The sequence below is a fragment of the Yersinia pekkanenii genome (assembly GCF_001152565.1).
Taxonomy (GTDB): Bacteria; Pseudomonadota; Gammaproteobacteria; order Enterobacterales; family Enterobacteriaceae; genus Yersinia; species Yersinia pekkanenii.
Window position 1 is genome coordinate 57,672 of sequence record NZ_CQAZ01000014.1, and the last position, 55,840, is coordinate 113,511.

Here is a 55,840-nt window from a genome sequence, read left to right on the forward strand (position 1 = left end):
AAATTACGCCCCATGACCGGCCTGGATAAACCGGTAATCTCCTTCCTTGATCGCCATACCGAAGTACATAACTTCGTTTATCAGACACGCAGCTATCTGGAACAATGGTTGCCGATGTTGGAAACCAATAACCGCAGTTATCTGACGGTTGCCATTGGTTGTACCGGTGGTAAGCACCGCTCGGTATATGTTGCGGAACAATTGGCAGATTATTTCCGCGCTCGCGGTAAGAATGTCCAATCACGCCATCGTACTCTGGAAAAGCGTAAATAATGACTGTCAAACAGACTGTTGAGATCAAGAACAAGCTGGGTATGCATGCCCGTCCAGCCATGAAATTGTTCGAGCTGGTTCAGAGTTTTGATGCAGAAGTGATGTTACGCAATGACAGTGGTACCGAAGCCGAAGCCAGTAGTGTGATTGCACTGCTGATGCTGGATTCAGCCAAAGGCCGCCAGATTGAGGTTGAAGCCACTGGTCCTGATGAGATCCAAGCACTGGCAGCAGTTATGGAGTTGTTTAATTCGGGGTTTGATGAGGATTGAGGTTGCAGTTCACATTGATGATTCAACAGTGAATGATTAGATAACCCAGTTCGCGAGTTATAACCTCACCGTTTACTTGAATGTTGATCAACCCACCACCACCCGCCCCATTTGGAATAGCACGCTTGCACAGGTTTCATCCTAATCATCGTTCCGGCTGACGGAGTACGGTGATTATTGCCTCTTCGACATACCCTGCCCTTTGAATTAGAGACCTCCCTCTCCACCCTATTGTTCCCGCTTACCGCTGGTTATATCTCAATTAATGTTTATTTTTGTGAAAACTTAAATTTTAAATCCAATTTAAATCAAAGCATTACATTACTTACATCACCTATTGTTAACAGTTGTGAGTTTAATCGCATTTAGTTACTGGGAAAAGCCTTATTTTTAACTTTATCAAACATTAAATAACTAAAATTAACATCCTCTATTTCTGTATAACGCCAGCGCGATAGCCAACAGGATTTTCGCTGAACCTTGTTCCCTGCAAATAATTAAAATAAGAGGCTCCATCATGTCTGAATCACCCACTGAACAATCAGTGACACCTAACCGAGTCCCTGCGGAGGATCATGCCTATCGCAAAGCCGCGTGGCATATTTTACCTTTACTGATGCTGTGTTATGTCGTCGCTTATTTGGATCGGGTTAATGTTGGCTTCGCCAAATTGCAAATGGCGGATGACTTACAGTTCTCAGAGGCGGTGTATGGATTCGGTGCCGGTATCTTCTTTATTGCCTACTTCTTTCTGGAAATCCCCAGTAACCTGATGCTGCATCGTGTCGGGGCGCGCTTGTGGATTGCACGCATTATGATCACCTGGGGCATCATCTCGGCGGGGATGGCTTTTGTCACCACACCGATGTCATTTTACGTGATGCGCTGCTTACTGGGGATTGCAGAGGCTGGTTTCTATCCCGGCGTCATTTTTTATCTTTCTTATTGGTTCCCAACAAACCGTCGTGGCCGTATGTATGCTTTATTCGCCACCGCCGTTCCGTTATCCGGCGTGATAGGGGCGCCGTTATCTGGCTGGATCATGGATGCCTTTAATGGCTTCCATGGCTTTGCCGGTTGGCAATGGATGTTTCTTCTGGAAGGTATTCCCTCAGTTTTAATCGGTATTTTGGTGATTTTTAAACTGACTGACCGTATCAGTCATGCCAAATGGCTCACTGACGAAGAGCAAAAGATCTTACAAACCAACATTGATAACGACACACAACATCATGTCCACAGCAGCCTGAAAGAGATCTTCCTACAACCCCGAGTCTGGCTGCTAACGCTTATCTATTTCTGCCTGATTGCCGGCTTCTACACTATTGGCTTCTGGTTACCGACACTGATTAAAGACAGTGGGGTGAAAGACGTACTGACTATTGGCCTGTTGAGTGCCATTCCTTACGCCGCTGCCGCCCTGACCATGATAGTAGTATCACGCAGCGCTGACCGTTTGCGGGAACGACGCTGGCATCTGGCCTTAACCGCCACCTTGGGTGGGATCGGGATGATTATTTCGGCCAGCTTCAGTGACAACATCGTTATTGCCATGATCGGTTTAACCCTGGGAGCAATGGGGGCATTGAGTACCTTGCCACTATTTTGGAGCTTGCCGACCGCTTTCCTCGGAGGGACGGCGGCGGCGGCGGGTATCGCCCTGATTAACTCTTGGGGTAACCTGGCCGGTTTTGTCGCACCTTATATGATGGGATACCTGAAAGACCTGACACAAAGTACCACTACCGGGATGCTGATTATTTCCACCATGCTATTTATTGGTGCGGCATTGGTATTTTTAGTTCCGGCCAAGACAGTGAACCGCTAACGACGCAGATAAAGGATAGATAATGAAGATAATGGTAACAGGGGCGGCAGGCTTTCTTGGTCGTCGGTTGATTGAACATCTATTGACACTGGACTATCTGACCGACCAACAGGGTAATCAGCGCAGTATCAGTAAGATACTGGCCTGTGATGTGGTGTCTCAGGATATTGCAGATAAACGGGTACAGGTTTTTTGCGGTGATATTGCCGATCCGCAATGGCTTGCCCAGGTTTTCACTCAACAAATTGACACGGTTTTTCACCTGGCGGCAATTGTCTCCAGTCAGGCAGAGGAAGATTTTGATTTAGGTATGCGTATCAACTTTGATGCTACCCGCAGTTTACTGGAACAGGCCCGTCGGCTTGGGCACTGCCCTAAAGTCATTATTACCAGCTCGGTGGCAGTATTTGGCGGTGAACTACCGGCAATCGTACCCGATGAACATCGGTGGTCGCCCCAGAGTTCCTATGGTACGCAAAAAGCCTTAAATGATTTATTGTTGGCAGATTATAGCCGCCGGGGATTTATTGATGGCCGTAGCCTGCGAATGCCAACCATTGTTGTTCGTCCAGGTAAACCAAACCGTGCCGCTTCCAGTTTTGCCAGCGGCATTATCCGTGAGCCGTTACAAGGTGTTGAGGTGATTTGCCCTGTTAGCCCGCAAACACCTTTATGGCTGTTATCGCCGAAAATGGCGATTAATAATCTGATCCATGGCCACCAATTGGATGCCCGTCAGCTTAAATCTGGCCGGGTTATTAATTTGCCAGGGTTATCCATCACGGTGCAGCAAATGATTGATGCATTACGGCGGATTGCGGGTGATGCCACCGTTGATCGTATTAAAATTCAGCAAGATCCATTGATTGAGAAAATTGTCAGCTCCTGGCCTGGGAATTTCGAGGCACATTATGCCAACGCGTTAGGCTTCAATAGCGATAAGGATTTTGACAGTATCATCAATGATTTTATTCTCGGTAATTTACCTGACAAGGTCACTAAGTTACTGGAATAGTTGGAGTCAAAACCAAGTTGTGTTCCCTCTGGAGAGGCTGACATCCAGAGAGTTAGCGCTGGGCTGAACCATCAGATAATGACATTCCCTTCCATAAGTAATCGTTTGCTAATTGCAAAAAATGTGGTTTTTACCCCTTGCAGAGAAACTACACGCGAGTATAATTCGCCACAATTTGCTGGGAGATATGATGGAAAGCCAAGCGCGTTTTGTTGAAAATGGCCCTCTTGATGGTCGACAAAATTGCCTGCCAACAGGCAGTCAACTGCCGTGGTTTCTCCCGTTGCTAAACCGATCCCGTAAAGCCCCTCGTTGAGGGGCTTTTTTTTGTCTGCTGATCGGGGCCAGATTAAGCATTACCACCAATTAAAATATATACCCTAAATAATTCGAGTTGCAGAAAGGCGGCAATTGAGTAAATCCCCAGGAGCTTACTTATTTTAAGGTCAACGACCAGTAAGTGACCGGGGTGAGCGAAAGCAGCCAACACACATGCAGCTTGAAGTATGACGGGTCACAGAGGAGAGCGAAATGGCCAACCCATTGTATCACAAGCACATCATCTCAATTAACGATTTATGTCGCGATGAACTGGAACTGGTGCTGCGCACCGCCGCCAGTCTGAAAAGTACGCCGCAACCTGAACTGTTAAAACACCAAGTGATCGCCAGTTGCTTTTTCGAAGCCTCAACCCGTACCCGCCTGTCATTTGAAACGTCCATCCACCGCTTAGGTGCCTCGGTGGTCGGTTTTTCTGATAGCAGCAATACATCCCTTGGCAAGAAAGGCGAGACGCTGGCTGACACCATCTCAGTGATCAGCACCTATGTGGATGCCATTGTCATCCGCCACCCACAGGAAGGCGCTGCCCGTCTGGCGGCTCAGTTCTCTGGTAATGTGCCGGTGGTCAATGCCGGTGACGGCGCGAACCAGCACCCGACGCAAACTCTGCTCGATTTATTCACTATCAAGGAAACCCAGGGCCGCCTCGATAACATCAATATCGCCATGGTCGGTGACCTGAAATATGGCCGCACCGTGCATTCACTGATGCAAGCGCTGGCAAAATTCAGCGGCAACCGCTTTTTCTTTATCGCCCCGGATGCATTGGCAATGCCGGCTTATCTACTGCAAATGCTGGAAGAAAAAGGTCTCGAATACAGCCTGCACGAAAGCATTGAAGAAGTGGTGCCAGAGCTGGATATTCTCTACATGACTCGGGTACAAAAAGAGCGTCTTGACCCATCGGAATACGCCAATGTCAAAGCTCAGTTTATCTTGCGCGCTGCTGATTTGAACGGCGCACGGGATAACCTCAAAGTGCTACACCCATTGCCGCGTATTGATGAAATTACCACCGATGTCGACAAAACACCCTATGCCTACTATTTCCAACAGGCAGGTAACGGGATTTTTGCCCGTCAGGCGCTGCTGGCACTGGTATTAAACGCAGAATTGGCTCTTTAAGGGGGGATTAAACATGACTCAGGATTACAAACTACAGGTTGAAGCGATTAAATGCGGTACCGTGATTGACCATATTCCGGCGCAAATCGGGTTCAAATTGTTGTCGCTGTTCAAACTGACCGCGACTGATCAGCGTATTACTATCGGCTTGAATCTACCGTCGAAGCGATCAGGCCGTAAAGATTTGATTAAAATAGAAAATACCTTCCTGACAGAGCAACAAGCCAACCAACTGGCAATGTATGCACCGGATGCTACCGTCAACCGTATTGATAACTACAACGTGGTGAAGAAACTCACCCTCAGCCTACCGGAACATATTGACGGTGTGCTGACTTGCCCGAACAGTAACTGCATCAGCCATAACGAGCCAGTCGATTCCAGCTTTAAAGTAAAAGCCAAACAGGGTGAGATTCACCTTAAATGTCAATATTGCGAGAAAGAATTCGATCATCAGGTGGTGCTACAAGCAGATTAGCCGCAAACTTAACACACGCGGGTTGCTGTAATCCCACTCATCTTTATAATATAGAAATCATTAAACCCAATAGATTTCATGGTGCAGGAAGGCGGTAAACGAGAGTCGCCAACACACCTGTGACGTGAAAGATGGCGGGTTCTTTCTGCATTATGTAAACCAGGAGCCACCATGTCACGCACTATCAGCACCGAGCTTGCCCCAGCCGCTATTGGTCCCTATGTTCAGGGCGTCGATCTGGGCAGTATGATCTTCACTTCTGGTCAGATCCCCGTTGATCCCAAAACCGGTCTGGTCGCCGACGATATTTCAGCCCAAACACGTCAGTCACTGGAAAATGTAAAAGCTATCATCGAAGCCGCTGGCCTGAAAGTTGCCGATGTGGTGAAAACGACCGTATTCGTTAAAGATCTGAATGATTTCAGCACGGTTAATGCCACTTACGAAGCATTCTTTACTGAACACAACGCGCCATTCCCTGCGCGTTCATGTGTTGAAGTTGCTCGTCTGCCAAAAGACGTGAAAATCGAAATTGAAGCTATCGCAGTACGTCGTTAATTCCGATGTAAAGCGGTATACGGCTGGCCTCAGTGCCAGCCATTTTCATTTGGTCATCTGCTGCCCCAATCATCACCATAGCAACTCGACTGAATTATGGGCGGGCAGTAATGGCCAACGATACACCGCAGGCTGCCGCATAGCGCCTTAAGGTCTGCCATGACGCCTTGGTAATATTATTCTCAAGGCGGTTTATTGCAGGAGGTTTAACCCCCATACGTTGGGCCACATCAGCTTTTGTGAGGCCTGCCTTGATACGCCATTCTGTTAACTGTTCGAGTAACGCATATTCATCAGCGGCTTCTTCGTAGGCTGCAATGGCCTCCGGCGTATTTAACAGACGTTTTTTGACATCAAAATGACTTATTGCAATGACTTTAGGCATCGGTTAAATCCTCCAATCGTTGTAAGGCCAACATAATCTCTGTAGGAGGTGTTCGCTCTGACTTTTTGACAAAACACCGTAGGATAAAAACTCGCTTCCCTTGCTGATAAACAAACAACGTTCGCGCTATATCAGCCCCAGACGCCCGTAGTTCAAATAACCCATCTTTAATTGGACGAGTAAGAGGAAAACGCAAACCATTCCCCCGGCATTCTAACTGATCCAATAGCCTAGCCATTTTACCGCGTAGAATATCCGGTAAACCTTCGACTTCCTGTACAGCCTCGGGGTGGTATAAAAGTTCAAACATTGCATGCTCCTTATGCTGTTGGAATTATTGCACAAGTTAATTTAACGCAAAAGATAATATTACCTTTTGCGTTAATATATTATTGGGCTTCCAAGAGAATATGAGCGAACCGAATCACCGTACCAAAGCTAGTCCCTAATCCAATAAATCCCCTCATACTCCCGCAATACCATCGGTTGCGGTTGGAAGGCGCTTTCACCGTAGCTACTCATTAATAATTGCCAGTTACCGTCTAACTCAATCCCCTCCGGCTGCCAGGATTGCGGTTCGCCGCTCAGGTTAGCGACCACCAGCAACTGCTTACCTTGCCAGCGACGTAAATAACACCATAAGTCTGGGTGCTGTGGGCAGAGGTCCTGATAGTCACCGAAAGTGAAAACATCATGTTGCTTACGCAGAGCGATCAAATATTGATAGGCATAGAATACTGAATCAGCATCTGCCAACGCAGCAGCGACGTTAATCTCATCGCTGCTGTTAATGTTGATATCGCTGTTATTCATGCGGGTGCAGTTGTTCATGCGGGTATAGTTACTGCAAAGGTCAATCCACGGCGTACCTTGGCTAAATCCGGCATTACGGCTGCGGTCCCATTGCATCGGGGTTCGGCCATTATCACGGGATTTACTCGCCAGAATCGCCAGTAATTCATCAGTATCCCGCCCCTCGGCACTTAATTCAGCAAACATATTCAGGCTTTCTACATCACGGTATTGGTCTATTGAGGTGAAATTAGGATTGGTCATGCCAATCTCTTCACCCTGATAGATATAAGGTGTGCCCTGCATACCATGCAGCACCATTGCCAGCATCTTGGCCGCAGGCAAGCGCAGCGCACCCTCGTCACCAAAGCGCGACACAATGCGCGGCTGGTCGTGGTTACACCAGAACAACGCATTCCATGCACGGTTGTGCATCCCCTGCTGCCACTGGTTAAAAATCTGCTTGAGTTCTACCCGGTTCGGCGGCATCAGCGACCATTTTTCGCCATCGAGATAATCCACTTTCAGATGGTGGAAATTAAAGGTCATTGATAGCTCATCGCCACCTAATGCGGCATAACGCTGACAATGTTCCAGGCGGGTGGAAGACATCTCACCCACCGTCATCAGGCCGCGCGGCTGAAAGACATCACGGCTCATTTCCTGTAAAAATTCGTGGATACGCGGGCCATCGGTGTAGAAACGGCGGCCATCACCGGTAAAGTCATCAGGGAAATCCTGCTGTTTGGACACTAAATTGATCACATCCAAGCGCAAACCATCAACACCGATATCAGCCCAAAACTCGCACACTTTCTTCAGTTCATCGCGCACCGGCTGGTGTTCCCAGTTCAGATCAGCCTGTTCGGTAGCAAACAAATGCAGATAATATTGGCCACTGGCCGCGTGCCATTGCCAGGCATTGCCGCCAAATTTAGAGCGCCAGTTATTCGGTAAATTATCACCGTCCCCATCACGCCAAATATAAAACTGGCGGTACCGGCTATTACGATCCTGAGAGGCTTTAAACCAGGCATGCTCAGTAGACGTGTGATTAAACACCATATCCATCACGATACGAATACCACGCTGATGGGCGGCGGCAACCAGATTTTTGAAGTCTTCCAATGTGCCATAAGCCGGGTCAATGGCGCAGTAATCCGCGACGTCATAGCCGTTATCCACCTGCGGTGAAACATAGACCGGTGTCAGCCAAATGGCGTCAATACCGAGCTTTTGCAGATAATCCAAACGCTGCGTCACACCCGCCAGATCACCGTAACCATTACCGGTGCTGTCCTGAAAACTCTTCGGGTAAATCTGATAAATGACGCCGTTTTGCCACCAAGGGATAGGATTATTCATAGCAGACTCTTATTTGTAGAAAAAACCGCGAAAATTGAAAAATGACTCCGCCACACGCTAGCCGTGGCGGAGGAGCATGACTTAGACCGGCAACTCGCCGCGACGCTCTTTACGTTTATAAACCATGATGGTCAGGAACAACGGCACCACAATCGCCACTAACATCGCCAGGGCATAAATTCCCCAAAACTGCGGCTTAATGGATAAAATACCCGGCAAGCCTCCCACACCGATGCCGTTCGCCATCACACCGGTCAGCCCGCAAATCAGGCCCGCCAATGCAGAACCAATCATGGCGCAGAGCATTGGGAAGCGATATTTGAGGTTGATACCGTACATTGCCGGTTCGGTGACGCCAAGATAGGCTGAGATTGCCGCAGGTACCGAGATTTCACGCTCGTTAACCTTACGGCTAATGATGATGATACCCAATACCGCAGAGGCTTGTGCGATGTTTGACAGTGCAATCAGCGGCCAGACCGGCGTGCCACCCATGCTCTGAATCATCTGCATATCGATGGCCAACGTGGTCTGATGTACGCCGGTAATGACCAGCGGCGCATACAGGAAACCAAATAATGCGGCCCCAATCGGCGCGAAACTGCCGGTCATCACCGCTTTCACGCCCCATGCCACACCATCACCAATCATGCGACCAAATGGCCCGATCAGCGTATGGGCGAGGAACACCGCCAACAGCAAGGAAACCACCGGCACCACCACCAGATAAAGGTAAGCGGGGATAATTTTCTTTAGATTAGTTTCAATCCAGCCCAAGGCCAGACCAGCCAGAATCGAGGGAATGACCTGAGCCTGATAACCCACTTTTTCAATGGTAAACCAGCCAAAGTTCCACACCTCAGGGATCTGTTGCCCCAGCAGATAAGAGTTCATCAACTGCGGTGAGACCAAGGTTATCCCCAGAACAATCCCCAACACCGGCGTACCGCCCATTTTCTTCACGGTCGACCAGCAGATAGCCACCGGTAAGTAGAAGAAGATGGCTTCTCCCAATAACCAAAGGAAGTCGTAAATGGTTTTCCACGCCGGATACATCTGTGCCAGCGTTTTGCCGTCGGACATCGGGATATCACCGATCACGTTACGGAAGCCAAGGATCAAGCCTCCGCTGATCAATGCCGGTAACAGCGGGAAGAAGATCTCTGCAAAGTGAGAAATTCCGCGCTCAAACCACGTCATATTCTGCCGTGCAGCCAGTTTGGCTTGCTCTTTATCCACCTCATTCAGGCCAATCTTAGCAATTAACGCTTGGTAGTAATCATCAACTTCCGGCCCGATAACCACTTGAAATTGCCCGGCATTGGTAAAGCAGCCTTTGACCATCGATAAGTTTTCGATCTCTTTTGGCGAGGCTTTAGACGGGTCATTTAAAACAAATCGTAGCCGGGTAATGCAGTGGCTGACGGTGGCAATATTGTCTCTGCCTCCCACCAGTACGATCAATTGATCGATGTCTTGTTGTTTTACTTTGCTCATTTCAACGTACCTTCATAAAAGGTGGGATAGCGTACAAGGTATGAGACTTGCTTAATAAAAGAGGTAAGGTCTGTCTTAAAGAAAAAATCACACCAATAGCCGATTAAATACTCGGCTAATTAAAGATTAGCTATGTATTTATTTTTATAAAATGGGAACGTTCCCTACTTGGGTTGAAGATCACAATTTAGCCATTATTTGCCACAAACAATTTGTCACAAACAAGCTGCCGCAGAGTATTCCCACCTCTCAGGGTGGGATTGCAAATAGCATCACGATGAGAAAAAAGAATCAGGTGAGTTGGCCGGGGATAATAATCTGTTGAATTGACTGACTACGATTAAGTTGATCAAGGAGTTGCAGCGCCGCTTTCTCGCCTGCGCTGCCATAACCCAGTTCGACTGATAGGGTGTTAGGGAACAGAAAGTGCAATAGCGGCGTATTACCAATGCCACATACCTGAATATGTTGCTGACCTTGCTGCTGCAAGTACTTACTCACTCCCATGGCGATGGTATCAGAGGCACACACCAGCGCCGAGGTATCAGGCTTGATCACCTGAGGTGCCAGCTGAAAGCCACTTTGATAACTCAGTTCACCCAAGGCAACCGTAGCTACCAAGCCATGCTGCTGGCTATAATCAAGATAAGATTGATGACGGCGCATGCCGGTGGTGGCATCCGACGGCTGCACACCGATATAGCTGATATGGCGATGCCCAGCTTGGCGTAACTTATCCATCAACAGACGCACAGCCCCGTCGTCGTCGTAGCATACGGAAGAAAAACCGGGGTACTCCCGCGCCAGTACGACCATTTTCTCCTGCCACGGCGAGAGCATTTCTGCGGTTAACCCAGAGAAACCAAACAGAATCACACCATCCACATGGCGCTGTTGCAGGACATGTAAATGCTCACTAACCAATGCGGGATCAAACTGGCTCTCCATCAGGATAGGGTCGTAACCTTGCTGATAGAACAGTGGCAACATGGTGCGTACCGCCTGATTTTCGGACGGTGAATCCAGGCGTGATACCATGATGGCCACAACTTTATCGCTCTGTCCGCGCATAGCACGAGCTGATTTTGATGGCGTAAAACCTTGCTGACGGATCACTGCCTCTACCCGTTCCCGGGTCTGTGGGCTGACACTGCCTTCATTATTCAGTACCCGCGAAACCGTGGATTTTCCAACTCCACTCATGCGGGCAATGTCCTTAATGGTCAAACGGTTTTGCATGGTTTACCTAATGTTTAGGTTTAGAAATATATAATAAATAGATTATTTATATTTAAATCAGTCGTGGGAAGTTTAGCATGCACATAATCAGACTCAGCGCATGATATCCTAATGACTCGCGCATATTACTACCCTAACGGATTATCTGACCGTCAGGGTGGTTTTTTGCCGTGGCAAAATTAGTTATGCCGTTTAAGGTCTGTCTAGCTGTTTGGTTGCTAAGCTGATGGTTAGATACCCGTAGTTATCAAGTAAAGGGGTAGATATCGCCTAACACCTACCTTGTCTTTCAACTTACCGGAGGTGAATTACACAGTGGACCCAGTACCCTCGATCGACACCCTTTGGGTGCACCGGTAAGGTCATTCCCCGTCTGACGTGGCCGCCTTACCTGAAATAGTCTGGTAGGCAGTCACTGCGCACTTTCCCCGCTTCCCCGCGTTGGTTTCTGCTAATAATGTTTTTTGCTATCTCTACGGCAGGCTTGCCGTGGGCGCAACATGAAGATCGTTCATGGCATGACAGTAAGGTTAGAACCATGCAAGTTAAAAATTTCACCCGGCAGTTGCTCAATGTGTTGAGCCGTAGCCTGCCCCGCCGCCTGATCCGCCGCGAAACCATGTTAGAAGGTTTGCCACAGAGAAGTGCGGCCAAAGACTTGCCAGCAGCACTGACTCAACAACGTTTGCAGTGTGCAAATGAAACACCACAACAACTTTATGCGCGCTTTAAGAGCCACCCTGAAGGTCTGACCGAGCAGGAAGCGGAGATAATTCGCCTGCACAGTGGCAGTAATCTGATTGAAAATCAGCAAACTACCAGTGGCTGGGTTCACTTATGGCACTGTTATCGTAACCCATTTAACTTACTGCTAACCATTCTGGCCCTGATTTCCTATGCGACTGAAGATCTCACTGCCGCGCTGGTGATTGGTGCCATGGTATTCATTTCCACCTTGATGCATTTTATTCAGGAAGCACGCTCTAACCGCGCGGCAGATGCGTTGAAAGCCATGGTCAGCAACACCGCCACGGTTCTTCGCAGCGATGCACATACCGGTAAAAGCGAGCACCACGAACTGCCCATTTCCCAATTAGTCCCCGGCGATATAATTAAACTGTCTGCTGGCGATATGATCCCGGCGGATTTACGTATTTTGGTCGCGAAGGATCTGTTTATCAGCCAAGCCTCATTGACCGGTGAATCGCTACCGGTTGAGAAAGTGGCGCAGTGCCGTGAGTGTGACGAACCGAATCCCCTGGAACGGGATACCCTGTGCTTTATGGGTACCAATGTGGTGAGCGGATCGGCACTGGCGATAGTGATCGGTACCGGTAATCAAACCTATTTTGGTCTGCTGGCTGAACGGGTTACCCATCAGGATGAGCAACCTAACGCCTTCCAGAGTGGCATCAGTAAAGTCAGTTGGCTGTTGATCCGTTTTATGTTGGTCATGACACCGATAGTGTTACTGATCAACGGTTTTACCAAAGGCGACTGGTGGGAAGCCGCCCTGTTCGCCCTGTCCGTCGCCGTGGGCTTAACCCCGGAAATGCTGCCGATGATCGTGACCTCGACCTTGGCAAAAGGGGCAGTAAAACTATCGAAACAGCAAGTTATTGTTAAACGACTGGATGCGATTCAGAACTTTGGCGCAATGGATATTCTGTGTACCGATAAGACCGGTACTCTGACCCAAGACAAAATCGTGTTGGAGAGCCATACCGATGTATTGGGTGCCAACTGCGAACGGGTACTGCGCTATGCCTGGCTTAACAGTTACTACCAAACCGGATTAAAAAATTTGCTGGATGTGGCCGTGCTTTCTTCCATGGCGGATTCAACTGCGGCTCAATCGCAGGCGGCTGACACATTAGCAGGTTACCGTAAAATCGATGAGATCCCGTTCGATTTTGAACGCCGCCGCATGTCAGTCGTGGTCAGAGATAAAGCGGATTATCACGAACTTATCTGCAAGGGCGCACTGGAGGAGATGCTGTCTATTTGCCGCCATGCCCGTCAGGGGGATGAGGTTATCCCATTAACTGACGCGCTGCTGACCCGTATCCGCCGTGTTACTGATGAACAAAACCAGCAAGGGCTGCGGGTGGTTGCAGTTGCGACCCGCATCATGCCTGCTTATCAGCGCGATTACGCCGTTATCGATGAATATGACCTGATTCTGGAAGGGTATATCGCCTTCCTCGATCCCCCCAAAGAGAGCACCGCTCCGGCACTACTGGCCCTGAAAAAAAGTGGTATCAACGTCAAAATTCTTACCGGCGACAATGAGTTAGTGGCCCGTAAGGTCTGTAAAAATGTCGGATTATCTGTCGCGCATGTCTTGCGCGGCAGTGATATTGAGCAGATGACCGAAGCCACCCGTACCACCACGGTGTTTGCCAAGCTGACACCGATGCATAAAGAACGCATCGTGCAAAACCTACGAGAAGCAGGCCATGTGGTGGGTTTTATGGGAGATGGCATCAATGATGCTCCGGCATTACGGGCTGCTGACATCGGGATTTCTGTGGATTCTGCGGTGGATATCGCCAAAGAAGCTGCTGATATTATTTTGCTGGAAAAAAGCTTGATGGTACTGGAACAGGGGGTACTCGAAGGCCGCCGCACCTTCGCCAACATGCTGAAATACATAAAAATGACCGCCAGCTCCAACTTTGGTAACGTCTTCAGCGTACTGATTGCCAGTGCATTCTTACCCTTCTTGCCAATGTTGCCATTGCATTTACTCATCCAGAACCTGATGTACGATATTTCTCAGATTGCGATCCCATTCGATAACGTCGACGAAGAACAACTGGCCAAGCCACAACGCTGGAACGTCGGTGATTTAGGGCGTTTTATGGTGTTCTTTGGCCCGATAAGTTCAATTTTTGACGTACTGACCTTTAGCCTGATGTGGTGGGTATTTAAGGCTAATACACCGGAAATGCAGACATTGTTCCAATCCGGTTGGTTTGTCGAAGGGCTGCTGTCCCAGACCTTAATTGTACATATGATCCGTACCCGTAAGATCCCGTTTATTCAGAGCCGCGCCTCATGGCCGCTGTGCCTGATGACACTGGCGGTAGTGGTGATTGGTATCGGGCTGACCTTCTCACCACTGGCAGGATCCCTGCAATTGCAGGCGCTGCCACTGTCGTACTTCCCCTGGCTGATGGTGATCCTTGCCGGTTATATGGTGACAACGCAGTTAATGAAAGGGTGGTTTGTGCGGCGATATGGCTGGCAGTGATTTGATTTTTAATGCAGCGTGTGTTGCGCAAAGCGAAACACAAGGGACTGCAACGCTTCTTTGAAACGGGTTCTGCTGCGGGCGTTAACCCGCAGCATGTTAAGCGCCTCCGTGACCGTTTGCGATTTATCGACTTGGCGGAAACAATTGAAGATATCAATGTCGCGGGGTACAAACTCCACTCGTTACAGGGTGACAGGGAAAACATCTGGTCAGTAACGGTGAGCGGGAACTGGCGCATTACGTTCGAGTTTAAAAACGGAGATGCGTTTATTCTTAACTACGAGGACTATCACTAATGAAAATGCATAATCCCCCACATCCGGGAGAAATGATTGAAGGCATCCTCGAAGATCTAAATCTACGGATTAGGGAGTTGGCGAGAGCATTAAACGTTGCGCTGTCCACTGTGCAGCGCCTTGTCTCCTGTCACTCCGCAGTTTCGCCGGAAATGGCGGTGAAATTGGCGGCGGTTCTGGGAAGCACCCCGGCCATGTGGCTCCGCCTTCAGGCGGCTTATGATCGCGGAAAAGCAGAAGAGAACATTGATGTTTCGAATCTGACTAAATTATATAAGCCGGAACCCGTATCGCTGCATAACTGATACGCTCAGATCCGACTCAAACAATCAATCGCGATCGCCTTAAAACTATCAAAATGCTGGCTACTCAATAAACGACTCATGGATCGTTCACGCACAAAAGTGACAAACAAGTCATAGATTGCGATCGCTTCTTCATAATCAGTTTTACTGATAGCCAGCAGAAAGATGACATGCGCCACCTCGCCGTCGCCCCAGGCAATGCCTGCAGGGGCTAACAGAGTGACCACCACCGTTTTTTTGGCTAATAAGCCCAGTGAATGTGGCAGCGCAATCCCCTCACCCAGCATGGTGGATACAATCGCTTCCCGCTCCACCACTGATGGGTAAAAATCAGCGTCAACAAAGCCTTCATCCTCCAACTGGCTACAAACTTTTTTGAACAACTGCTCTTGTGTCATCGGCTGGTCGATAATCATAAAATGATGGCTATCAAAAAACTTTTCCAACATGTAAGGCCGGGTGCGATCAACCAATACCAACTTACCCAGTTGTTCTAACTGATACTCGGTCGGGAAGGGTGACATCACCACCACCGACTTGTTCTTTTCCGCCAATCGCGAGTTAGAAATAATAAAATCTTCGTCGATATGGTCGAGATTTTCGTAATCACGCAGGGAAATAGTTTGAGTCATTACGATCTGCGGATACTTACGGGAAATCTGTGCCTGAATCATCCGGGTGGTGGAATTACCGCTATCACACACCAGCATCACCTGCGGGTGGCGCTGATATCCAATATTATAATGGCGCTCCAACCCCACCCCAATGTGTAGTACCAAATAACCGATTTCATTTTCATTCAAACTATACGGCGTATGTTTACCCCAGTTGGATACTGCCGCTAGCGTCACGTCATAAGCCATCGGATAGTGCTGTTTAATATTTGATAACAAAGGGTTAGGAATGGTTATTTGATATTTCACCCGCGTAATCATGGTTTTGATATGCGTGAGTAGATCACTGCGCAGTTGCTTATCATTCTGTAAATTGTAGTTATAGTGAGCGTTGATATACGAGAGGATGTAGTCCACCAGCGTCTCTTCGTCATCGGCATTGATTTCACTGGGGCGGCTGGTGTTAAGTTGGCTGGTTTGTACCCGCCGGGCGGCAATATTTACCCGTAAATAGGCTTCTTCCGCCGCTGAAATATCTTTACCAGATAATAGCTTAAGCTCATTGGCTAAACGGCCAGAGGCCAGTTTGACCGCCTCATCCACATCTTCTGCATCAAAATCAGATAACGGATAACCATCGATGATCCGTTTGCACGCCACCGCACAATAAAAAATCAGGTATTGCTCACCGTCATCAGTTAACCGCACCGCGTATTGAGCCAATAGCTCATGCAGTAACCCGGTCAGTTCGGGGATAGTCTGAATGCTAAGAAATTCATTTTTTAATAATGGATTATCTGCATCTTGTAGCTGTAACTGGAACAAAAGATCCGTCAGACAAGTGCGGATGGCCAATTCGGTACCAAATAATTTCATGCCATAGCGTGGCTTGGTTTCAATGGTCAGATGGTAACCATTGAGCTTTTCTCTCACCTCAGCCATATCATTTTGCAATGTGCCACGGCTGACAAACCATTCATCTGCTAAATCTTCCAGCTTCAATGAAAAGGCAGAGGTCAGAAAACGGATTAACAGATAGTGCACCCGCTCATTGGCACTACGCGGGGTCAAATGTGTTTTGCGATTTTGCTGCTGTAAGGCACGAAAGCGATCAGCGTCATCTATCATCAAACGATAACCAAAACCGCGATTATGGATAAAATGCGCACCATAATGCTCGATGACCTCATTCAACGCCGTAATATCGGCCCGCACGGTGCGTGTCGAGACCGCAAAGCGTTTCGCCAGCTCATCTTGAGGCAGCGTTTCCGATTGCAGTGCATCGAACATATAGGCCAGACGTTGATAGGGAAATCTCACTACTCCACTCCGTTATTAAGGGCACTTGCTGGCTCCCCCACCGCCTTAGCCGTAGGGGGAGCGTTATCTCACATCACTTTTTCTGTGCCGACGGTACAAATACCATCTGCGATGGGCTGCCGACGGCGGTATAGCCCGGAACAAAGGTCAATTTGCCACTTTGTGGTGAGACGTTAAAGCGAGTGATGTTATCGCTGCGCTGATTCATGGCATACAGATAGTGACCTGTAGGATCCAGTACCAGCGTGCGTGGATAATCCCCGCGCGTCCATACCTCTTCCACTGGGGTAAACGCACCGTCGGCGGTCACGGCAAACTGAGCGATACTGTTATGCAGACGGTTGGCTACATACAAGAACTTACCATCTTTCGATAACGTCAGACCAGCCGCAAAGCTGGTACCACGGTAATCTGCCGGTAACGATGACTGCGTATCTAACTGCTTCAGCGTACCTTTCTGCGGATCCAATTGATAGCTGGTCAGGGTCGAGGCTTCTTCGTTGACCAAGAATAGCGTCTTACCGTTAGGATGGAACACAAAATGACGCGGGCCAGCACCGGCAGATGATGCGCTGATGTAGGGCGGAGAGTTCGGTGTCAATTTGCCACTGTCAGCATCAAAACGGTACTGATAAATCCTGTCCAGCCCCAGATCCGTCGAAAAGACGAATTTACCACTCGGGTCGCTGGCGACCATATGCGCATGCGGGCCATTATGGTCACTGATGGCGAAACTGCCGTCCACCGCCGCAGCCGGTTTAGCGGCTCCCGCGGGGCCTTCATCTTGCTCTACTGAGCTGGCGTCAGACAATTTTCCGCCACGTTGTACCGGGAATACTGCCACTGAACCACTGATATAGTTAGCAACCAGCAAATGGCTGCCGGATGGTGTCAATGACAGATAAACCGGCCCTGCGCCCTGAGAATCGACCTGATTAATCAGCGTCAAACTGCCATCGACCGGGTTGATGCTGTATGCCGCGATAGCGCCGTGCTTACCCCCATTGTAATCCGCCACTTCGCTGGCGACATATAAGGTTTTACCCTGACTATCCACTACCAGTTGTGCCGGGTTCGCCTGTGAGCTGACCAGCGTTTTTTCTGTCAACTCACCGGTTTTGGGATCAACCTGTAGCCGGTAAACCCCTTCACCGTTCGGATTATAAGTACCGACATAAGCGAAAGACTTATTGGTAGCTTGCTCAGCATGAGCCAGCGGGTTAAACAGTGTAACCATAGCCAGAGCAATGCCTGCCGACAGGCTTTTTAAACCAGAATCTGTTAAACAGTTATTCATGTTGGTCCTTACTCATAGGGAGGAGCTACCAGAAGGTATGTGTCCATCCAATCCAAACGGCCACACATACCCCCACCGATACTGAATTTCTATCTGATCAATAACTGAGTTTCTATCCGATCAATAAACGCCTTACTGTACGATTTTCTTCACGATAGCTAATAAGGTTTTCACATCTTCCGGGCGGGTATTACCGGTGTTGCTGTCGATAATCGAGCTATAGATATGCGGGATAATTTTCGTGACGCCAGCATCCAGCGCAATTTGCACAATGTGTTCGAAATTCGCCAAATCGATACCGCCGGTTGGCTCCAGCCAGAAACCGGTAGCTGCACAAGCCTCGGCAACAAAACGGTATTCATCGATAGAGTCCAGCCCGTTCATTGGGAAAAATTTCACCGAGCTGCCGCCCATATCTTTCAACATGGTGATGGCGGTGGTGACCGGAATAATCGCGTCTTTTTGCTGTGAACTGAGCGGACCGGTAGAAATCTTCACATAACCCACTTTGCCGGTCGGCGAAATCAGGCCGTTGACCACAGTCTCATGCTGCCCCAGCAGTGCACGGCTGATGCCGACACCGCTAAAGACCTGATTCACATGCTGCGGTTGAACCTGTTGTGAAATCTGGCTGACCATCGTCGACTGCTTCGGGTCACCCGCGCCCAGCCCAATCGACAAGGCATTGTCGATAAGTGCCGCGTACTCACGCATATCGTTGACAGCGCTGTCCACATCTGGGTAATTCTTCGATAAAACACCAACTAATACATGGCCTTCAGCGGCTTGATAAATCTCACGGGCATTGTCTTTTGAACCTGCCAGCACATTCAGGCAAACACGGTCATTATAATAATTCGGGGTCAGTTTCATGGCTCAAGCTCCCTTAACCAGGCGGTTAATACAGGAATAAATAGTATCGAGCTGCGGGGGGGTCACGCTGCGTACATCCACCTCAATCTTACCTTCGTTGGCTTTATAGGCGCGGAAATAAATAGCGATATCACCGTTCTTCAGCGCATCCACCAAATCCGGGGTCGAACGGCCAATTTTAGCTTCATCAAAACTGATTTCAGTGCGGGCAATGTCACGGCCTGCGGCATCCCAAACCACTTTAGCTGAGACACCATTAATAGTATTTAACTGGCTGATAAATGGTGTCATTTTGTCAATCATCTGCTGGCCGGTTTCTTTCTCCAGCGTCATATAGCTTTCAATGGCGCGGGTGAGGCCGAGAATGCCCTCTTTACCCACTTTCATCGCCCGACCAATGCCGCTTGATTGCAATTTCACCCACTCAACATAGGTTTTCTTACCTAAGACCAGCCCACTGGTTGGCCCTTCAATGGCTTTAGCACCACTGTAAATCACCAAATCAGCGCCCATTTGGTAGTAACACAACAGGTCTTCTTCCGCTGCCGCATCAACAATTAACGGTAATTGATACTTACGGGCAATGACTACCGCTTGTTCCACGGATAAAATGCTTTTTTGTACGCAGTGGTGTGATTTTATATACAAGATCGCCGCAGTGTTTGGCGTGATCGCTGCTTCCAACTGTTCCGGCAAGCACTCGTTGGCATAACCTGCTTCCACCACTTTACCGCCGCCCAGCGTCACCATGGTATCGACCGGCGCACCAAAGTTAACGTTGTGGCCTTTCGGCAAGACAATTTCATGGGGCACAATACGAGGTGCGGCATGCAGGTTAACCAGTAAATTGGCATCGTCTTTCACGATCACCGCCGCGACCGACTGGGCAATCCCAGCAGAGGCGCAGGACACAACCACCGCGCTTTCAACATTCAATAACCCGGCAATGTAAGCACCGGTCTTATTCACCAGATCTTTCATTTCAAAGTAATGGTTTAGACCCAGTTCTACCGCCACGACCACATCTGGCCGTGGCGTCGAAACGCCTAACATCGTCATACGACCAGATGCGTTAATAACATGTTTTAGCTGGTATTTTTCATAGACTGAAGACATCTTTTGACTTCCCTTCGTCAGTTAATACTACGTCACCCGCTACCACCGCAGCCAGTGGCACCAGATATTTCTCACCGGTTACCGATTTACCTTCTGAATCATTGAATACTTGAGGTTGCTGCTTCAACTCAAAAATCGTCAGGTCAGCATCATAGCCGGTTGCAAGCACCCCTTTATGGGCCAAACGCAGCGCCTGAGCGGCATTTTCTGTTACACAAGCAATGACTTGCTCAAGGCTCAGACCGAGGGTGAAAAATTTGGACATCACGGTCGCCAGGCTGTGCACTGGGCCGTTAATACGGTTGCGGCAATAAATATCGGAACTGATGGTGTGCGGGTAAATACCTTGCTTGATGGCCTGTTCGGCGACATCAAAGCTGAAGCTGGCGCTACCGTGGCCGACATCCAGTAAGACGCCGCGTTTCAATGCCCGTTGAATAGATTCACGCAAGGCACCGGCTGGCGTCAGAATACGATTAGGTTTACCGTTATAACAGTGGGTAATGATGTCACCCTGCGTCAGCAAATCGGCGATTTCATCCAGATCCGGTGGGTTATTACCAATATGCACCATCAGTGGTAATTGATTGTTTTCTTGCTGAATTTCTTTTGCCCGCACCAGCGGTTTAATGCCGTTTTTACCCACCACACTGCTGCTCATCCGAGCTTTAATGCCGATGATAAAACCGGGGTTACGGGCAATCGCCTCGCTAACACTTTGTTTATCAATCTGCGCCATATCCGCTAATTCGTTTTGCGTGACAATGCCGGTTTTGGCAATATTCAGAAAAGCATAAACATGGGTTTTAGCCGCGCGTGTCAGGCGGTAAAAATCATCCACATCATTGGCACCGGTACTGCCTGCATCCACCACCGTGGTAACGCCGCTGGCAACACCGACTAAATCAGCTTCATCATGATAAATAGGGGAGGCGGGATAACAGTGGACGTGGGAATCAATCCAACCGGCGCTGATATAATATTTCCCGGCCAAATCCAATACTTTTTTGGCGGAAGAAACGGAAGGCTTGGTTTGACTATTTTCTTCAGTGGCAATAACCGCGTCAACAGCCACTATTTTTCCATCATTAATTACGATATTAACCTGACGACCGTCAACTAATAGTGCGCGTGTGATAATAAAGTCATACATTATCTTTATTCTCCATTATGTCCTTCTTACTTGACGTTGCAGCCGTGTTAGCAAGGTAAATATCCGATAATTTGAATATTTACCCCTGACATCATGAAATTGCGACCGGGAAAATAGACCCTAAAATCATGGCACCCAAAATTGCGCCACCGGTAATAGGTTTATTCCACAGATAAAACAGTAATGCGCCGCCCAAAGAACCAATGCCAATGGGGATGGATGCAGTAATGGCGGACAAAATAATCAATGGCCCAAGGAAACGGCCAGATGCGTTACCTGCGCCCATCATGACATCAGCACCGTAAGTCGAATTACTTTGATTAATCGTGAATTTACGCGCCAAAATGATCAGATAACCGATGGCTAAGCCAATAACCAGCCCGGTCACCAGCGATGCGGCAAAATTAGCCACTGGGAACACAAACCCAGCGCCCAGTAATAATGCAGGCACACCTAAGCCGACACCGGTTTGAATCGCACCGCCGATATCTAAAATACCAACCAGTGAACCCTCAATAATACGGGCGAATAAGAAGCTGGCACCGAATGCGGCAACCGCACCATAAACACCGGTATCCATACCCGCACGCAACATTGAAACAAATGCCACTTCGTTAAATGCACCGATACCATATAAATAATACATATGGGTACCCGCAAATACGCCGGAAGATAACAATCCTACAAAGATTGGAAAGGACCAGTCGGCATACCAGAAATTATTCTTGGTTTGTTCATCCATCATCAAGCTCCTCTCGCTGTGTTATTTTCCGCTTAATGCGTTATGAATGGTATCGAGCCATACTGGTGCATTCAGACTGAATGACTCCAGGAACTTCAGATCGAATCCGCGGAAGAAACCACTGAGCACAAATAACAGCACAATGACGGTCATCATCACCTTGGTTACTTTATTCCAACCGCTTTCTTCAACACCTTTACCAATTAAGATGCCCAGCACCAGACCCGGTACCGCGTTACCCATAATTAATTGTGCCAGGCCGCCGAAAATAGTGGCCCAGAAACCAGAACGCCGCCCGGCATCAATCGCCGCCAGCCAGAAAATAACCGGCATTACGGTATTAACCAGAATATTAGCCGCCGGTACCAGCACCTTAATTGCCGTGACCTGTAATGCCGCCGGAACAGCAGAAGCCGTGGTATTGAGGAAGCTGACCACAATGACCCCGATAATCCCGCAGGCGATAGCCATCTTTTTCGGGTTATGCATGGTTTCTGCTACATTACGATTTTTAATCATCAATGCGGCAGCACCCCAGTTAGGGATAATGCGGTGGTCGACGTCCTGAGTAAAAGCACCTGCTGCCACCGAAGAGGCCCAGGCATTAAAGAAGAACCCTAACCCGAAGGAGAAATGCGAGGCAGGATCCCCCTCACACGAGTTCAACTCGCCCAAAGTACGAAACGCGCCCATTCCCTGTATGGTCGGCGCATGGAACATACGGGCGGCCCCAACACCTACCCCCACACCGACCAGTCCGCCGATAATAATCGACTTAAAAAGAATAATTAAAAACATCTACATATCCTTTCATTTTATTTAGAAACGAAGACAACCTTATCCGTGTCAATAATGGTGATATTCACGGTAATATCTAATTCAACACTGTAAGTCTTTCTTTCTCGCGACAGAAAAAAGAATAAGAACTTTTCATTTTTTACTGATAATTCCGCGCGTAATACTTTTACGTCTTGTGGTTCAATTCGTAACAGAATATTTTGTGTCGACTTCAATACCGTATTTTGGACATTACCCAGCGCATTGGCGAAAGCTTTACCCTTAGTATCGCCTTTACCTTTTACCTGCACCTGAGTGGTATATTGCTCTTTCATTACGGCTGACCATATTTCTTGATATAGGCTTCCACTAACCTCTGCCCTAACTCTTCTTTATCCATAAATCCGAAACCCAAAACCTTGTAACCTTCGTTTATTGCCGTTACACCTTCTTCAACAGAACGCATGCCGTATTTTGCTTTATAACCATACTTATTTTGTGCGGTAATGGCACCGGCACCACCGCTGCCACAGAATGAGATACCGAAATCGGCTTCTTCGCTATTCATCACATCACCCAGTTTCATGTCTGCGGCGACGCCGGGAATAACCACCACGCGGCCCCCGGCTAATTCAACGCCTTGCCCCACTTTCTGGCCTTTGCCTAAACGGTCGCCAATCACCACGGTAATTTGACTCATAGTCTCTTCTCCAGATTAGTCTTTTATGGGTTATTATCTTTTGCTACTTCAAAATGCACCGACAACAGATAAGCTTCTTCAATCGGCAAATTGGCAAATTTATCGACCACTTGCTGAGCCATTTGCATCGAATGTGCAGAAATCTCATCAAATAATGATTTATCCACTTCGGGTAATGGCTCGCCAGTGATTGAGCGCAACACCATCGCTCGAATATGTGATGTCAACATTTGCTGCTGAACGTCGTTAGTAAAAATGTTTTCGGCATTTAACATCGCGGTAATTTCAGCTAACACCCGCTCAGTAATGATAATCGCCTCTTCCATTTCAGGATCCTTGGCTGCATTCAATGCGGCTACATTATTCACTCTGACAATCCTCTATTCTTTGCTGCTACAACTTTCTGACTGCAAAGATAAGTTCCGTTATTTATTCCCTTGCCTCTGCGCTATAACCTCACCCTACCTGCAAGCGGAATGGGTGTGTAGCGGCATTTTTTCCAGTTCAAAGTGGAAAAATCATGTACCGGCGGGATCACATTCGCAAAACGCACAGTTACATATCTAACTTAATCATTAACAACAAAATAACTTTTATATAAATGCACGCTGAAAGCCTGCAGCGGAAAAAAGTTCGTGATCTGGATCTCTTTCTTTTCTTGCCGGAAGCGCCTAATATCAGCTAATAATTTAGCTATTTTCGAACACCCCCTCTCCTATGGCGTGGGGGTGTTGTTTTTATGTTTTGCTGAAATTGAATTGGAGAGTGGTATGACCAAGCCAACCATCACGATTAACGAGCTGGATGCTGAACGTTTGGATGCGTTACTGGCGCAACCGGCATTTGCCGGTTCGGTGGTCGCACAAGCGCTCAATGAAGAACTTGATCGGGCTGAAATCCTGCCACCTAGTGCCATTCCGGCAGATGTGGTGACCATGAACAGCCGCGTGCGTTTTCGCGATCTGAACAGCCTGGAAGAGCATATTCGTACGCTGGTTTATCCGGCGTCGCTGAAAGACAGCAACGAACAACTTTCCGTGATGGCACCTTTGGGTGCGGCATTGCTGGGGTTGCACGTCAATGACGAAATTAGTTGGAAGCTACCAGGTGGGGATGAAACCCGAATTACTGTGCTGGAATTACTTTATCAGCCAGAAGCTGCCGGTGAGTATCACCGCTAATTGATGTCATGAGGGTAACGACCTAAAGCCATTACCCTCTTTCCCCGATCAGCGGTACTTTTTGTGATAAGTATCGCGCGTCGGTTTGAAGTCTTGTGCCGCTTTTTTAGCCTCATCTAGCTTGCCTTGATCGGCCAATGCCAGTGCGCCATCAATCTGCCCAATCAATAAGTCCAAACCGTGGCGGAAATCTTTCACTTCGGGACTATCTTCAGCTTTGTCTTTCAACTTGGTCGGAATCCCTTTCTGTGCATCTTGTGCAGCCACCCGCATCGCCTGTAAACCTTGCTTAATCACATCGGTAGAGTCGGCCTTCAGCACTTTGCCGTAATTCTCGGCAATCGTATCCATGTTATCTGCCACACTGGCCGCCATCGCCAGGCTGCTGGCACACAGCAATGCCGCGGCCATCAAGCTCATTATTTTCTTATTCATGCTCACATTCCTTATAATTATTGTTAAATCACGGCACATTACTATTACATTGCTCATACATAACATAGGCAATGCAGGAGCAATCTGACAATGATTTTTTGTAATCAGTTAAGAAATGGGATGGGGGTGGGATTCAGACCAAAAAAAGCTGGCAACAGAGGCCAGCTTTAGATTTACAGCAACAATCTATTACTCGCCCGCAATCTTCATGGCTGGTAATAAAATAGAGCCGCACTGAATGTTACTGCGGGTTTCGATATCACTGCCGACACTCACGATATTGCGCAGCATGTCTTTCAGATTACCGGCGATAGTTATCTCACTGACCGGATACTGAATCTCGCCGTTTTCAACCCAAAAACCAGCCGCACCACGAGAGTAATCACCGGTCACCGTGCTAACGCCCTGCCCCATCAGCTCCGTCACCACCAAACCTTTGTCCAGTTGCTTGAGCATACCGGCAAAATCCTGCCCCTGACCGGCAATGTGCCAGTTATGGATGCCGCCCGCATGACCGGTGCTTTGCAGCCCCAATTTACGCGCAGAATAGCTGGTCAGCAGATAGGTTTGCAGCACCCCATCCTTGACGATTTCACGTTGCAGCGTACGCACGCCTTCGCTGTCAAACGGTGTCGAAGCCAAACCGCGCAGTATGTGTGGATGCTCCTCAATCGTCAGCCACTCAGGCAAAATCTGCTTACCGAGGTGGTCGAGCAAGAAGGTCGATTTGCGGTAAATATTGCCGCCGCTGATAGCCGAAACCAAATGGCCAAACAGACCGGTCGCCACTTCAGCGGCAAACAGCACGGGCGACTGCATAGTGGGCAGCTTACGGGGGGACAGACGGGATAAGGTACGACGGGCGCACTCTTCACCAACCCATTCTGGGCTGGCCAAATCTTCCATCCGTCGGCCTATGGTATAAGCATAATCCCGCTCCATATCACCATTATGTTCAGCGATAACACTGCTGGAAAGCGAATGGCGGCTGGAGCAATAGCTCTGTAACATGCCGTGGCTGTTGCCAAATACCTTGATGCCGTAATGGCTGTTAAAACTACCACCTTCGGTATTGGTAATCCGCTTATCCGCCTGCAATGCCGCTTGTTCCGCGCGGGCAGCCAACAAGATACCTTGCTCGGCATCTAAATCGCCCGGATGGAACAAATCCAGATCCGGCGCATCAAAGGCCAGCAGCGATTTGTCTGCTGGACCGGCATAAGGGTCCGGAGAGGTATAACGGGCGATATCCAGCGCGGCCTGCACCGTACGGGCGACAGCATCTGGATTTAAATCGGTGGTGGACGCACTGCCTTTGCGCTGCTGGTGATAAACGGTAATTCCCAGCGCACCATCGCTGTTGAATTCCACGTTTTCCACTTCACCAAAGCGAGTGCTGATGCTAATTCCGGTGGTTTTGCTTACGGCAACTTCGGCCGCATCAGAACCGGCACGGGCTAACTCTAAAGCCTGTGCAACTGCTTGTTCCAGCGTTTTACGCTGTTCTGCAACTTGAGTGACTACTTTCATCAGTCTGCCATAATTAATGAGATAATCGTTCAGGAAAGTGTCGTAATACGACGACTTACACGGATAAAATAGAGAATGTCCTGATTCTGAGTTTATCAGAGATCTTGGTACAATTTCGCAGAAAGCCAACAACCTGCTAGGATTAGCCTCTTTTTAAGGAATTTGACCATGAACAAACAGCCCGAAGACTGGCTAGATGAAGTCCCAGAAGATAAAAACGAAGATGACGATGAAATTATCTGGGTCAGTAAAAGTGAAATTAAACGTGATGCCGAAGCACTGAAAGACCTGGGCACCGAACTGGTTGAGCTGGGTAAAAATGCGCTGGAGAAGATCCCACTAGATGAAGATCTGCTGGCTGCCATTGAATTGGCGAAGAAAATCAAGAAAGAAGGCCGCCGCCGCCAAATCCAGTTAATTGGTAAAATGCTGCGCGCCCGTGATGTAGAACCTATCCAAACCGCATTGGATAAACTGAAAAATCGCCATAACCAACAAATCTCGCTATTCCACAAACTGGAAACATTACGCGACCGTTTGGTTGAAGAAGGTGATGATGTCATTCCAACGGTGCTGGAATTGTACCCTGATGCTGATCTTCAGCAACTGCGTAGTCTGGTGCGTAATGCCCAGAAAGAGAAAGCCGCTAACAAACCGCCAAAATCATTCCGCCAGATCTTCCAGTATCTGCGTGAACTGGCCGAGAAAAAATAGTAATCGGGCGGGGCCGGGTCAGACTCGGCTCCCGACTCAACAAGGTGCTCATTCAAACTATATTGAAGCGTAAGCTCCCCGCCAGCTCCTCCTCCGCCTCTTCAAACAACAATACAATGGCCCCAAAACGGCGTTTCCGGCGATGATTGAAATGAATAAATTCAATCTCTACCGGTAATGCTATTCCGCCAGTGACCACATCCCACAATGCATCCAGATTGGCACCAAAATCTTCGCCCAGCGCAAAACGTTGGGAAAATGCGCGATAAAATGCGGGAAGATCCGGTATATGGTCAAAATCAAATACCACTTTTACCATCTTCTCACTCCATTCGAATGAAATGCTTGTAGTGATCCTGAGTCAGATAAATCAGGCCATCATTGGAGAACAGTAAACGATCGCTACCGCGATGCCCGCAACGATAATTAACATCAGCTTCGCGCCAGTTACGGCCTTTCACTTCAGGTAATTGGCGCTCACGGTTCGAAAAACGATCGCCACCAATCGCTTTACCCGGCAATACCTTACACAGATTGCCCTCTTTTGGATCCCAGCCCTTCGCTCGCGCCTGCTGCTTGGTAATATAAAAATCCGGCAGGCGATGATGCAGTTGCAGGTATTTTACCACCTGCTGGTGCTGCGTTAATTGTTCGATAGCGGCAGGGGCTGATAATGGTGAGCGCTCAAGATCTGCCGATTGACCGATATCACGCGCAGTGACACCGCCAATACCTTGCAACGCCGCCACAATCAGCAACAGTCCCGCGCCCAGAATGGCCATAAGTCGTTTATTCATGGTTCTCCTTAACCCCCTGGCTCCCAATAACGGTTGTGCTGCTCATCGTGATAATCTACATCCCACGGTTTCAACCAAATTAGTGTATTAATTTGATTTATAAATTGCCCAGATGCAACGTTTTGACTTCCATAAACTCGTCCAACCCCAGCACTGAGCCTTCACGGCCAAGACCCGATTCTTTAACACCACCGAATGGTGCCAGCTCGGTAGACACTGAACATTCATTCACACCAATCATACCGCTTTCCAGCGCATCTGAAACCCGGAATACTCGTCGCAGATCCTGCGTATAGAAATAAGCCGCCAGCCCGAATGGCGTGTTATTGGCCCGTTTAATCACTTCTTCTTCCGTTTTGAAACGGAAACAGGCAGCCAGTGGGCCAAAGGTCTCTTCAGAGGCCACTTTCATCTGCTCGTTGGCATCAGCAATCACGGTTGGCTGGAAGAAATTGCCCCCCAGTTCATGGCGGCTGCCCCCCGCCAACAATCGACCGCCCTTCTCAAGTGCGTCTTTGACGTGATCTTCCACTTTCTCCAAGCCTGCAATATTAATCAGCGGCCCCATATTGACGTTTTTATCCATTCCATTGCCGACTTTCAGTTTTTTAACTTCTGCGGCCAAACGGCTGACAAACTCGTCATATACGCCATCTTGTATATAGAAGCGATTGACGCACACACATACCTGCCCGGCATTGCGGAATTTACAGGCCATGGCACCGGCCACCGCCGCATTCAGATCTGCATCATCAAACACGATATAGGGTGCATTGCCCCCCAGTTCCATTGAGACTTTCTTCATGGTGGCGGCTGCATTGCGCATCAGCGTTTTACCAACCGCTGTCGAACCGGTAAAGGAGATTTTACGCACCTCGGAACTGGCCATAATGGCATCACTGATAGCATGAGTGTCACCAGCGACCCCGTTGAGCACTCCCGCAGGCACACCGGCTTGTTCGGCCAGCGCCAGCAAGGCAAAAGCAGATAACGGCGTGTTGTTAGCCGGTTTAATCAGCCCGGTACAACCGGCAGCCAATGCTGGCCCCAATTTACGGGTAAGCATCGCCAGCGGGAAATTCCACGGCGTGATAGCGGCAACGACGCCAACAGGTTCGCGAGTCGCAAAAATACGAGCGCCCTCTTTGGCTGGCGGAATGATTTCACCGTTAGCACGTTTGGCCTGCTCACTAAACCATTGAATAAAGCTGGCGGCATAAGCAACCTCGCCTAACGCTTCATTCAATGGTTTACCTTGCTCGGAAACCATTATCTCAGCCAATGATTGCTGATGTTCCATTATCAGCAAATACCAGCGCTGTAGAATTTCAGCCCGTTGTTTGGCTGGAGTTTTACGCCAGACGGGAAAGGCCGCACTGGCCGCCTTTATCGCGGCTTCAGTTTCTTTTTTACCGGATTTAGCCACTTTTGCCACCAACTCGCCGGTAGCAGGATTACGCACCTCGAAAGTGTCTGGTGCCTGATGCCATTTGCCCCCGACAAAATAGCCAATATGGTATACGCCATCGCTGTGTCGTTGCGGTTGTAATGGATTGCGTAATAGGTTGTGTGCTGACATCTTTCGACCTCCTGAGGGAAATGATGCCCTCGTCAATGGAGGGCGAGGAAGGTTGCTTCACTATTAAGTATATACCCAAAGAACTTGGAGTTGCAGGTAGGCAGCCAGTGAGCGCGTCCCGATGAGCTGACTCAGGTCAGTGATTCGGGTAAGTGAGCGCCGCTAACAACCCTGTGGTTTCAAGGACGAAGAGTATCGCTAGATAAGCGCACTCTGATAACGATGCAACATATCAGCCAGCCGTTTTACCGGACGGATAACAGAATCAGGCGAGTGATAAGCCACTAATTTCTGCTGATATTGATCCAACTCCTGTAATAACCGGGCAAAGTAATAGCGCCGCTTCTGATCGTTCTTCGCATTAATAACCCGATCGGCGGTATAGCGAATTTGCTTATGGAAAGCACTCAATTCAGCATTAACCGGGATCTCCGTGTTATTGAGCCGCTGCTGGGCGATGATCAATGTCAACGCCAGGCGATATTTATCGATATCACCGGGGAACATCATCAATAACTGATTCAATTGCTGATATAACGCCGGTAAATGGTTTTCGCTGCGCCTGGCTTTGTTAGTGGTCAGCGCTGATACCGCACTGTAAACAAAGCGGTTTAATAAGGTTCTGCCGGTTCTGTCCTTGGCATTATCGCGGATCAACATCAAAACGATCAAGGACACGAAGCAACCAACAATCTGGCCCAGTGCACCGTCGAGAAACATACTGACGTTAAATTCCATCGGGTTACTCAGCACCATAATATTGATGGTACTGGCCAGTGTCCCCAGCGAACCCAGACGCCGCTTTTGTACTTCGATACCAATAATAAATGCCAATAATCCCAGACTGATACACAGCAGCAGCATACTTTGCTGAGTGGCAGGGATGATAAACATAAAGTAGAGCGCACCGATGGGCAGCGCCATAATCACCCCAAGTAAAAAGTCGATCGCCACCATGCGAGGGTTGGGGGTACGCATTGCCAGTGAAGTCACTACCGCAATCATTACCATACAGCCCGCACCTGAAGTCCAGCCGGTCCATAACCAAAACAGGCCACCGATAGCCGTAGCAACACCGGTACGCAAGCCATTGATCATCGCATGATGGCCTTCGGCTGAAACATGCCTGACGGGCATATCACCGCCCAGAATACCCTCTTCCACCCGGCTGATACTGCTGTTGGTGTGGATCCCTTTTGACAGTAATAAATAGCGAGTCGCTGCCCCCACCCAACTACTGATGGTTAGGGGAACCCCCTCGCTATGGCTGGCACCAATGAACTGACGCAGCTTTTTCATCTGCTGATGAATTTCAACTGGGGTATCTGCCGGTTCACTCAGCATCGCTTTCAACTTGGCAGTGAGTAAATCGGGGTGATTGGTCAAGACCAGATAGGTTTCACATGCCTGAGTGATCAGCGCCAGTGACTCGGTATGCAATACCTGCAAGCGACGATCACAACGCTGCCAGCGGGAAGATTCCATCATCAGATAGCTGCGCATCCCATTCAATGCGGTGGTGTTTTTAACCAGATCATTCCAGGCGCGATCGATATCGGTTTTTTCCGCTGGGCGAATACACAGTTGCAATAGCCTGTATTGATCAACCAGCACTTTATCGACCAGGCGATCAATATCCTGTTTGATCGATCGCGGGGAGAACAGCAGATCTGCCATCACCGCGCAGACGATCCCCAACACAATCTCGCTACAGCGTTCAACAGCAAACTGCGGCGTCAGTAATGGCGTTTCGCCGGTAGTGACAATGATAATCAGCGCAGTGTAACCTGCCAGACCAAAGGCGTAAGAATTTTCGACCCGAACTAATGATGAAATCCAGGTACACACCCCAGCCCACAGGCAACAAAGCATCAGCGTTAATACCGGCGCTCTGATAGTCAGAACAATAATGACCAAGCCACCAATACAGCCGATAAATGTTCCGATAATGCGCAACCAGCCACGGTGGCGAATAGCACCCGAGAAAGGCTCACCACCGGCAGCAAAAGCCGGGCCTGCGGCCACTATCGCCGCCGTCAATACCGACCAGCGCGGGGTTTCCAATTGCAAATGAAAGCCGAGAAACAGCGCCGCCACAATGGCAAAACTCAGCTTAAAGGCGAAGCGCAGGCGGATAAAGGTCGGGCTGGTCATCTTAGCCAAACTCGCGTAGGCGATGCATCAGCTTAACCATCGGCGATGCCTGATTTGGGTCGCGATCGGTGGCACCCGTGATAACCACAGTGGCAGTGGTACCTGCCGGATAGGGATGTTGCTGATCGTCACTATCCAAGCGAATCTTCACCGGTACCCGTTGCGCCAAGCGTACCCATTCCAGATTGTTATCAATCGTCGCCAGCCCTTTGCTATCTGCACTGCTGCTGCTGTTGGTCACGCCCGCAGAGATGCTGTCGACGGTGCCATGCAGAATACGGTTGCTACCTAACGGGGTAATTTCCGCCCGGTACCCCGGTTTAACACCTTCCAATTTGGTTTCTTCCAGATAGGCCAATATATAGAAAGTGTCTTTTTTCACTAATGCGACAGCAGTAGCCCCTCGATTAATAAACTCCCCAGCATGGACATTCAGGTTGGTAATCCAACCTTCAGCCGGTGCTCGTACTGTGGTTCGTTCTAGATCAAGTTTAGCCAAATCACGTACTGCAATGGCTTTTGCCAACTGATGTCTCACGGTTTGCAATACGTTGTTGGCCTGGTCAATTTCTTCTTGTGACATGGCCTGGATCCCCAAACGTTGCCGTCTACCAGACTCCCGTTGTTTCTCGGCGGCCAGTGTTTGGTAATAAGCCACATCGGCCTCGGCTTCAGCCAATGCCTGTTGGTAACGCGGTTGATCAATCACAAATAAGATCTGGCCTTTCTGCACCAGTTGGTTGTCTTTAACCGGGACATCAGTGATCAGGCCACTGACATCGGGTGCAATAGCGACCACATCAGCGGTAAATTTGGCATCACGGGTCCATGGCGATTCGGTATAAAAGGCCCATACCTTAAAAATAGCGATAACAGCCAGTAAAACCACCAATAAGGTGATGCCGATGCGGATTATTTTTAATACAAAAGTACTCACGGCGACCTCAGGAAGAAAGACGGGAAATCAAGTAAAAAAGGCAGCAATACAGCGCAGTATTAAAGAGTGCCGGATGCCAGACAAACTCATAAATACCGGTAGGTTGCAGCACACGACGCAAGACAAAGAAAAGTGCCAGCGAGAGAAGCAGCTCAAGAAATATCGGCGGAAAAGATAGGCCGAAAATAACCATCACCGGAAGCAAACTCATTCTTTAAACCCTTTCTATTATTAGGTCCCGGCAGATAGACCTGAGTAAATAATAAGACATTATGATGAAACACGCCCAACCACAGCTAAAAGCACCCGACATCGCGCCATCTTATAAGGTAAACTTAATTAACTGCAACTTGGACGAGGTGAAACAACACTGCGGCTACGTGACTTTCAAACTTCGACTATCCTCCCGACAACAGTATATTAGCCTGCTTATTATCAACTTATCTACAAGGTGTAATCTAAATCACTTTTAAGCCAGAGTTAACAATCGATGCAATGCCAACAATCAATGCAATGCCAACAATAGACGCAAAGTACACAAACCACCCAGGGTGAACCATGGAAAGACTAAAACGGATGTCAGTATTTGCCAAAGTGGTTGAGTGCGGATCTTTTACGGGGGCCGCACAGCAGTTGGAAATGAGTGTCTCCTCAATCAGCCAAACCGTATCAAAACTGGAAACAGAGCTAAATGTTAAGCTGCTTAACCGCAGTACTCGCCGTATTGGCCTGACAGAAGTGGGGCGGATTTATTATCAGGGCTGCCGGCGCATGCTCCAGGAAGTACAAGAAGTTCATGAGCAACTGTATGCCTTTAACAACACGCCGACCGGCACACTGCGCATCGGCTGCTCATCCACGATGGCACAAAATGTACTGGCAACAATGACGGCAGAGATGCTGAAAGAGTACCCCGGGTTGTCCGTTAATTTAGTCACCGGCATTCCGGCACCGGATCTGATTACCGATGGTTTGGACGTGGTAATTCGTGTCGGGGCTTTACAAGATTCAGGACTGTTTTCCCGCCGCCTCGGTTCAATGCCGATGGTCGTCTGTGCGGCCAAAAGCTATTTATCGCAGCACGGCACACCGGAAAAACCCAGTGATATGACCAACTTTTCTTGGCTGGAATACAGCGTACGGCCAGACAGCAACTTTGAGTTAATCGCACCAGAGGGCATTACTACGCAGATATCGCCCCAGGGGCGCTTTGTCACCAATGACTCGCAAACCATGATCCGTTGGCTCAAAGCAGGCGCAGGCATCGCCTATGCACCATTAATGTGGGTAATAGAAGAAATTAAACGTGGTGAGGTAGAAGTTCTTTTCAAAAAATATCATTCTGACCCGCGTCCGGTATATGCGTTATATACCGAGAAAGACAAAATGCCGCTCAAAGTTCAAGTCTGTATCGATTATTTAACTGAGTATTTTAAACGAGTTACCGAAGTCTATCAGGGCTACCGATAGCACCTGTTTAGAGAGGTTATCAATATAATCATTAATGAGGACACGGGCATTAATCCTATAGTAAGTAAGAAATATCCTATTAATAAAAACCCCATCAATTGTTGAATTATAAATACATGTTTTTTATCCTACAACTTGACCTAAAACATCGTAATCGTTCCAATTTATGGAATAGCCTGTGATATATATAATCATATATATTACAGGCTACATATCGCGCATTTAATCTCAACCAAGTGGTGCATATGTTTATATCAAAAAATTTGCTGGTATTTATTGCTACGGTTCAGGAAGGTTCGCTAACTAATGCGGCCGCAAAATTATTCTCAACTGCTCCGCCGATGAGCAGGAGTATAAAAATATTAGAGGATGAACTGGGTTTCAAATTATTTGCTCGCACGACCACAGGGTTAAAACTAACAGATCGTGGCAAAGAATTTTATAAGGACATTTACCCATCTTTTATGTGTTTAACCGAACTAAGCACCAACTATAAGAAAGAAAAAAGCGGCACAATTAATATTGGCACACATCAATTGAAATCGGAGTACGCAGGTTTTCTGTGTGACTATTTTTTAGATTCCGGTAATTGTAACATCGAGTTAAAATAGAATGTTTTAGATTTAAATCAGTCAGATATAATATTAAGCACCAAGAAAATTAAAGACTGTAATTTTGATGTGGAATTAACGGCAAATTGTCGGGCTATTTTACTATATGCTTCATATATAAACGAATTAAAAAATACATCAGAGTACTTAAAGCAACTGCCATTACTGCAAAGTACCATATTTTCCTCTTCATGTTATTTTAAAAATTTTTTAAATCACATGAAAGAACAAGGTTATAGAGGAAACATATTACACATTGATGACCCAAGAATCAGACATGATTTAATAAAAAAAGGAGCGGGGATATCCCTGACTACAGAGGGATTGAACGCCAGAAAAAAACGTTACAACTCATCCAGCATAAGTTGCGATATAAATGTAAATTTTGACATCAATTATTACATTTATTTTAAAAGTGCCGTCATCAGTAAAGAGTTTTTCATTAAGCATGTGAAAGAGAACTCGTCATTGATATGGCGAGAGGTAACAAGCCGTCACTAGTTTAATTTAACGCCCCAATAGAGACCTCAAACACGGCTGTATTGAGTTCTTTCATTCCCTAAAGATATAGAGGTAAGTTATGTCAGATAAAATAAACAATACCACTTCAATTAACGTGAAAAAAAATCATGCGGAGCAACGTGCGCAGCAATTGCGTAATGATCCGGTTGTCAATAGGATATCTAAACTAGGAGTAAACAGCATTCCAGAAAGATCATCTGAATATGTAAATACGACATCAATCCAATCCATGTTTTCTCCTGCACGTTATTTGTGCGAATTATATAATGTCGCCAAAGAGTTACACCAGGAAAGTGCACCACTGCATATTGATAACCGCCGTCCAGATCTGAAAGATTTGTTATTGAACCAAACGAATATGGAACAAGAAGTCTCCACCCTGGATATTTTGCTGGAAACATTGAAGAAAGGGGTCAAGTTACCAGAGTGGTCGGTTCCGACGGCCACATCTGTCGACGATTCATTCACCCTGCCTTATGACGATAATCTCACTATCATTAATGCAGTGCTAGAGAGCAAAGCAACCAGTTTGCGTAATATTGCTGCTGTGCTGGCTGATAGCCCTGATATGCAGGCCGTGGGACTGACCCCAGCGTTGGTACAAGAACAATTGGGATTAAACCCAGCCAGTTATGAACTGGTGAAAACCGAGCTGGCACAAGAGGCCAGCCGTCAACGTTTGGCTCATGCGACTAAACTCACGGTTGAACAGCTCAATACGTTAGTTTCCAGTATTAAAGGTCGCGGTGTAAACGAAGAACAAATTCTGGCAGTACTATCTGAGTATGTACGGCTTAATCGACAATATGGTCTGTCTGCTGATAAGTTTACCATCATGGTCGGCAAACAAGAGGCTACTGCGGGTGATCAGAAAGAGCCTCGCATGGAGACTATCTCATCTCTATTTGGCCTGAGTACCGCACAAGCGGAAATGTTGCTCACCTTATGCGGAAAACCTGGAGCCTTGCAGGGTATTGCTCAAGGGAATGCACCGCATGTTCTGACTATCATCAGCCTGTTTGAAAATATCCTGCAATGGATGAGCGAGCAGAAACTGGATCTGACCACATTACAGGCCATGCTCACTGACAAATACAGTGTAACCGCTACACCGGAGCTGTTTAATTTCCTGTCCAATATCTATCACTCAATGGATAAGCAAGCAGCTCCCGAGTTATTAACCCAAAATCTGTGCCGCAGTCTGGCTGCAGGTTTCCATTTGAAAACAGAAGTGGTTGCTGGTTTGGTCAGTTGGCTGGAAAGTAATGATAGTAAATTTACTGCCCAAAAATTCAATCATGCGGTTATTGAGGTCTTTAGCAATAACCCAACACTAGAAAAGCTAGAACATCATCCGCAGCTAGTCAGCCAATGCCAAAAACTCAGTCAGTACGTACTGATTGTTAAATGGGCAAAACTGACTCAACAGGATATTGAATTATTACTGCAACCGAAGTCGATCGATGGCAGTGATAAACTATTGTACCCGAGTTTGTCATTATTACGCTTGTTGACTGAGTTTAAAGCCTGGCAACAGCAGGTAACAGTGCCGGTATCTGAGGCATTGCGTTACTTCTCATTATTCAGCTCTCACACTGATGTGGATAAGTTGGAAGAAGAAAAGAAAGAGTTACAAAAGCAATTAGCTGAAGAAAATAACAAACTTAAACCTATCGATGATCAACGGAAAGAAATATCAAATAATATTGAATCATCAAATAAATCATTACATGACTTGAATGTAGAAATAAAAAATATAGAGTCATCCATCTCAGAAAAAAAAGATTTAATTAAAAAAATAAACATCTTAACTAGTGATGAAGTTAATGATCTCTTCGGAACCGGTGCTTTTGGTAATAATGAAGTGAACAAGAGAAAAAAAGAAGAACACCTAAAAGAATATAATATTTTAACATCAGACCTGGAGGTTAAAAACAAGAAAAAACAGAGTGAAACATTCAGAATACAACTGTTAAATGACTCCTTGCATTTAATTAACTCCGATAAAACTCTGGAAGACAAAAAGATAGAATCATTTAGAGAAAAAATAAATAATAACAATAAAATAATTAACGAAATTCTTTCTTCAGAAGACAGGATGCTTGTTATTATTCACGGCTGGGATAATAACCAAATGGACGAGATGATTAAAACCGTCTTAAATGACCAATATCCAGTGAATTTTATGGCTGTCAACAAACTTTGTAAACATATCAATATGGCTAATAAACTTAAGGTAGTCACCAAAGATTTAGTTAATTTAAAATCTTTAGTATTAGAAGATAGTCTAAAGGACTCAAAAACAGTTATTGAAAATATAGCCAAAAGTTTAGCTTCTGGTTTTTAATACCTTAATTTAAATCTATAAACTTTACAGGATATAATATTATGTCTAATGCTATCGTATTGAAAAAAATCAGTGAATCACGCCGTGATGCATTGGTTAATTATGCCATTGCCGAAAATAAATTTGATGAAAAAATAAAAACTGCTGACGAATTGTACCAACACTTACTGCTGGATACCAAAATCAGCAACGAAGTAAAAACCACTAAAGTGGCGGAAGCCATCAGCAGCCTGCAACTCTATATTGAACGCTGTGTTGACGGAGCCGAACCTGACGCCGCTGCTGATAAAGTTGCCAAGCATTTCAGCACCGATAACTTCCTGGATAACTGGAGTATTTACAACAAACGTTACTCTCGTTGGGCCGGTAAAGAAAAGCTGAAATACTATGCCGCCGATTATATTGACCCCACCTTACGTTATAATAAAACAGAACTGTTTACTGAGTTTGAACAAAGTATTAATCAGGCTAAGCTGACTGAAAATGCAGTGACAAAAGCGATGCAAAAATATCTGATTAGCTATGAAAAACTAGCACGGTTGGATACCATCAGCCACCTTGTCGTACCTGAAAAAAATACACACTTCTTTATTGGGCGCACTAAAGAAATACCCTATCAGTATTTTTGGCGCAGTTGTGCAGAAGATAAAACTTTAAGTGAAAATCAATTCACTTGGTCAGAATGGAAGAAAGTTAATAGTAATATCGATGGATTAAAAAAAGATCACATTACCGTTTTCTGGCAAAGAAATAGATTGCATGTCTTATGGGAATCCAGTGAAATTAGAAAAACAAAAGATAACAAAGAAATAACCATCAATTATGTTAACTTTTGTTATAAAAATGATGATGACAATTGGATAAACTATGATAAATATGAAGTAGAAAATGACATTACTAAATTTAATATTAATAAATTAAACAAAATAGATGAAAATTATACTGACGGGTTAGGTTCTCATTTTGAAATAGAAACAATAGAGAACCCAACAGGATTAACCGCAAAAGGAGATTTGACATTAATTTATAATAACGCTGAGACTCTACTGTCTCAATCAAGGACGTTTAGATCAACATCAATAAGTGCAGAACATATCACCATCACCCATATAAATATTTATTTTGAAAATGGTTCAGTAGAAACAATTGAAAATAAAATAATAAAAATAACCATACTGAATAAAAAAGAAAAACCCACACATATTTCCTTCAATTGGAAAACAACTGCAGGGCATAGTAACCCTGATGGCTCAAATATTATTATTACTGACAAACCAACGAAACTGGAGGTAGGCGATCCTATTAATTTAATCAGTAGCTTACAAGTCAGCATCGACAAACTTTTTGATTACAACGTACAAGATAAGTTCGTTACTCTGGGAGCCTTTAATCAGTCCTATGGCATTTATCTGTGGGAACTGTTTTTCCATATCCCATTGTTAGCATCTGCCCGTTTCCTTACCGAACAACGTTTTGATGAAGCTGAGCGCTGGTTGAAATTCCTGTTTAATAGCGCCGGTTACCGCGATGCTAAAGGTAAATTACAACAAGAAGGTGATAAAACCCGCCATTGGAATATATTGCCACTACAAAAAGATACTGACTGGGACAGCGCTACTATGCTGGCGACCAATGATCCTGACGTTATTGCCATGAAAGATCCGATGCAATATAAGTTAGCGGTCTTTATGCGCACACTGGATGTATTAATTACCCGTGGTGATCAAGCTTATCGTCAATTGGAACACGACACACTGGTCGATGCCAAAATGTATTACGTGCAGGCCAGCCAATTATTAGGGCCACGCCCTGAAATTACGGTCGCACATGACTGGAAAGATCTGAGTTTACAAGATAACGCGAAGTCCATCGCCGACGACAAATCAGACGGCAACTTCTTGCCACCCTACAACGAAGTACTGCTTGCCTACTGGGATAAGCTCGATATTCGTCTGTATAACTTGCGCCACAATCTCAGCCTGGACGGTCAGTTGCAGCATTTGCCACCGTTTGCGACGCCAGTTGATCCTAAAGAGTTACAACGCGAGCATGGTGTCGGTGATGGTATCAGCACTTCTCTCACACTGCTGGCCGCGGCCACCAGTCTATACCGTTTCCCATTGCTGTTAGAGCGCGCCAAAGGGGCGGTCAGCTCAGTGATGCAATTTGGTAATGCATTGCAAAACGCCTTGGAAAAGCAAGATAACGAAGCCCTGACTCTATTGCTACAAAAGCAGCAGCAATGGGTATTGAAACAAACCTTCGACATCCAAAACACGAATATAGAGATCCTGCGCAGTAGCCGTACCGCCACCAAAGTGATGCAAAGCAGCGCTGAAGAACGCTGGGATTACTATAAGAAATTAATTAAAGAGGGGATTTCCAGCGATGAGCAGAAAGTTTTAATTTCCCGTACTGCTGCACATCTTCTGAATATGAGCTCGATAGTACCAACCACTCTCGGAGCAGCACTCGATCTGGCACCCAATATCTTTGGACTCGCCGATGGTGGCTCTCGTTGGGGAGCGGTTGCACAAGCCACTGGCTACTCCATGCAACTGACCTCCTATGCCACCGATCAGGGTGCAAACATCATCGATATCAGGGCCAACCATGCACGCCGTGAGCAAGAATGGCAGTTACAGCAAACCTTGGCAGAGAAAGACGTAGCACAGTTACAAGAGCAGCTCACTGGCCTGGATCTGCAGATTTCAATGGCAGAAAAGCAGCGCAATCTGGCTGAAATGGAGCAATCCCACTCACTGGCGATTTACCAGATGCAAACCACCCGCTTTAGCGGTAAAGAGCTGTACAACTGGATGGTTGGCCGCCTGTCTGGCTTGTATTACCAACTGTTCGATGCCGCTCAACCACTGTGCCTGATGGCAAAAAGCGCGCTGGAACGTGATATCGACAAAAATAAAACACAGCATCTGTTCACTCGCTCAGGTTGGAATGATCTGTATCAGGGGCTGCTGGCCGGTGAAGATCTGATGCTAAATCTGCAAAAGCTGGAAAATATCTGGCTGATTGAAGATGAACGCGCATTAGAAGTGGATCGTACCGTCTCTCTGGCTGAAGTTTATCGTCGTGCTACCCCGGGTAGCTTTGATTTATCCAAGGCGATTGCTGATGCTGTAGATGCCAAAGAGGATACCAGTGGTGGCATGGTTAGCATCAAAGAGGGCATCTTAACCGCCACACTCAACATCAATGACCTGGCATTAGATAAAGACTATCCAGCAGCCATGCAATTAGGCAGCAAACGCCGTATCAAACAGATCAGCGTTACAGACTTATGACGCTAATGCCGTTCCAGCTAATGGCCTGAACTATGAAACCATCCTGAAGAAAGAGGACAAACTCGGCACACCGATTGAAGACACCTATATTGGTCAAAGTGAAGTGATCTACCTCGCAGAACATCAGTTACACGGGCTGGTATGTTGCACCACAACAGCAGTGTTTGATGAAGTTTCACTGACGGCATTAGACAAGATGCTGCCTGCAGGTAATCAGCGGAATGAAGAACTGGAGAAAGCCGGTTATGACCAGGCACCACGTCTATTTCCTCGCGAAGGTGAAGCAGAAGTGTGGGTCGCCCACCGTGGCTTCACTGATTATGCTGACGCCGATCAATTCTATCGGCCACTGGCTCAGCGAAGTACCTGGCTGGTCGGTTTAACGTCCCTCATTTGGGATAAGTATTGTTATGCCGTTATCGCCATCACGCTCGCTGATGGCAGTACCACCAAAGCCGAATATGACTATCGCTTTATCACCCCGTACCAATTAACGGATATCAACGATAACGTGCATCAGGTTGCATTGGATGGCTTTGGCCGGGTCACCTCTTCACGCTTTTGGGGAACGGAATTACATGAGGGCCTCCTGGTTGACTGCGGATCCACTGATGCGCCATTTACTGCACCACAGAGTATCGAAGAGGCTATTGCAAAAGAGAATGAGATCATCCCTGTGGCTCAATTCTCGGTTTATCAGCCATTTAGCTGGATGATAAAACTTTACGGTTCAACGGTAGTTGAGTGGCTAAGTTATTTAAAAGACATGCAGGAGATGATGTCTGAACTCCCAGAGGAGGAGCAAAAAGAATGGATAAAAGAACCTGTTTTAACGCTAGAAAGCCTTATCCAAAACCAGTTCATCACCGAAGAGGGTTATATCTGCACTCTGGGTTATCGCCGATGGCTGCGACAGAGCAAGTATCCATTCAGTGAAGCAATGGGAATTGAGATCGATAACCACACTCAACGACGCCACCCGCCCCATGCCATGACGGTGGTTACCGACCGCTATGATCGTGATCAGCAAAAGCAACAACATCAGCAAGCCATTGTGTGCAGCGATGGCTTTGGCCGCGCATTGCAATCGGCACAGCGTGTTGAAACTGGCGAAGCTTATATCCGGCAAGAAAATGGCAATCTGTTCACTGAAAACAAGCAACCCGCAGTTGAAATTAGCGATCAGCGCTGGGCGGTTTCTGGCCGCGTCGAATATGACAACAAAGGGCTGGCCATCCGCGCCTATCAACCTTACTTCCTTGATGACTGGCGCTATATCAGCGATGACAGCGCCCGCACTGATACCTACGCCGATGCCCATGTTTACGACCCGCTGGGGCGTGAAATCAAGGTAATTACCGCGAAGGGATATCTGCGCCGGGCGCAATACTTCCCATGGTTTGTGATCAGTGAGGATGAGAACGACACCGCAGCAGAAGTTAGCGCAAGTAAAAACTAACACTATCAGCCATTAACCCTGACCGGCCTGCATTGGCGGTCAGGGCCACTGATGGTGAATAACCAAAGGTAATTTATTATTTAGCCTCCTGGCGCTCAACCCATGCGAATAAATAATAATATTCTTACTTGACGCGTAAATTAAAACCATTGGCCAACCCCCGGCAAGTTGACCAGAACCACTGTAGTCGTTCCAATATCTAAAATAGACTAAACACCCTATACCACCATATATTACAACTTATATTAGCCAGTTTTAAAAAGGGTTACCATTTCATCTTAGAGAGGCCACCCATGATCAAATAATTATTAAATTGAAATATCTAAAAATAAAATCGGATAAAAATAAAATTAATATATTCACAACATTTCAATTGGTTACATAATCACCAGGGGTAATTTTAAGTAATCACAGCTATTTCATAAAATTAATTAAGCGGATTTAGAGAAACTCACCGCTGTCAAGGTTAGGAATTAACTCCCTCACCGTGCGGTAGCTATGGAAATACCAGGGAATAAAAATACCTGGTCATCTCCCCCCAAAATACAGAGGTCAATTATGTCCGATATGAATAACGAAATGAATAATTCGAACGATTTTACCGATTCCTCGCTGGAAGAAATGTATGAAATATTACAAGACAGCTTGAGCTTAAGCGAAGTCCAAATATTGCATGATAACATCGGCAAACAGCAAAAACAGCAACAAGCGGCTGAGCGCAAATCGTCAGCACGGGGTAACCCACAACTGCAACAAGCCCAATCGCTGGAAATTCACCCTGATAATTCAGCGCCAGCAGCAGACAGTACCGACGCCGCAGGGGCGATGCTGTACAGCAATGAGTTCATCCCTGAGCGCCATACCGAATACGTTAATGAAGGGGAGATTGCCTCCCGCTCCTCACCAGCAGCCTATCTGGCTGAACTGTATAAACATAGCAGTAAGTTACACCCCTCCTCTGAGCCCTATCATATTGATCAGCGCCGCCCGGATATCGGCCAACTGCTATTGAGTCAGGAGAATCAGGATAACGAAATCTCTACCCTGATACTGTCCAATGAGATATTAACTGAAGCTATTAGGAAAAAAAGCGGCACCGCTGATGTCAATACCCTCCTGAAAACTGCCAATGAACATTACGATGCTGAGTTTGAAAAGTGGCAACAGGTGCTTAAAGCGCGGAAAACTACGGCAGTCCAGTTGTGGCCCGCAAACATTATTGAAGAAACACCTCTACTACTTGACCTGGGAGTTTCTCCTTCCCGTTATGTAGAATTGGGATCAACGTCTACACCTGATGTTGTATCCACCTCCTCACAGGAGATGGCCTTCTATTACGATCTGCCGCTCGCCGTGGTGGAAGAAACAGAACGCCTGCTGACTGCAAAAAAAGACCAGAACAGCTATCGCACCGCACTTCATCGGGTATTTTTACTGTACCGTGACACCCGCCTCCCGCCACAGGTATTAGTCCCTGTCATCCTCAAATATCAAGATGTCATAACTGACAGTTTCAGTGTGCTCTATCTGGCTAAAATTCTCCTGCAAGACTATCGCCTATCGTTGGCTGACGTCAGCAAAATAGTCAGTATAAACCCGGATATAACCAATGATGAGTTGGGAACGCTGCTGGCACACCACCCTCAGTTAACGGAAAGTGAATGTAAATACTTGTGGCCGTTAGCTGTGGGAGAGAAAACTGATCCTTCTCGTTATGTTGTATCATTACTTGGTGTTTTCAAAAAGTTCACTGACTCCGCCCGGTGGTTTAAACGACACGAGCTCAATCTCGCTGATTTAACAGCAATGATGGCAACCCCGTCGAAAGGCACGCGGGCGACGATTTATCAACGGTTAGAACTCTCTGAGCTAGCACTGTCGATATTGGAATTACCCGGTTTCACACTAAAAATAAAAAATAAAAACGGAAAATTGACTCTTGAAGCCCTGATGGAACTCAGCCGGTTCAACGACAGAATTAGCTCCCTGGCTGAACAGCAGGTCAGTGCTCTGTATGTGGCCCTGAAAAATGGCGAATTAACGCTACAGAAATTGGTGGCAATCATCGGCGAAAAGCCAGGTAACTTCGACTATCTACAATACACCGCTGATGCTTATAAACCCAACGATACCAATATCACCAGTTATCTCCCTAACTACAGTAATGCCTATAAATCCGGAGCCTACATTACGGATTTCAGTGATATTGAAACGGTGCTTTACTGGCAGCAAGCCGCCGGGGCGCTGCAGGTGCCTGTCAAGGTTATGCTACCGTTATATGACCGGTTACATACTTATAAAGCGGCAGCCGGCTACCTATCGTCATTAATGAGCACCGCATTCAATGCCCTGCCAGCCCCAGACATGGCCAAAATAGAAGCCACACTGACCGAGGAATACGGCAACGCTTTGGTCCACTATTACCTGACCAATATCGCTGATAAAAACCTTAATTTGACCAACCACGATGACCTGTACAGCTATCTGTTAATTGATAACCAGGTCAGCATGGAGATTAAAACCACCCGCATTGCCGAAGCCATCTCCAGCCTGCAATTATATATCAATCGCTGCCGTTACCAGCCCAAGCAGGAACCAGGGGTCAGCCAGGCGGTATTAAAGCGGGCCTTCTTCAGCCAATGGGATCGCTATAACAAAGGCTATAGCACTTGGGCTGGCATTAAACAACTGGCCTGGTTCCCGGAAAACTATATTGATCCGGCGATGCGTATCGGCCAGACCAGCATGATGGAAACCCTGCTACAGACCATCAATCAGGGGCAGCTCTCTGCCGACACCGTACAGGCAGCATTCAAAACCTACCTGACCGAATTTGAAGAGATTGCCAACCTGAGCGTGATCAGCGGTTATCACAATGATGCCAGTATCGAACAAGGACTCACTTATTTTATTGGTGAAAGCCTCACCGCCCCACCGGCTTACTACTGGCGAACCGTTGATCACGCCCAGTTCAGCGAGGGTAAATTCCCGGCGACCGCCTGGTCCGAGTGGAAAAAAATCACCGCTGCGGCCACCCCCTACCAACAACTTATCCGCCCAGTCCGCTTTAATGGCCGCCTGTATCTGTTGTGGCTGGAGCGTAACGAAGACACCGTCAACAGAAAAACCGAGGTCAGTCAAAAATGGCGCTACCAACTAAAATTGTCTCATCTGCGTTACGACGGGACCTGGAGCGTGCCCTTTAGCTTTGATACCCAAATCGACGAGAGTGACTTCAACGAGAATAGCGCTAAAAAAGAGTACGGCAGTGGCCTGCATTGCACCACCTCAGGGACACCAACTCAAATACGAGTCTGCCTGTATAAGAAACAAGCCAGTTACAGTAAAGATAGCCCGGCCAAGCTCTGGGTTATTGATGAGATGATGACGCTCACTGAACTGACAGACGCCGCAGATATTGCCTCTTGGGTCACCAGCCAGGTCAATGAGTTTGATACCCTGGATCAGCGCCGTATCGGTAATCTTTCTAGCGAGGAAATCAAATTATCCGTTAATCACTCAAGTAATAAACCCCCTGTGCGAGCTGCCGCGACCGGCTTACAAAATATACAGGGTTTTGCCAATTCCCCGTTTGGTTTTACTGATATTAAAATTCTGAATTCAACAGAAAAAGACATAACTCTACAATTTAAACCCAACCCGGTAACAATACTGGGCGTTGACAATAATACCCAACTAACAGCAAACGCCAAAAGAACCCTACAGAGGATGCGTGATAAATATGATGATGCCAATAAGCCTTGTATCGTCTATAGCGGATCCATTCGTCTTACATCAAATGATTTACCATCTTCATATGGTCGTCCAAAGAATGAATATTATACTTGTGCTATTGATATTGTTATCGCTCACCGTGACTCACACAATTTTACCATTCATATGCGCACTCAAGATACTGAATATTCTGGGGAAATGGATTATGGTGACAGACAGACGGTATTTGAAGAAGCCTTCGGGAATAAAAAACTACGCTTACCCAATAATAAATTTATAGTCTTGGACTGGTTAGGTCGTCAGGGCCGCATAAAAGATATTACGATCGAATCCTATACTTCACTGGCCCAACTTTATGAGCCTGACTGGGCGAATTTATTTGACGATACCACTTATGTCACCAGGCAGAGTCGCTCCTATATCCATGCCCCTGACTCATTGATAGTAAACGTATCTTTAGGGGGGGAAACTAAGACCGAGACGTGTAAATTATCAATAGATCAATCGAAAGCCACTTACCAATGGGATAAGCCGATGGAAGTGACACTGCCTATCCCTGCAAATTCAAAACACATCGATATTGATATCAAAATGACCGCCCCGGCCCCCGAGGGATTATTCTATGGTGCCATGGAACAGAGCATCCCTATTACTGTTATTCCGGTTGCCTCAGATAACTATCTAACGCTAAAAACCAATAAGGCTCAAGCCCAGTATCTGGAATGGGGCAAACAGAATAAGTATCAAGTGCGCCTGAACACCTTATTTGCCAAACAACTGGTGCGCCTCGCCGACAGTGGCATTGATAATATTCTCAGCCCCAATACTCAATTAATCAGGGAACCTAATCTCGGCGACAATACTAATCACGCCGCTCACCAATCTGTGGATTTTGGCGGGGCCAATGCCCTCTATTTCTGGGAGCTGTTCTACTATACCCCGATGCTGGTGATGCAACGCCTGCTACAAGAGCAGGACTTTGATCTGGCCAGCCACTGGCTGAACTATGTCTTTAATCCTGCCCAAGACGGCACCCCATGGAATACCCGCCCTCTGCAGGAAGATACTGCCTGGAATAAGACACCGCTAGACTCCACCAACCCGGATGCCGTGGCACAGGCAGATCCGATGCATTACAAACTCAGCACCTTTATGCGCCTGCTGGATTTACTGCTGGCCCGTGGCGACCAGGCCTACCGTCGCTTGCAACGCGGTAGCCTGGCGGAAGCCAAAATGTGGTATGTACAGGCCAGCACCTTGCTGGGAGAAGAACCCGAACGCTCGGCGAACATCACTCCGTGGAAAGCCCAGACGCTGAAAGACGCAGCCGGTCAACAAAACCGTCTCTTTATGCCGCAGCATAATACCAAACTGCAAGGCTACCATCAGACCCTGAAACTACGGCTGTATAACCTGCGCCACAACCTGTCGATCGACGGTCAGCCGCAACTACCGCCGATGTTTGACGCCCCGGCCGATCCCAAAAAATTACTGAGCGAGGCCGCAACTGCATCTCAAGATGGCAAGCCCTTGCCAAATGGCATCACTATCGGCTTGCAACGCTTCCCGGTGATACTGGACAGCGCCAGAAGCATGGTCGGGCAATTAATTCAGTTTGGGAATAGTTTATCCAACGTGATTGAGCGCCAGGATGCCGAACAGATGGCGACACTGATGCAAACTCAAGGCAAAGAGTTGCTGGCACAAAGTGTCTCGATGCAAAAGAAAAGCCTGGAGGAACTGCATCACGAAACCATCGGGTTGGCCGCAGCACTGGCTGGCGCGCAAGGGCGCTATGAACACTATAACGCGCTCTATGACGAAAATATCAACACCGGTGAAACCAGTGCCATTGTGCTACGGTCCACCGCAGGCTACATCGCCGGAACAACACAAGCCTTGCATATGACTGCCGCAGCACTGGATATGGTGCCAAATATCTACGGGATGGCGGTAGGTGGAGCCCGTTATGGTTCAATCGCCAATGCCATTGCCATCGGTTCCAGTATTGCTTCAACCACATCTTATTTGGCCGCTGAGGGGATAACCACCACCGAGATGTACCGCCGCCGTCGCCAAGAGTGGGGTATTGCCAGGGACAGTGCCAACACGGAGGTTGAGCAGCTCAGCGCACAGCAAAAAGCACTGAAAATCCGTTACACCGGGGCGGTGTTACAAACCACCTATCTGGAAACACAACAGGCACAACATCAGGCTCAATACGCGCTGATGACCAGTAAGTTTACCAATTTAGCACTCTATAGCTGGATGCGAGGTCGTCTGTCAGAATTGTATTCCCAATTCTACGACCAGACCGTGTCACGCTGTCTGCGAGCACAATACGGTTACCAGTGGGAAACCCTGGATACGACCGCCTATATTAAACCGAGTGCCTGGCTGGGGGGGCGTGCCGGCTTGCTGTGCGGCGAAGCTCTGATGTTAAATCTGGCGACCATGGAAGAGGCTTACCAGAAATGGGAAGGACGGGCGCTGGAAGTGGAACGTACCCTTTCACTGGCAGAGCTTTATCAGGCACAGGGTAGCTTTAACTTAGCGGAAAAAGTCGCTGAGTATGTCAATGCCGGACCAACAGCAGAGCACAGCATCGGCAAGGGGAGCACTCTCAGCATCAAAGAAAACATCTTAAGCGCTTCATTCAATATCAATGAGTTGCAACTCAGTGACGACTATCCCACAGCAATGAGATTAGGGGACCGACGCTTATTTAAACAAATCAGCGTGACCCTGCCGGCCTTATTGGGACCTTATCAAGATGTGCAGGCGGTTTTAAGCTATGCCGGTTCTAACACCGGGTTCGCCAAAGGATGCAGCGCTATTGCCATTTCACGCGGCATGAATGATAGCGGTCAGTTCCAACTGGACTTCAACGACAGTAAATATCTGCCCTTCGAAGGCATTGATATTAAAGATAAAGGCACATTCGTGCTGCGCTTCCCTAATGCCACCAACAAGCAAAAGGAATTATTGCAAAGCCTGAGCGATATCATTTTGCATATTCGCTACACCATCCGCGCTTAAAAACACAACTATTTCATTAACTCCACGGGCCCCTGCAAGGGGGCCCGACAGGGATCCATTATGGAAAATAACAAACAGCAAGTCGGTGTAGCGCCTTTATCACTCCCTAAAGGAGGCGGTGCCATTACAGGAATGGGTGAATCACTGGGTGCTATCGGCCCAAGCGGATTGGCCAACTTAACCGTACCTTTGCTTATTTCTGCTGGCCGTGGCTATGCCCCCGCGCTGGCATTGAGTTACAACAGCGGCAGCGGTAATGGCCCGTTCGGCCTCGGCTGGAATATGGGAATAATGGCTATTGCCCGACGTACCGCCAGGGGCGTGCCCCACTACGACCATCGGGATGAGTTTATTGGCCCCAACGGTGAAGTGCTGATTGCGGTGTCTGAATCAGATAAAGTTTCGCCAGATCAAAATGGTAAATTAGTTGATTTTACGGTTACCCATTATCAGCCGCGCATTGAAGGCGGTTTTGATCGTATCGAATTCTGGCAGCCCAAAGACACCGCCTCTGCCCTGACTACTTTTTGGCGGGTTTACAGCACTGATGGTCAGCAGCATTGTCTGGGTAAAACCGCACAGGCACATATCGCCAATCCAGATAATCCAATGCAGATTGCTGAATGGCTACTGGAAGAGTCCGTCTCAGCTACCGGTGAGCATATTTGCTATGACTATCAAAGCGAAGATGACACCCACGTTGATGCAACAGAGAGTGCTGCTCACCCACAAGCCAGTGCGCAGCGCTATTTGAAGCAAGTACGCTACGGTAATCTGACATCAAACGACACGCTATTTGCCGGCCAAAAATCGCAACCCAAAGACGACCAGTGGCTATTCAGGCTGGTGTTTGATTATGGCGAACGCACCAATACCTTGCCCGTCGCGCCAGCGCTAACCACGTCGGGCACCTGGTCATGCCGCCAGGATCCGTTCTCGCGTTACGAATACGGTTTTGAAATCCGCACCCGCCGCCTGTGCCAACAAGTATTGATGTTTCATAACCTGCAACTTCTGTCTGACGATAAAAATGAAAGCGATGCAGCACTGGTCGCCCGCCTGCGCCTGAACTATCTGGCCAGCCCGTATGCCAGCCAGTTAATCAGTTGCCAACAAGTGGCCCATGAACCAGACGGCACCACGCTGACGCTACCACCACTGGAATTCGATTATCAGGAACTGCAAGCGGAAGTAGAAACAAACTGGCAGGCCATGCCGGAGTGGAACAAATTTAGCCCCTATTATCAGTTGATTGACCTGAACGGTGAAGGGCTGCCGGGCATGTTGTATCAAGATAGCAGTAGTTGGCGCTATCACCCACCGGTACGCACCCCTGATAGCCAGGATGGCGTCAGCTTCGGCGCGGCACAAACTTTGCCTAAGATCCCGGTGCTACGGGGACCCGCCAACCTGATGGATATCAATGGCGATGGGCAGTTGGACTGGGTGATTAGCCAATCAGGCATTAGCGGTTATTACAGCCGTAAACCCGATGAAAGCTGGACCCAGTTCACCCCTCTCTCGGCATTGCCCGCCGAGTACTTCCACCCACAAGCGCAATTGGCGGATTTGATTGGCAATGGCCTATCTGATCTGGCGTTGATCGGGCCAAAAAGTGTGCGCCTGTATGCGAATCAGCGTGATGGTTTTGCCGCCGCGCAGCAAGTCTATCAAGACCCGGCCATCGCGCTGCCGATCCCCGGTGCCAGTGAGGCGGAGTTAGTGGCTTTCAGTGATCCGCTGGGTAGCGGCCAACAACATCTGCTGCGAGTGCGCCACAATAGTGTCACCTGTTGGCCAAATTTGGGTCATGGCACCTTTGGCAAACCAGTCACATTGAACGGCTTTAATCAGCCCGCGAAAAGTTTCAACCCGCAGCATATCTGGCTGGCAGATATTGACGGCTCCGGTACAGTTGATTTGATTTACGCTCGCAGTGATCATTTACTGATTTACCGCAATCAGAGCGGTAACCGCTTCGCCGCACCACTGAAACTACCTTTACCAAAAGGAGTCCGTTACGATAACACCTGCCAGTTGACCATGGCCGATGTACAAGGGCTGGGGGTCACCAGCTTGCTGTTAAGTGTACCGCATATGGCAAACCGCCATTGGCGCTACGATTTCACCACGACCAAGCCTTACCTGTTATGCACCGTCAATAACAATATGGGTGCCGAGAGCCGCTTGTCCTACCGCAGTTCAGCACAGTTCTGGCTGGATGAAAAAGCGGCGGCGGCCAGTAAAAAACAGAAAATTGCCTGTGGTATGCCTTTCCCGATGCATTTACTCGCGCGCACCACACAATTTGATGAAATCACCCACAATAGCCTGAGCCAACAAGCTTTTTACTATCATGGTTTTTACGATGGTATCGAGCGCGAATTCCGTGGCTTTGGCCGGGTAGACACGCTCGATACCCATGCTGAAGCACAGGGTTCCGCTCAGGAACGCACCCCGCCATCACTCAGCCGCAGTTGGTTCCATACCGGCCGTGCTGATGATGAAACCCGTTATCAAACAGAGTATTGGCAGGGCGATGACCAGGCATATCAGTTGGGTACTACCCGCCTCACTGCTTTCAATAGCCAGGCTGAAACCGATGACTTACTGGCAGAAACCACCACCGAACAACGCTATTGGTTGTATCGGGCATTGAAAGGCAGCCTGCTGCACAGTGAACTCTATGGTCTGGACGATATTGGCCTGAACGACGTACCTTACACCACCAGTAGCGCCCGCTATCAGGTACGGCAAGTCCGATCCTCCGATAACACCGCAGTTTCATCCATCACGATGCCAATGTCACTGGAGCAGCTCAGTTACCACTATGAGCGCATTCCTCAAGATCCGCAGTGCAGTCAAAGCATTGTGATGCGCTGCAATGAGTATGGTCATCCGCTACACAGCGTTGCCATCAATTATCCGCGTCGCCCTCAGGGCAAGGTTACGCCTTACTCCTGGCTGGCAACCGATCACTGGGCTAGCAGTTATGACGAACAACAACTGCTGTTGCGCATCAGCGAAAGCCAGCAATCCTACCGGCATGTGATTGAGGATAACCAACAACAACTGCAACCCGGCCAGCCACTGCAATGGGATGCCCGCAATCAGTTGCAACAGGTGATTACCGTTAAGCGTGATGACGACAACAATGACTACGAAAGCTACCTGTACGGCAGTGATGGCATGCGCATCGTGAAGCAAAGTATTCAGCAAAACCAAACCAGCAAAGTAGTGTATTTGCCGGGGCTGGAGCTGCGCACTCAGCATAATAACCATAAGCTGACGGAAGATTTTCAGGTGATCACCGTCGGTGCTGCCGGTCGCGCCCAGGTGCGGGTATTACGGTGGCAACACGGCAAACCGGAAGGGATTGATAACGATCAGTTGCGTTACAGCTTCGATAACCAAATTGGCTCCAGTTTATTAGAGCTGGATCATAACGGCGATATTATCAGCCAGGAAGAGTATTACCCGTTTGGTGGTACGGCGGTATTTGCCTCGCGTAACACGGTGGAAGCGAAATATAAAACTGTGCGTTACTCCGGTAAAGAGCGCGATGCCACCGGCCTCTATTATTATGGCTTACGTTATTATATGCCATGGCTGGGCAGATGGTTAAGTAGCGATCCGGCAGGGACCATTGATGGGTTGAATTTATATCGCATGTGCCGGAATAATCCGGTGCGCTATGTTGACCAAAATGGCCTTAATCCTAAGCAACTGGATAACAACGCGCCCCCTTCAGGAAGGGAAGGATATATATATCTCCCCTTCATTTCACCCGATATGGTGGCAATGGCGGTTGGTATTAATATTCGTCGATATATAAAAGGGAAAACACTTTACCCAGTGATTACGTCAGGAGAAAATAATCTTCCAACAATTAAGAAACTGTCTGATGAGCTTTACAGTGAGCATGCCAAGAACAGGGAGGAGGCGGTGGATTTATATAATAAAGCCAACGCATTTGATGTGGAAGGAGTCACGCCAGAAAAAAAGCAAAAGATCGAAACTTTATACAATAAAAGTACAGCGGCCATGACACTGAATTCGCGTACAGGACCTGTTTTAAGTAAAACGGTATACTCCAGTAATATTGAAAGTGGAACTCCTCATACACTCAGTACTCTGACTCCCGGTAAACATAAACTCTATGTGTTGGGACATGGTAGCGCTGCTGGCGACGATATTTCCGCCGATATTACCGGCAAAGCCGGTTTATTGACGTCTAAACAAATAGTCGGCTTACTGGCGTCAGAAGGGTTACCTAAAGAGTTTGATGATATCCGTTTTAATGCTTGCTTTGGCGCAGATACAGTAGAGCCAGAGAGTTTTGACAATGAAGCACTGGACAAAAGCGCGGGATTTAAAAAACCTAGTTGGTTACAGCACTTAGGTTTCAAAAAATCATTTGCACAAAAAGTCAGTGATGAACTATTCAATAAAGGATTCGCCGGTATTGTAAAAGCCTACCATGGTTTGGGAGATGTATATAGCATGGAAGGAGAGCACACCCGGAGAATTAAGATAAACAATAAACCTGACCAGATTGCCAGAGGAAAGATGGTTCGTCGCACATTTTCTCCGATGGAATCTTCTCACCATTAGGTATAAATCCTGAGGCTCTGTCGCATTAAGGCGTCGTTGGGTAACATGCTGTTTTTTGGCCCTGTCCTGAAAATTGTGTAAATACTTATATTCCTATAACGTGTTAAATCAAAAAGGATATAGGCAATGGCTAAAAAACTCGGTTACCCAACACTCCGCCTTAGCAATCAACCTTTTGTCACCCACGGCTGGCCGCTCACCCATACCGATGCCAAAGGCCATCTCCAGCAGATGGCCTATAACCGTGCTGGTCAGTTAAGCGGCAGTTGGCTAACGCTGAAGGGCGGAGCTAAACAGGTGATTGGCTTGCTACTATATCTAAAGAAGAAGTGAGAAATGAAAAAGAAAAATGGACAAAGCCTCACCAAGAAAAGAATAAAGAAATAAAAAGACTTACTGGAACATACAAGCCAAGTAAAGTTAGAAACTATTTATTATCATATTTTAAGGGTAATGGTAAAGCATCCGACGCTATAATCTTTAACCGAGACTCACCATTTGGTGATATTAAAGAGCAATTTGATGTCCTCACCCTAAACAAGCGAAGCATAGTTAAAGAAACATTTAGCCCAATAAACCTTGAAAAAGTAATAAATTCATTAAAAGATAATAATATAAAATATGACAGAATAACCCTCTCATTCTGTCGTAGTGGTGACAGTAAAAGCAAAGATTACGAAGTAAGTAGTAGTATCTAAACGTAATGATTGGAAGCAACTTTCCATTCTATGAGGTTGCTTCTAATCAACTCATAAATCCATCTACAATTAGGTTAGGTATATCTATGTAAGTACATAATTATATCAATAAAAAATTTGACCCTTATCAATCTTATTTATCCATATTTAAGATGAGAAATAACTCAAGCAATAGAAATCTTAATACTAAAAGGAAAATACATGGAAAACTCTCTCAATATCATTACTAACACCCCCACCATCGCCATCAGCGATAACCGTGGGCTGGGTATTCGTACACTGGCCTATAACCGCACTAATGACAGTGACACGCCTAATGAGCTGATCACCCGCAATCGCTATAACCCACTGGGGCAACTGATTGCCAGCCGTGATGCCCGCCTTGAAATCGATAACTTCCGCTATCAGTATAACCTTGCCGGCGCCGCGCTGCGCACCGACGGTGTCGATAATGGCGCAATACTGCAACTGACGGATATTGAAGGCCGGCCAGTGATGAGTTTGGATGCCAAAGGCACCCGCAGTTGGGTCACCTACGAGCCAACACTGGGCCGCCCACTGGAGCATCATCAGCAAACTGAAGCGGGGCAAAAAACGGTTACCGACCGCTTCTTCTACGCTGAAAACAATGGACAGCATAAAGCAGCTAACCTCAACGGCCAGTGCATCCGCCATTATGATACCGCCGGATTGCAGCAGGTTATTAGCCTGTCTATCACCGGTGCGCCACTGCAACAACAACGCCGCTTACTGACCGATACCCTCGGCCCGGTAGATTGGTTTGGTAAAGAACAGAGATGGGCTTCCCGCCCTAGCAATCAACCTTTTGTCACCCACTGCACCACCGACGCCCTCGGCCAGCCACTCACCCAGACCGATGCCAAAGGCCATACACAGCAGATGGCCTATAACCGTGCCGGTCAGCTCAGCGGCAGTTGGCTAACGCTGAAGGGCGGAGCTAAACAGGTGATGGTTAAATCCCTCAGCTACTCCGCTGCCGGGCAAAAACTGCGTGAAGAGAGTGGCAATGGCGTGGTGACGGAATATCGCTATGAAGCGCAAACTCAACGGCTTATCGGCATTAAAACCACCCGC

General features: G+C 47.5%; 44 protein-coding genes and 2 pseudogenes (1 of these 46 running past the window's edge). 23 read left to right on the forward strand and 23 right to left on the reverse strand.

All coding sequences use genetic code 11. The features are described 5' to 3' along the window. The 8 genes from rapZ to ridA all read left to right on the forward strand — a co-directional run. Positions 1–273 carry the end of an RNase adapter RapZ gene (gene rapZ / locus AEP37_RS09140; protein WP_049612573.1) on the forward strand. The gene continues 579 nt to the left of window position 1, outside the view, so 273 of the gene's 852 nt are visible here — the last part of the coding sequence; its start codon lies off the left edge, out of view; it ends in the stop codon at positions 271–273. Next, the gene (npr, locus tag AEP37_RS09145; RefSeq protein ID WP_049612575.1) at positions 273–545 is read left to right on the forward strand and encodes a PTS phosphocarrier protein NPr; all 273 of its coding nucleotides are present in this window, start codon (positions 273–275) and stop codon (positions 543–545) included. Before rapZ ends, npr begins: the two co-directional genes overlap by 1 nt. 517 nt (positions 546–1,062) lie before the next feature. After that, the gene (locus tag AEP37_RS09150) at positions 1,063–2,373 is read left to right on the forward strand and encodes an MFS transporter (protein ID WP_049612576.1); all 1,311 of its coding nucleotides are present in this window, start codon (positions 1,063–1,065) and stop codon (positions 2,371–2,373) included. Positions 2,374–2,395: 22 nt separating this feature from the next. Further along, positions 2,396–3,388, forward strand: a complete 993-nt coding sequence (gene denD / locus AEP37_RS09155) for a D-erythronate dehydrogenase (RefSeq protein ID WP_049612578.1) — start codon at positions 2,396–2,398, stop codon at positions 3,386–3,388. A gap of 187 nt (positions 3,389–3,575) precedes the next feature. Further along, positions 3,576–3,704, forward strand: a complete 129-nt coding sequence (locus AEP37_RS27565; protein WP_280512712.1) for a hypothetical protein — start codon at positions 3,576–3,578, stop codon at positions 3,702–3,704. Between the two features lie 215 nt (positions 3,705–3,919). Then, positions 3,920–4,855 (forward strand): aspartate carbamoyltransferase, encoded by a 936-nt coding sequence (gene pyrB, locus AEP37_RS09160; protein WP_049612580.1) that lies wholly within the window; start codon positions 3,920–3,922, stop codon positions 4,853–4,855. Between the two features lie 13 nt (positions 4,856–4,868). Further along, positions 4,869–5,333 (forward strand): aspartate carbamoyltransferase regulatory subunit, encoded by a 465-nt coding sequence (pyrI, locus tag AEP37_RS09165; protein WP_049612582.1) that lies wholly within the window; start codon positions 4,869–4,871, stop codon positions 5,331–5,333. A gap of 171 nt (positions 5,334–5,504) precedes the next feature. Further along, positions 5,505–5,891, forward strand: coding sequence for a 2-iminobutanoate/2-iminopropanoate deaminase (gene ridA, locus AEP37_RS09170; protein WP_049612584.1), 387 nt, complete (start codon positions 5,505–5,507; stop codon positions 5,889–5,891). Positions 5,892–5,985: 94 nt separating this feature from the next. Here the strand turns inward: ridA and AEP37_RS09175 are convergent, their stop codons facing one another. From AEP37_RS09175 to treR, 5 genes are all read right to left on the reverse strand, one after another. Further along, complete coding sequence (locus AEP37_RS09175; RefSeq protein ID WP_049612585.1) at positions 5,986–6,276, reverse strand: helix-turn-helix domain-containing protein; 291 nt, start codon at positions 6,274–6,276, stop codon at positions 5,986–5,988. Further along, positions 6,269–6,586 (reverse strand): type II toxin-antitoxin system RelE/ParE family toxin, encoded by a 318-nt coding sequence (locus AEP37_RS09180; protein WP_049612588.1) that lies wholly within the window; start codon positions 6,584–6,586, stop codon positions 6,269–6,271. The genes AEP37_RS09175 and AEP37_RS09180 overlap by 8 nt, the downstream gene beginning before the upstream one ends. A gap of 128 nt (positions 6,587–6,714) precedes the next feature. Continuing rightward, positions 6,715–8,433: an alpha,alpha-phosphotrehalase gene (locus tag AEP37_RS09185; protein ID WP_049612590.1), complete on the reverse strand. Its 1,719-nt coding sequence runs from the start codon at positions 8,431–8,433 to the stop codon at positions 6,715–6,717. 81 nt (positions 8,434–8,514) lie between these two features. After that, positions 8,515–9,930: a PTS trehalose transporter subunit IIBC gene (treB, locus tag AEP37_RS09190; RefSeq protein ID WP_049612592.1), complete on the reverse strand. Its 1,416-nt coding sequence runs from the start codon at positions 9,928–9,930 to the stop codon at positions 8,515–8,517. Between the two features lie 291 nt (positions 9,931–10,221). After that, positions 10,222–11,169 carry a trehalose operon repressor TreR gene (gene treR, locus AEP37_RS09195; RefSeq protein ID WP_049612594.1) on the reverse strand — a complete coding sequence of 316 codons (948 nt, stop codon included), beginning with the start codon at positions 11,167–11,169 and terminating at the stop codon, positions 10,222–10,224. A 538-nt stretch (positions 11,170–11,707) separates the two neighbouring features. On the opposite strand from treR, the gene mgtA reads away from it, so the two are divergent. From mgtA to AEP37_RS09210, 3 genes are read left to right on the forward strand one after another with little or no spacing between them, the layout of a single operon-like run. Continuing rightward, a complete protein-coding gene (gene mgtA / locus AEP37_RS09200; RefSeq protein ID WP_049612653.1) occupies positions 11,708–14,425 on the forward strand; it encodes a magnesium-translocating P-type ATPase in 2,718 nt (905 codons plus the stop codon). Positions 14,426–14,436: 11 nt separating this feature from the next. Further along, positions 14,437–14,724 (forward strand): type II toxin-antitoxin system RelE/ParE family toxin, encoded by a 288-nt coding sequence (locus tag AEP37_RS09205; RefSeq protein WP_408068324.1) that lies wholly within the window; start codon positions 14,437–14,439, stop codon positions 14,722–14,724. After that, complete coding sequence (locus AEP37_RS09210) at positions 14,724–15,029, forward strand: HigA family addiction module antitoxin (RefSeq protein WP_049612596.1); 306 nt, start codon at positions 14,724–14,726, stop codon at positions 15,027–15,029. The genes AEP37_RS09205 and AEP37_RS09210 overlap by 1 nt, the downstream gene beginning before the upstream one ends. Positions 15,030–15,034: 5 nt before the next feature. On the opposite strand, the gene AEP37_RS09215 is transcribed toward AEP37_RS09210, so the two are convergent. From AEP37_RS09215 to AEP37_RS09260, 10 genes are all read right to left on the reverse strand, one after another. Beyond that, positions 15,035–16,963, reverse strand: a complete 1,929-nt coding sequence (locus AEP37_RS09215) for a BglG family transcription antiterminator (protein ID WP_156168560.1) — start codon at positions 16,961–16,963, stop codon at positions 15,035–15,037. Positions 16,964–17,036: 73 nt separating this feature from the next. Further along, entirely contained in the window at positions 17,037–18,260 is a 1,224-nt protein-coding gene (locus AEP37_RS09220; RefSeq protein WP_049612598.1) for a lactonase family protein, read from the reverse strand. 132 nt (positions 18,261–18,392) lie between these two features. Then, positions 18,393–19,133 (reverse strand): 2-dehydro-3-deoxy-phosphogluconate aldolase, encoded by a 741-nt coding sequence (gene dagF, locus AEP37_RS09225; protein ID WP_049612599.1) that lies wholly within the window; start codon positions 19,131–19,133, stop codon positions 18,393–18,395. Positions 19,134–19,136: 3 nt separating this feature from the next. Then, a complete protein-coding gene (locus AEP37_RS09230; protein ID WP_049612601.1) occupies positions 19,137–20,249 on the reverse strand; it encodes a DgaE family pyridoxal phosphate-dependent ammonia lyase in 1,113 nt (370 codons plus the stop codon). Then, positions 20,233–21,402 carry an amidohydrolase/deacetylase family metallohydrolase gene (locus tag AEP37_RS09235; RefSeq protein WP_049612603.1) on the reverse strand — a complete coding sequence of 390 codons (1,170 nt, stop codon included), beginning with the start codon at positions 21,400–21,402 and terminating at the stop codon, positions 20,233–20,235. The genes AEP37_RS09230 and AEP37_RS09235 overlap by 17 nt, the downstream gene beginning before the upstream one ends. 91 nt (positions 21,403–21,493) lie before the next feature. After that, positions 21,494–22,144, reverse strand: a complete 651-nt coding sequence (locus AEP37_RS09240; RefSeq protein WP_049612605.1) for a DUF4310 family protein — start codon at positions 22,142–22,144, stop codon at positions 21,494–21,496. 21 nt (positions 22,145–22,165) lie between these two features. Further along, positions 22,166–22,942, reverse strand: a complete 777-nt coding sequence (locus tag AEP37_RS09245; RefSeq protein ID WP_049612606.1) for a DUF4311 domain-containing protein — start codon at positions 22,940–22,942, stop codon at positions 22,166–22,168. 17 nt (positions 22,943–22,959) lie between these two features. After that, positions 22,960–23,256, reverse strand: coding sequence for a DUF4312 family protein (locus AEP37_RS09250; protein ID WP_049612608.1), 297 nt, complete (start codon positions 23,254–23,256; stop codon positions 22,960–22,962). Beyond that, the gene (locus AEP37_RS09255; RefSeq protein ID WP_049612611.1) at positions 23,256–23,621 is read right to left on the reverse strand and encodes a glycine-rich SFCGS family protein; all 366 of its coding nucleotides are present in this window, start codon (positions 23,619–23,621) and stop codon (positions 23,256–23,258) included. The genes AEP37_RS09250 and AEP37_RS09255 overlap by 1 nt, the downstream gene beginning before the upstream one ends. 23 nt (positions 23,622–23,644) lie before the next feature. After that, complete coding sequence (locus AEP37_RS09260) at positions 23,645–23,989, reverse strand: PRD domain-containing protein (RefSeq protein ID WP_049612613.1); 345 nt, start codon at positions 23,987–23,989, stop codon at positions 23,645–23,647. 402 nt (positions 23,990–24,391) lie between these two features. On the opposite strand from AEP37_RS09260, the gene rnk reads away from it, so the two are divergent. Next, the gene (rnk, locus tag AEP37_RS09265; protein ID WP_049612658.1) at positions 24,392–24,802 is read left to right on the forward strand and encodes a nucleoside diphosphate kinase regulator; all 411 of its coding nucleotides are present in this window, start codon (positions 24,392–24,394) and stop codon (positions 24,800–24,802) included. Between the two features lie 48 nt (positions 24,803–24,850). Here rnk and cybC read toward each other — a convergent pair whose 3' ends face one another. Together cybC and pmbA are read right to left on the reverse strand one after the other, a co-directional pair. Further along, positions 24,851–25,237, reverse strand: coding sequence for a cytochrome b562 (gene cybC, locus AEP37_RS09270; RefSeq protein WP_049557221.1), 387 nt, complete (start codon positions 25,235–25,237; stop codon positions 24,851–24,853). A 189-nt stretch (positions 25,238–25,426) separates the two neighbouring features. After that, positions 25,427–26,767 carry a metalloprotease PmbA gene (pmbA, locus tag AEP37_RS09275; protein WP_049612616.1) on the reverse strand — a complete coding sequence of 447 codons (1,341 nt, stop codon included), beginning with the start codon at positions 26,765–26,767 and terminating at the stop codon, positions 25,427–25,429. 168 nt (positions 26,768–26,935) lie between these two features. On the opposite strand from pmbA, the gene yjgA reads away from it, so the two are divergent. Further along, positions 26,936–27,481, forward strand: coding sequence for a ribosome biogenesis factor YjgA (yjgA, locus tag AEP37_RS09280; protein WP_049612618.1), 546 nt, complete (start codon positions 26,936–26,938; stop codon positions 27,479–27,481). Between the two features lie 52 nt (positions 27,482–27,533). Here yjgA and AEP37_RS09285 read toward each other — a convergent pair whose 3' ends face one another. The 6 genes from AEP37_RS09285 to aaeX form a co-directional block, all read right to left on the reverse strand. Next, positions 27,534–27,800, reverse strand: coding sequence for a barstar family protein (locus AEP37_RS09285; protein ID WP_049612619.1), 267 nt, complete (start codon positions 27,798–27,800; stop codon positions 27,534–27,536). Between the two features lie 4 nt (positions 27,801–27,804). After that, the gene (locus tag AEP37_RS09290) at positions 27,805–28,278 is read right to left on the reverse strand and encodes a ribonuclease (protein WP_049612621.1); all 474 of its coding nucleotides are present in this window, start codon (positions 28,276–28,278) and stop codon (positions 27,805–27,807) included. A 97-nt stretch (positions 28,279–28,375) separates the two neighbouring features. Next, entirely contained in the window at positions 28,376–29,857 is a 1,482-nt protein-coding gene (locus tag AEP37_RS09295) for an NAD-dependent succinate-semialdehyde dehydrogenase (RefSeq protein ID WP_049612623.1), read from the reverse strand. A gap of 198 nt (positions 29,858–30,055) precedes the next feature. After that, positions 30,056–32,011, reverse strand: coding sequence for a p-hydroxybenzoic acid efflux pump subunit AaeB (gene aaeB, locus AEP37_RS09300; protein ID WP_049612625.1), 1,956 nt, complete (start codon positions 32,009–32,011; stop codon positions 30,056–30,058). A gap of 1 nt (position 32,012) precedes the next feature. Beyond that, positions 32,013–32,948 carry a p-hydroxybenzoic acid efflux pump subunit AaeA gene (gene aaeA, locus AEP37_RS09305; protein WP_049612627.1) on the reverse strand — a complete coding sequence of 312 codons (936 nt, stop codon included), beginning with the start codon at positions 32,946–32,948 and terminating at the stop codon, positions 32,013–32,015. Positions 32,949–32,955: 7 nt separating this feature from the next. After that, a complete protein-coding gene (aaeX, locus tag AEP37_RS24240; protein WP_053101952.1) occupies positions 32,956–33,159 on the reverse strand; it encodes a p-hydroxybenzoic acid efflux pump operon protein AaeX in 204 nt (67 codons plus the stop codon). Positions 33,160–33,506: 347 nt separating this feature from the next. Here aaeX and aaeR point away from each other — a divergent pair, with 347 nt between their 5' ends. The 10 genes and pseudogenes from aaeR to AEP37_RS09355 form a co-directional block, all read left to right on the forward strand. Then, a complete protein-coding gene (gene aaeR, locus AEP37_RS09315) occupies positions 33,507–34,418 on the forward strand; it encodes an HTH-type transcriptional activator AaeR (protein WP_049612631.1) in 912 nt (303 codons plus the stop codon). Positions 34,419–34,663: 245 nt separating this feature from the next. Next, positions 34,664–35,530: pseudogene (locus AEP37_RS09320) on the forward strand (LysR family transcriptional regulator). Positions 35,531–35,609: 79 nt separating this feature from the next. After that, positions 35,610–37,898, forward strand: coding sequence for a Tc toxin subunit A (locus AEP37_RS09325; protein WP_050691926.1), 2,289 nt, complete (start codon positions 35,610–35,612; stop codon positions 37,896–37,898). 41 nt (positions 37,899–37,939) lie between these two features. After that, positions 37,940–41,200 (forward strand): neuraminidase-like domain-containing protein, encoded by a 3,261-nt coding sequence (locus tag AEP37_RS24245; protein ID WP_050691927.1) that lies wholly within the window; start codon positions 37,940–37,942, stop codon positions 41,198–41,200. A 103-nt stretch (positions 41,201–41,303) separates the two neighbouring features. Further along, the gene (locus AEP37_RS27220; RefSeq protein ID WP_050691928.1) at positions 41,304–42,659 is read left to right on the forward strand and encodes a hypothetical protein; all 1,356 of its coding nucleotides are present in this window, start codon (positions 41,304–41,306) and stop codon (positions 42,657–42,659) included. A 558-nt stretch (positions 42,660–43,217) separates the two neighbouring features. Beyond that, on the forward strand, positions 43,218–49,433 hold the full coding sequence (locus AEP37_RS09335) for a Tc toxin subunit A-related protein (protein WP_049612634.1): 6,216 nt from the start codon (positions 43,218–43,220) through the stop codon (positions 49,431–49,433). A 60-nt stretch (positions 49,434–49,493) separates the two neighbouring features. Further along, positions 49,494–54,047, forward strand: a complete 4,554-nt coding sequence (locus tag AEP37_RS09340; RefSeq protein WP_082170740.1) for a SpvB/TcaC N-terminal domain-containing protein — start codon at positions 49,494–49,496, stop codon at positions 54,045–54,047. A gap of 126 nt (positions 54,048–54,173) precedes the next feature. After that, complete coding sequence (locus tag AEP37_RS09345; protein ID WP_049612636.1) at positions 54,174–54,380, forward strand: hypothetical protein; 207 nt, start codon at positions 54,174–54,176, stop codon at positions 54,378–54,380. Continuing rightward, positions 54,377–54,745, forward strand: coding sequence for a putative adhesin (locus AEP37_RS09350; protein ID WP_049612638.1), 369 nt, complete (start codon positions 54,377–54,379; stop codon positions 54,743–54,745). Before AEP37_RS09345 ends, AEP37_RS09350 begins: the two co-directional genes overlap by 4 nt. Positions 54,746–54,946: 201 nt before the next feature. Then, a pseudogene (locus AEP37_RS09355) lies at positions 54,947–55,840 on the forward strand (toxin); the annotation flags it as partial.

Excerpts from the sequence above, each read along its gene's own strand:
- npr (WP_049612575.1), top strand. The coding sequence starts at position 273 with ATGACTGTCAAACAGACTGTTGAGATCAAGAACAAGCTGGGTATGCAT.
- AEP37_RS09150 (WP_049612576.1), top strand. The coding sequence starts at position 1,063 with ATGTCTGAATCACCCACTGAACAATCAGTGACACCTAACCGAGTCCCT.
- denD (WP_049612578.1), top strand. The coding sequence starts at position 2,396 with ATGAAGATAATGGTAACAGGGGCGGCAGGCTTTCTTGGTCGTCGGTTG.
- AEP37_RS27565 (WP_280512712.1), top strand. The coding sequence starts at position 3,576 with ATGATGGAAAGCCAAGCGCGTTTTGTTGAAAATGGCCCTCTTGATGGT.
- pyrB (WP_049612580.1), top strand. The coding sequence starts at position 3,920 with ATGGCCAACCCATTGTATCACAAGCACATCATCTCAATTAACGATTTA.
- pyrI (WP_049612582.1), top strand. The coding sequence starts at position 4,869 with ATGACTCAGGATTACAAACTACAGGTTGAAGCGATTAAATGCGGTACC.
- ridA (WP_049612584.1), top strand. The coding sequence starts at position 5,505 with ATGTCACGCACTATCAGCACCGAGCTTGCCCCAGCCGCTATTGGTCCC.
- AEP37_RS09175 (WP_049612585.1), bottom strand. The coding sequence starts at position 6,276 with ATGCCTAAAGTCATTGCAATAAGTCATTTTGATGTCAAAAAACGTCTG.
- AEP37_RS09180 (WP_049612588.1), bottom strand. The coding sequence starts at position 6,586 with ATGTTTGAACTTTTATACCACCCCGAGGCTGTACAGGAAGTCGAAGGT.
- AEP37_RS09185 (WP_049612590.1), bottom strand. The coding sequence starts at position 8,433 with ATGAATAATCCTATCCCTTGGTGGCAAAACGGCGTCATTTATCAGATT.
- treB (WP_049612592.1), bottom strand. The coding sequence starts at position 9,930 with ATGAGCAAAGTAAAACAACAAGACATCGATCAATTGATCGTACTGGTG.
- treR (WP_049612594.1), bottom strand. The coding sequence starts at position 11,169 with ATGCAAAACCGTTTGACCATTAAGGACATTGCCCGCATGAGTGGAGTT.
- mgtA (WP_049612653.1), top strand. The coding sequence starts at position 11,708 with ATGCAAGTTAAAAATTTCACCCGGCAGTTGCTCAATGTGTTGAGCCGT.
- AEP37_RS09205 (WP_408068324.1), top strand. The coding sequence starts at position 14,437 with ATGCAGCGTGTGTTGCGCAAAGCGAAACACAAGGGACTGCAACGCTTC.
- AEP37_RS09210 (WP_049612596.1), top strand. The coding sequence starts at position 14,724 with ATGAAAATGCATAATCCCCCACATCCGGGAGAAATGATTGAAGGCATC.
- AEP37_RS09220 (WP_049612598.1), bottom strand. The coding sequence starts at position 18,260 with ATGAATAACTGTTTAACAGATTCTGGTTTAAAAAGCCTGTCGGCAGGC.
- dagF (WP_049612599.1), bottom strand. The coding sequence starts at position 19,133 with ATGAAACTGACCCCGAATTATTATAATGACCGTGTTTGCCTGAATGTG.
- AEP37_RS09230 (WP_049612601.1), bottom strand. The coding sequence starts at position 20,249 with ATGTCTTCAGTCTATGAAAAATACCAGCTAAAACATGTTATTAACGCA.
- AEP37_RS09235 (WP_049612603.1), bottom strand. The coding sequence starts at position 21,402 with ATGTATGACTTTATTATCACACGCGCACTATTAGTTGACGGTCGTCAG.
- AEP37_RS09240 (WP_049612605.1), bottom strand. The coding sequence starts at position 22,144 with ATGGATGAACAAACCAAGAATAATTTCTGGTATGCCGACTGGTCCTTT.
- AEP37_RS09245 (WP_049612606.1), bottom strand. The coding sequence starts at position 22,942 with ATGTTTTTAATTATTCTTTTTAAGTCGATTATTATCGGCGGACTGGTC.
- AEP37_RS09250 (WP_049612608.1), bottom strand. The coding sequence starts at position 23,256 with ATGAAAGAGCAATATACCACTCAGGTGCAGGTAAAAGGTAAAGGCGAT.
- AEP37_RS09255 (WP_049612611.1), bottom strand. The coding sequence starts at position 23,621 with ATGAGTCAAATTACCGTGGTGATTGGCGACCGTTTAGGCAAAGGCCAG.
- rnk (WP_049612658.1), top strand. The coding sequence starts at position 24,392 with ATGACCAAGCCAACCATCACGATTAACGAGCTGGATGCTGAACGTTTG.
- cybC (WP_049557221.1), bottom strand. The coding sequence starts at position 25,237 with ATGAATAAGAAAATAATGAGCTTGATGGCCGCGGCATTGCTGTGTGCC.
- pmbA (WP_049612616.1), bottom strand. The coding sequence starts at position 26,767 with ATGAAAGTAGTCACTCAAGTTGCAGAACAGCGTAAAACGCTGGAACAA.
- yjgA (WP_049612618.1), top strand. The coding sequence starts at position 26,936 with ATGAACAAACAGCCCGAAGACTGGCTAGATGAAGTCCCAGAAGATAAA.
- AEP37_RS09285 (WP_049612619.1), bottom strand. The coding sequence starts at position 27,800 with ATGGTAAAAGTGGTATTTGATTTTGACCATATACCGGATCTTCCCGCA.
- AEP37_RS09290 (WP_049612621.1), bottom strand. The coding sequence starts at position 28,278 with ATGAATAAACGACTTATGGCCATTCTGGGCGCGGGACTGTTGCTGATT.
- AEP37_RS09295 (WP_049612623.1), bottom strand. The coding sequence starts at position 29,857 with ATGTCAGCACACAACCTATTACGCAATCCATTACAACCGCAACGACAC.
- aaeB (WP_049612625.1), bottom strand. The coding sequence starts at position 32,011 with ATGACCAGCCCGACCTTTATCCGCCTGCGCTTCGCCTTTAAGCTGAGT.
- aaeX (WP_053101952.1), bottom strand. The coding sequence starts at position 33,159 with ATGAGTTTGCTTCCGGTGATGGTTATTTTCGGCCTATCTTTTCCGCCG.
- aaeR (WP_049612631.1), top strand. The coding sequence starts at position 33,507 with ATGGAAAGACTAAAACGGATGTCAGTATTTGCCAAAGTGGTTGAGTGC.
- AEP37_RS09325 (WP_050691926.1), top strand. The coding sequence starts at position 35,610 with ATGTCAGATAAAATAAACAATACCACTTCAATTAACGTGAAAAAAAAT.
- AEP37_RS24245 (WP_050691927.1), top strand. The coding sequence starts at position 37,940 with ATGTCTAATGCTATCGTATTGAAAAAAATCAGTGAATCACGCCGTGAT.
- AEP37_RS09335 (WP_049612634.1), top strand. The coding sequence starts at position 43,218 with ATGTCCGATATGAATAACGAAATGAATAATTCGAACGATTTTACCGAT.
- AEP37_RS09340 (WP_082170740.1), top strand. The coding sequence starts at position 49,494 with ATGGAAAATAACAAACAGCAAGTCGGTGTAGCGCCTTTATCACTCCCT.
- AEP37_RS09345 (WP_049612636.1), top strand. The coding sequence starts at position 54,174 with ATGGCTAAAAAACTCGGTTACCCAACACTCCGCCTTAGCAATCAACCT.